Here is a 53,580-nt window from a genome sequence, read left to right as displayed (position 1 = left end):
TAAGCTGTAAGCTGTAAGCTGTAAGCTGTAAGCTGTAAGCTGTAAGCTGTAAGCTGTAAGCTGTAAGCTGTAAGCTGTAAGCTGTAAGCTGTAAGCTGTAAGCTGTAAGCTGTAAGCTGTAAGCTGTAAGCTGTCAAAATTTTAAAGCGAGTAGATTTATATTTACTCGCTTTTTTATACGTAGTTATAAGAATTACTGTTTTACTAACACTTCTACTCAGTAGTTATTGGTATCTTAGTTTTTTTAAGGGCGGCTTTGAGCTATAAGCGGACGATCGGGTAAACTCGTTGTTGGACAGAAACGTGTTAGATCTGATGGTCTAATACGTTACTGTCAAATTAGGCAAAGTATGTGGATTTCTGTTTGTTAGGCTTTTGTACTACACAACTGGACTTCCCACAGAAATCATCAAGCATTCTGAGAAACTAACAGCGAAAGATGAGCAAACCCGATTATAAGTTTAACAAGCGCATTAAATCTGACGTCCCACATTGTCCGATTTTTTGCTTAAAAGAAAATGACGCAAAAAAGCGTCCAACATGTTCCGCAGTTTATGCGGGCGTTAGCAGTCGATATGAAATTTCGCATAATTAGAAGCATTGAAGCACATATTATTAAAGATCGTGTACCAACTGACTACAAGAGCTTAGCGGCAGCTTGTGAATCTCAGTTTTCTGAAAAATGTACTTTGATTACTTTTCCACATGATAGAAAAGATGTGATAAAAAGTAACCTTACAGAAAAAGCATTAAAAAAGTTTGGAGAGCCGAGCCAAGATACTTTAATAGTTGTTGGAGGCTGTTTTTCATTAGAATCTGTTGAAAAATTAAAAAAGTACAATGCTGTTTTTCTTGCTCTATCGGAATTCTCATGGACAGATGAGCGGTACACGTTAATAAAGGCAGGCGAACCTAGGTAAAGTCAACTGCTAAGAAGTCGTTTAAAAGGACAAAAACAGTTGGCTTCTAACGAGTTGTTACGAACGTCCGGAAATGGCACTGGGCCGAACTTCGACAAAGAGCGAATTACGGACATTGAGCTAATCTTCATTGTTAAATAATATTATGCTATACCATTATAATGACTCTTTATTTTATAGGGATTTGAAATAACAAATGATGAGAACTTTTTTATTGTGTTGCAGTTTAATCATTGCGACGTCTGCTTATGGAAATATGCCATCCTATTTCAACGAAGACATTGATAGCGAGTACAGAGAGCTGCTTAAACATGCGGACAAGATGCTTCCTCAAACGGATAAACAGCTAGCATACCTTCCTTCATTCTTTCCATTTAGTCTGTTGGATGTTCGCCCAACGAATTTCGTAAATAATAATGACAAGCAAGCCTTTGCAAATTTTAATTTTGGGGTATTAGGAAGTAGGTTCCTGAATATTAATAAGAAGCAACTTTCTAATTTGCCAAGCATCTCAATATGCAAGGAGCAAAAATGTAAAAAAGAGCGAATTGAGCTGATAAAGCAGTTTTTAGTGGATTCAAAGAGTGAAGTTGAAATGTTGAGACAAAATACAAGTCTTTATATTGTCCAGCAAACGGCACCACATGTTTTTCGCATAAATAACACGTTTTATAGTCCAACGCAGCTTATTACCTACTACCCATCCAAACAAGCAGGATTTATCCCGTCAGGTGACTATAGGTTATCCAAGCCTGAAGAAGCTCCCAAAATGTTGGCATTATCTGAAGTTACTAAGGCTCTGAGAGAGGTGATGGCTAAGTATAATGTTGCTGCAATCACGAGAGTAAACGAAGAGAGTCTCAACATAATCTTTGGAGGTATAAGCGATAACCATTGGGGAATCGTAATTAACCATAAATCAACTATTCCAACTTCTGGTGATTATAGCCATATAGGTTTGGAATTCGATATTGTTCAAAAAGTTTCTGATAGCAGTTTTTACTATCAGACTAACTAATGGCTGTTATTGGCACTACCCAGCCACTCGGCAACATAAAATATTGATAATAATTGGTAAGGTATTTTACTGTGTCGGATGGCGCTTCGCTTATCCGACCTACGCAGGCACAAAAGAGTTACTAATATTGCATTAGGTTTTTGGTTGGTAGCCCCTGCAACCACCAAATTAATACCACAAGCAATTGATTAAAAAACATTTGTAAAAAACAAAAACATAACAGTGTAACTTATGGTGTAACTAAAAAATTTTGTCACAACACAACTATTTTTATTTACAATGCTAATTAGTGGTGAAATTATTAAGCTAGAACTCGTAAAAGGTACAATTATTCATGGAACGAATAAAATTAATATTAAAAATAACCGCCTACTTATCCTTTCTGATACTAGTCATCTGGTACTCATCAGTCAGTATTCTAAAAGGTTATGACCTATCACAAAACGGGAAAGTAACCACAGCTAAAGTAATAGCATATCAATACAGTGAATCAAGCGGACGCAAAGGCCGTACTAATAGGCACTATGACCACCTCATAGCTTTTAATGGACACAAAGGGCTAATAGACTTCGGTGAAGAAGTAAAGGTTGGCACCCAGCTATACATCGTTTATAGCACCACCAACCCCACTAACTTTGTAATTGGCAGAAATAAGCTTTCTATATTTGAATACTTAAAGCAAGAACATGGTGTGGTTGGCTTGATTATCGGACTAATTTTAGTTGTATTTTTACCTTTGGAGATACTAGCTTTAACAAGACAATTCCTTTCACCCCCATGTAAGCCACAGCCCACGCAAGCAGAAGTAAGGCTAGAGCAAATTGAAATTAATAACTCTCGTGAAAGGCTAAAAAAACCTTTAAACAGCTCGCTATTAATCTGTCTGGCTTCATTTGTCATTTTTATAATTTTTGGTGATCACAAAAGCTCATACAGTAGCCTTATTCTCACCTCAGCCACTTTCTCTGCCACAATATTTATATTTGTATATTTGTTCACTTATAAGCCAAAAAAAGAAATTAACTAATGAGTGCGCTCATTAATACGAATAGATCTAAATAATATTGACTAAAAAATAGGATTAAGCTTATGGATAAAATAATAGCTTCAGCGTCAATAATCAATGAGGACAAACCACAAATACCATGTTTCGGTATTCATGAAGGCAAAAACGGTGTTCCTTATTTATTTCAAGATCAAAACCCTAATGGGTTTGATTTCCGCGGCAAATCTACTAACTCTGGATTTTATAGCAATAAGATCTCAGGTTCATGCCCCCATAGTTTTAATGTTTATCTCAGAAGTCGCTCTGTACCAAAGCGGCACGATAAAGCTTTTCGTAGAATTATACAAGATCCATTAGTTAAAGCTATGTCTCCAGTCCCTTGGCAGTATAAGTGCGACCAAGTCATCTGTTTTAGCCAAGAAAACTTAATGTTACCTTGTGTGTGGTTGCGAACACTTGAACGACTAAGTTCACCTTTGTACAGCCATATTCTTAGTGTTGAGAATCTTACGCTTCCATATGTATTTAAAGCCCTGAAAGCAACCAATGTTCAACCTCTAGTAATTTATGATATCAATGAGCAGCATGTGCATACTATTAAGAAAATTATTGCTGAGGCCAGAAGGCGTAACAGAACACTTATATTAATTGGCTCAGTTCAATTTGATGATGTACCAACTTTAAAAAGTAACCTTGTTGATATAATTAATCTGGAGGACTTAGTTTTACTTCCTATGGAGCATATTGGTGTTCGATTCCTTGATAATTTTATCAGCAAGAATGAGCTACCTTGGAATAACAAGTAAAACTGCTCCGAGTTGTTTCCTTTACAAAGTTACTAACGAAGTACAAGTAGAAAAAGTAAGCCTCGCTTTTCAACTGAGAATCCACTACCAAGTTACCATAAAACTGATTGCGCTTATGCCTAGATTTACTATGAAACAATCTAGGCTTAGACCTTATGTGTAAATCTATATGTAAAAACTTGCTGACTATTAAAATGAATCAAGGTAGCAGCGAATTTACAAAACTCACGGCAGGTAAAAAGCTCGTAGAGGCTTCTGTATATGGCGATACATTTATAATCAACCTCACTTAGATCAATGTTATACAATAGCATAGTGTTGCTAAAATGAATGCCGAAAAAGAGGGCGTGCGAATAAGTAGGCGCTGTAGTTTATAAAAAGCGCACCAAGGGACGAGCTTGAACACCCTCAACCAGCCTTACAGGCATTGTTTGAATTTCAAACAATATTATTATTGTGCTTTTCCACAAGCCAACTCAACATACCTTCAGAGTTAAGTAGTCCGTGGCAAAGTATTGAATTCCAGTTATTACATGTACCTGTTTGTTCATCATACCTCTCTAAACAATCTTCAAGAGCCTCAATAACATCTACTTTCGTAACTTGCTTTCGCTTTGGTAGTGTTTGTATGACATTGGATGGTTTTATCTTTAATTTTACTAGCTGTCCTTTAAGCCACTTTTCAATACCAGATTTAATAACAATGTTATGAGTGTGAAATTTGATTGATGCTATTTCAGGATGTTCAGGGCTTATAAATATCAACTTCAAATCAAAAAATTTAAAGTTATTACGGGGTGTTATCTTGCAACTCAGTAGTCTATCAGATAGAAATTGATCATAGTATGGATGCAAAACTCTTGCCTGAGTAGCTTCGTCACCTTTTAAAGCGGAGCCTCGCTTTAAATTACAGTCACAAGCGGGCACTAAATTTTTGGAAAAAATAGACCAAGCCTGATAATCGGCTTTTGGTAAAAGATGATCCCTTGTAAACGGCTTAAACCCACCACACATAGGGCATACATCAGGCGATGAATTAGTAATTTTTTCAAAATAATCTATAGAGCCTGGCGGGTATGAATAATGAGAAAGTAGTCCTGCTTTTAACTTTTCACAAATTATAGGGCTTGTGATTAACCAAGGATTTCCACAATTATTGTCATAGTCTTTATAAGCCTGAACAACTAACTCCTTCTGCCTACTCAGCTCTGGGTATGATGTTAGGTGTAGCTTATCATTCTCTGCTAGCTTATCTAAATGACTTAGATCCCTCACTCTCACTGGAGTCAGCTTTTTCAATGTTCAAGTTCCTCAAACCTAGCCTTTAAATCCATCAAAACGCCTAGTGATAACTCATTTCCTAATTCACTCTCAACATCTTCAAAGCTTTTATGCTTAACTTTTTCAAAAATTTTATCGGTTAAACGGTTTTCAATGTCCTCATCAAAAACGAATTGTGAAATGGATTCTATATCAGCACCAAAAGTTCTTAACCTAGGCGTGGATATATTAATAACGCCTTCACTATTAGCTGAAAAAATATGGACCTGCTCACGCCCAACTTCTCGAACAAAATAGGGTGAGTGTGTGGCTATAACAGCATAAGAACCAGTATGCTCTAAAATATAATCTAGCAATTCAATAAACTCACCCATAAAGTTAGGGTGCATATGTGTTTCAGGCTCATCTAAAACTATAAGAGTTCCATTTTCAATATATAAGCAACACTGTAGGGCAAACTGGAAAAATGTTAATTGACCGCTACTCAATGGAAAGTAACTATCATTTATTTTAATTAATACCTGCTTACTTGTTTGGATGATTTCATTAGTTTTTAAGCCTTGCTCATAAAAGCCACTTGTTATTCCAAGCCTTTCTAGTGCGTGATATTGCTCTTCATCAGCTTTAATATACAATGAGCCTACATCAATAACTTTTGATATTGCTCTCTTGAATATATCAATTCTATACTCATCTCTAATCAAGTCTTCACTTCTTGATAGCTGAGCAAGCAGTGGTCCTATATAGTTTCTTTCTTTCGCAGGAACATTATTATTTAAGTTAATTTTACGATAATAAGTTTTCTGATTGTTCGCATATTCACCAGGAAAAGTTGTACTAGCTTCACCAGGGCTTACAAGTGCAATCAGACGATTCAACATTAATTTGGCTTCATCATGATTAATGTCTTTAAGCTTTGTTGAACTTGGCTCTTCTCGTTGTAAAATAGCTCGACATAGCTTGTTAAGCGTTAAACTTTTACCTAGTCCATTTTTACCTATTAAAACATTAATTCTATGTGGAATAATTCGGTTTGAATCAACTCCAAAACGGAATTTAATTTTATGCTCATTTTCAAAACCATCTAATTGAAATTGAAGGTCAAATTGATTGCTTATCGCTGAGAAATTTTCAAACTCTACTCCAGCCAAAAGGGTTTCAGCGTTATGGAAAGCAAAGAAAGATTCCGAATTTCTCATAAAAGCTCTTCTAAAAACCGCTAACTGCGTTATTTTTTTATATTTATACTGCGCTTCGATTGACTTATCTTGCCCAAGAAACACTATATTATTCAATGAATATAGGAAACGTTGAGCTTCTTCTACCCCCAATTCTTTTATAACTTTGCGATATTCTTGCATATTCGGAAAGTGGGTGAAAAAATCAAACTGACCATTATTTGATTTATACATTAAAGCTTTATCAATACTGCCTAATCGCTCATATTGTTCGTTATCTAAGGCGTTTAACTCAGACTCAGTTTTCACTTTTGGAATAAACCCAATAAGTAAATCGCCTTCAATTGGTACAGCACTCTCTTTAGACTGAGCTTTATATTTAGCATTTATCAAATACCCAAAGTCATTCCAGCTACTTGATTGTTGTATTAAGATCATTCCTGCTAAAGGGTTTGGTAAGTTCTCGTTATTAGGTAACAGAGTAACGTTATATGAGTTAGATTCCATCTTATGATGCCTGTTCGACTATGGCGTCGGTGAGGTGAAATTTAGTGGTTTGTGCGTCGGTTAAACGAGCTTGAAGTTGGTCGCAAAGTGCAATTAATTCATCGACTTTAGCGACGATGCGGTGCTGTTCTTCTAGTGGAGGTAACAACAATGGCATTTTGTTCAAAATACCATGATTCAAATTTGTCATAGTGGTGCCGATTGACTCCCCCCCTAGATATCCACGGACATAATTAGTCTTAAACATTAAAAGTATATATTCTCTTGATAGAATACGATTAAACCTCAGGACAAAGCTACCAGTTCCACAAAGCCAACCCTCCTCACGCTTAGTGACAAGAGCACAGCGGCCCATTTCGCCTCGTCTTGCCATAACAATATCATTTTCAAAAAGCTTATATGACCTAAGCTCATTGGCTTTATCTTTATTTACTGTAATCGCAAGATCTTCTTTTATTTTGGAATTTATCATATGTGAGGGATTAATCAGTGGAACCCCATTTTCAATATAATCACGTTTATGAATCATTGACCCAAACGGACCCGTTGCAACTTCATTTGATATAGAAGCAAATCTAACCCACTCCCAACCTTCGGGCAACTCAAACGGTTTTTCTTCGTCGGTGATTTCAGGCTGTGGCTTTTGTTTTTTGATTTTTTTGTCTTTAATCAGTTGAGCTTTTTCTGCTGCTATGAGCTCTAGGAGTTTGGCGGCGGGTTCGTCGTTTGGGTTTTGTGGGACGAGTTTACCCATTACAGCTAGTTGTAAAATGGTTTGTTTTAGCGTGTCGATACTGGCGGTGGTGCTGAATAGCGTGTCGAAGTGCTCGCTTAAACGTTGCCAGTTTTGTTGGAACTGTGCTGTGGCTTGTTCGGGTGTTGCGGTTTGCTCTGGTGCTTTAAGCAAAGCCTCTAACAGCACTTCAACTAATGTTTGATGTGCCGTAATACTGTTTTCAGTTTGTGCTTCAAGCGCATCACATAAGCTCATTAGCTCATCGACTTTAGCAACTATGCGATGCTGTTCTAAAGTTGGTGGTAAAGCAATAACTGTGTTTATTATTTTTTCTCTTGATATATTTGGTTGGGCACCACCTGCCCCCATTCCAATTAAACGAGGTTTAGATGCTTTCAATAACATTAATAAAAAAGTATTTTTAAAGCCATTAAATGGAGTACAAGCACAGACGGCTTGGTTCGTTGTAGCTCTAACTGAAAGAATAGAGGTTTTTCCAATCGTAGCTCCATACATTGCTACAAGTACATCACCAATATTATTATATCGAACTGAGGTTTCTTTTAGTGCAAGCTCTGATATATGTTCCTCTGATTCACTTATGTAATCCGAATTCAATTCTCCAGACTTAAACCAAGGTATACTTCCATTATAATACTCAATGTTTCCCCGCCTTGGCGTTGAACCCGCTCCCCACTCTCCTAAATCATTGAAACGAGCAAACTCCCAGCTATCAGGCAATTCAAACGGTTTTTCATCCTCACTAATTTCCGGCAATGCTTTTGGGAGTTTGATTTTTTTATCTTTAATCAACTGCGCTTTTTCAGCGGCTATACGCTCTAGCAACACTGAGGCTGGTTCATCACTTGGATCTTGCGGCACTAACTTGCCACGTACTGCGAGCTCTAAAATAAGCTCACGCAGTTTTTTAATACCGTGAAGTGAAAACTTTTTTGATGAGCCGCGACCTGATGACGATTTTTGCTCAATGGCGGTTGTCCAAATATCAAGGTGTTCAGTTATTAACTGCTCTGCGTTTGTGTTTGGTGTTTTAGTCTCAGCCATTACTTGCCCTCAACATCTTTAGACAGCGCCGCTGATAATATGCCTTTAAGCTGGTCACGCAGTGCTTGTATCTCGGCTTGCTGCTTTGAGTAGTCGGCTAATAGCTCTTGTGGGTCGTGACTGATCATCTCGCCTACGTGCGGGTTTTTAATATCGAGGTTGTAATTACGAGCAATAATATCGTCGATTGATACTTTCCACGCTTGTTCGGTCTCTGTACGGCTGGCAAAGCCATCGGCCTCATTGCCCCACCATTCGAGCTCCGTTTTAAATTCTTCAAACTTCATTGGCTTGGTTTTGTTGTAGTTTTTAACACCAGCGGGGTAAGGGTGCTCGTAAAACCACACGTCTTTTGTTGGTGTGCCTTTGGTAAAGAATAGTACGTTGGTTTTAATACCGGTGTACGGGTTAAACACGCCATTGGGTAAGCGTATTATGGTATGTAAGTTACATTCCTCTACCAATAGTTTTTTAATTTTGGTTTTTACGCCTTCACCAAACAAAGTGCCGTCTGGCAATACAACCGCAGCGCGACCTTTAGTGTTGAGCACTTCTATAATAAGCTGTAAGAACAAATCGGCTGTTTCGCGAGTTTGCATGTCGCTTGGGAAGTTTTTTTCTATGCCGTCTTCTTCGGTGCCGCCAAATGGTGGGTTGGTGATGATGACATCTACTTGGTCGTCCCAGCTTGAAAGCGGTTTATTTAGTGTATTGCCGTGTTTAACTTGTACCGGTACTTCAATGCCGTGAAGCATCATATTGGTAGTACACAGTAAGTGCGGGAGTTGTTTTTTTTCTACGCCGTGTATTTGCTTTTGCAATATTTGGTGATCGTCGCCCGATTTTACATAGTTAGCTTTTACATGGTCGAACGCGCACGCTAAAAAGCCACCAGTACCACAGGCTGGGTCCATAATAGACTCGCCTAGTTTTGGGTCGGTTACCGCCACTATAAATTTAGTAATGGCGCGCGGGGTATAAAATTCGCCCGCGTTACCTGCGCTTTGTAAGTCTTTTAATATTTGCTCGTACAGGTCGCCAAATAAGTGGCGCTCTTTTGAGTCGGTAAAGTCTATTTCGTTTAGTTTGTTAATAACCTGGCGCAGTAGTGTGCCGTTTTTCATGTAGTTAAAGGCATCGCTAAAGGCCTGGGTTACTACATAGCCGCGCGGGTTTTTATCTATAGGTGCGGTTAGGTTTTTAAGCTCAGGGAATAGCTTGTCGTTTACAAACTCTAACAGCTCATCGCCCGTTATGCCTTCGTTGTCGGCCGCCCAATTGCGCCATAAAAATTGCTCGGGGATTGGCTCACGGTAATCGTCTAATTCAAGCTCTAGTTCTTCCTCTTGTGCGTCGAATACTTTTAAAAATAGTAACCACGACATTTGACCAAGGCGTTGTGCGTCGCCATCGACGCCGGCGTCTTTACGCATAATATCTTGAATAGACTTAATAGCTGAACTGATAGACATAGTATTCTCTTGTTTGATTATTTTTATAAACAGCGGCTAAAAGCGAGTATGAAAGCTGTTTAATTTAAATGGTTTAATGCTTTGCTGTGGCTAATACATAGCGACAGCAAACATAAATTTAGGCTGTTTTAGGCGCTGGCATTTGATAAATTTCGGCCTCGAGCTCTTTAAGTGCTTGCTCATATTGTGGTTTGCCACCAAAGCCTTTTTTTACTATTTCACTTAGGCTGCCAATTTCGTTAAACGGCGCTACTTTAAGCGCTTGCATAGATTCGATTTCTTGCACGCCTACATCGGCGTATTTTAACAAAAGGTTCTCGAGTACGGTGTGCGCGGTTCCCGAATATTTAGTGAAATAGTTACGCTTTTGTACGTTATCTGCGCGCTCTTTACGGGTTAGTGGAGGTTGGTCGTAAACTACATGGCAGATCATATCAAATGGGTCCATGTCTTTGCCGACTTCTTCTTCAAGCGCTGACCAAATAATGCCTTCTTCGGCAAGTTCATCTATTACGGCTTGTTTACGGTCTGATTCATTCCAGCGTTTTACAAAGTCACCCAATGAACTGTAATGCTTGCTCATGGTTTTACGGGTGTAATCTATAAATGACTCGGTAACCAGTTTACCGTCGGTATCGTAATACTGTACTCGCTCTGCCACTTTATTAACGGTAACACCTGATACGCGGTACTTAACCATTTTGTTAGTTTCATCGTCCCATTCGCCATCAAGCGTTCCATCACCTTTAGGGTCGTTAATGGTGTCGTTGTTGGCATCGCTTTCATCACCGGTTGATTGATCATCGAATACGCTATCAGGCTGCTCTTCGGCAGTTGTATCGTCTTGTGACTCAATATCTACGTCTTCGTTTTCAATGTCGGTTGGCGTTACTTTAATTACTTTTTCGGGGGTGCCATCAAAGCGTTCATCGGCAAATAACTCGGTGGCTTTTTTAAAGTCGAGTATGGTAAACCACAGCTTGCCGTAGCGGTCATCAATACGGGTACCACGGCCAATGATTTGTTTAAACTTGGTCATTGATTGTATGTTTTGATCAAGCACTACTAGCTTACAGGTTTTAGCGTCTACCCCTGTGGTCATAAGCTCTGAGGTGGTAGCAATAACTGGGTATGGGCGTTTAGGGTTTATAAAGTTATCGAGCTGACCTTTACCTAATTCGTCATCGCCGGTGATCTTCATCACGTATTTATCGTTTTTTGCCATTTGCTCTGGGTTTAAGTTGGCAAGAGCGCGGCGCATACGCTCGGCGTGATCTATGTCGTTACAAAACACGATGGTTTTAGCCATAGGGTCTGTACGTTTTAAATAGTTGGTAATGGTTTCGGCCACTAGTTGTGTACGCTCGTCAATCACCATTGTGCGGTCAAAGTCTTTTTGGTTGTATATGCGGTCTTGTATTACTTCACCGTTGTTATCAACCTGCCCTTTTGTTGGTCGCCAGCCTTGTAGGTCTAAATCAAGGTCGACACGTACCACTTTGTATGGTGCTAAAAAGCCATCTTCAATACCTTCTTTTAGTGAGTAAGTATAAGCGGGGTCGCCAAAGTAATCGGTGTTTGATGCTTCTTCGGTTTCTTTGGGTGTTGCGGTTAAGCCTACTTGAGCAGCCCCTTCAAAATAATTGAGTATTTCGCGCCATGCGCTATCTTCACTTGCGCTTCCTCGGTGACACTCGTCAATAATAATGAGGTCAAAAAAGTCTGGCTCTACTTGCCTAAACGCCTTTTGGGATTCTTCTGGCCCTGTTAACGCTTGGTATAGTGCTAGGTGTATTTCGTAAGCGGGGTCGATTGTTCTACCGGTAATTTTGGTCATTGAAGTACCAAACGGCTGAAAGTCGTTAATACGCGTTTGATCTACCAATATATTGCGGTCGGCTAAAAATAATATGCGTTTTTTAGCGCGTGATTTCCATAAGCGCCAAATGATTTGAAACGCGGTATAGGTTTTACCGGTTCCTGTTGCCATAACAAGGAGTACGCGGTCTTTACCTGACGATATAGCCTCTACTGTTTTATTAATGGCTTGGAGCTGATAGTAACGTGGATGTTTGCCACTACCATCATCATAATAGGCTTGGTTTATTATAGGAAGTTGCGATTCTGTATAGCCCTTGTAGGCACAATATTTAGCCCAAAGCTCTTGAGGTGATGGGAAGTCCTCTAAGCGGATTTCGGATTCGGGGTTATGCGCATCTGGCGTACCGAGCTTGGTTTTATCGTGGAAAATAAAGCCATCGCCATTAGAAGCAAATATAAACGGTACATCAAGCAGCCTGGCGTAATCTAAGCCTTGTTGTAGGCCTTTGCCTACTTCATGCTTATTTGCTTTAGCTTCAATGACAGCAAGCGGCATACTGGGTTTATGGTAAAGCACTATGTCAGCCGATTTAACCGTTTTACGTACACCAAGTTGCCCACGTACGATTACTTTACCGTCACGTAGTTTAACCTCTTGGCGTATTTGAGTTATGTCGTCCCATCCTGCGGTTTTAACTGCGGGTAGAATAAACTTACTGATTATATCGGTTTCGCTGAGCTTTCTTTTATCCATAACTTAAACCATCCCTAAATACTGCGCTATGAGTGCACACAACTCGTTGATTCAACGCGTTTCATGCTATTTAGTGATGCTATATAAAATATAGTTAATAAGCAAAAATAAAAGGTAAACTAAATTATGAGATATTAAAAAATAAAATTGTAACTTCTATACAAAATAGCGAAGCGGACAAATCGTTTATTTAGCGCTTTTTATGTTCCGATAAAATAATAAAATATAATTTTATCATGCACTTGAAAATATAATTGTTCCGCCATTTGTTCCGCGTTGTTCCGTTTATAAAAAGCGTTTTTAGAACAGGTAAACGAGTGATATTTTTGCAATATTTAAGTTTACTACAACTGCTAAGCATTATCGTAATCATCTAGCCACTCGGCTACAGTTTGCTCTTGTGGTTTTCGTTTTAAATATCTTCCCTCTTCTTGCTCTGTAGAAGGGGCTATAGCATTACCTTTTACCGCACTACCTTGTTTACTTATACCGTGGCTATCAGACTCCGTATTATTTAATGTCCGTGATTCACAATATCCGTAGTTACTAATACTCGTAGTCTCACCATTTTCTATGCCTTGGTATATGTGGCTATTAGCATTTTCGCTGCCACTGTTTAATGCCCCATAAACATGCCCTTCTATATTGCCACGGCTAAGTGCCGCACTAGCGCCACCGCTTTGCCCTTCGCCTGTCGCTAAAACGCCACGATTAACCGCCTTAATAATTTGCTGATATGTTATGTTTGCTAAGCAAAGTGTCTTAGAGTCCAGTTTATTACCTTTTCTTATTTCAGCTTGCCACAGGTAGTTTTTCATAATATTTATTTTTTTATAAAGTTCACTTGGCCTTCTTGGTTTTGGTAAGTTTGAGCAACTCCAGAATTTGAGTAAAGCTCCTTGTGCTGGTGGATTAAAAAGTTTTCCATTTAAGCGCCCTGACTTTTTTTTACGATCCAATGATACGTTAAAAATTGTGTAGTAATCTTCGTGAAAACTCAAATCAGTAAAGCTCATTGTTAGGCCATCGTATTTACTCAAATACCGTCCAACTTTAAACTGTCTAAATTGGTATATAGGCTGTGCGATCACACAGCTTAGCTGGCTTAGTAAAGTGTTTTGATAGATGTGGAGCCAGTCACTAGGAACCGGCTTTCCACTTTTTGGAGTAATATTTAATTCACCGTTAGTAATACTAATTACATCACCACGGTTAATTAAGTCATTAAGCTTAACCATATAACCTCCTAGCTTCCCAGGAGGTGCTTAATTGGCTTTAAAAGTTCAGTGGTTTGCTCTGATGTGAACTCAGCTAATTTACGATGAATGCGGCTTTTATTTATAGCTTTTATGATGGTTTCAGCAATATCTAATGAGCTAAAACTATATTTTAAATGACCACCGATACCATCTGAATTTGGTATCTTTTCGCGTGCAAAAGTAAAATTATACTCACGCTCAAGATCTGTAAAATAGTTTCTGCCACTTGATAAACCAGCATTACGTAAAATATCTAATTCTGTCGCGCCTTCAGGATGAGCAAGAATGTATAAGTTAGCTCGCTCTGTTTTAGACTGCGGCTTTTTAGGAGCAGGGCTTGCGGCGTTACTACCGCTTACAGCACACATTAGGCTGCCCCTTTGTAGATGTTGCTACATGGTAGTTTCTCGACCCAGCGTTGAATATCACTTTCAAGCCAACCCACTGAGTTTAGACCTAGCTGTTTTCTTTTTGGAAATAAACCTAGTCGCTCTTTGCGCCAAATAGTTGAACGACTCAAACCGGTAAGGTCTGTTACTTCTTGAAAACGTAAAATTTTGTTGTTCATGGAGATTCGCCTTGTTTCGTTTTAGTTCAAGGCGAATGTTAGAGATTCAGAAAAAAATGAACGAGAGTGAAATAAAAATATTTTTTTTAACTAAAAAATGGAATTATTAAAATACCCTATAAAATTAATAATCAAAATTTCTTGTAGATTTTTGCACTGAGAAGTCTTCACTCAAAATTATATCTAAGAGGTTATTAACCTTGCCATTTCTGTTTGCTAAGTCTACTTCACCAATCTCACCATCAGGAAAAACACAAGTGGCCATAACACTCTTTAAGATAGTAACATCCATATCCCTCTCCCAAATCATCAGATCTAAAAATGGTATTATTCTGTAATCTCTTATTTTTTCAATTTCAGCAGGCTTAATAAAGCGTTTCTTAGGTTCAGAAATATTTAAATCTTTCCTCCACAAAGGCAGGTGGTGTTTGAGCGCCATTAATATTTCATCATCGGTATAATTATCTAAACCAATATTACAGATAATAGAAGAGTCACCCATAAAATCTGAATAACTAAATTTAATTATTTCTTGCTCATTATCCTTAGCTAATAACTTTTGCTGATTTTCTTTTTCTTTAAGTCTTGAATGGTAGTGATCCAACATAGCACAAGGAACAGGGTTAACAGCTTCATTTGAGCTAAGTACTTTGAGTTGTTGCGGTTTTAATTCTGAGCGCTGAGATACTTTGCGATCCAAAGGTTCGTTGTTAAATGATTGCTCGGTATCTGGTTGGCCATTCAATATCTCACTCCATATAAATGAATCTAGAGATTTATCGATTCGCTCTTCAGCCGCATGTTCGTATATGCAAGTTCGCATAATTACTTCTTCTAATAGAGCAATATCATCTATATTTCTAATATAATCATAATTGTTGATATCGAACCAAGGTATATCTTTCCTTGACTTTATTCGCTTCAAAACCATCTCCTTAAATTACCTTTAAGTGCTGATTACCAGTAACAGAATAATTTCCCCTGCTGGCTTCTTCAATATGTTCAGACCACCAGCACATCATTTTTCGCCTACGTTCTAGATAGTCGGTTCGGTTATAAGCAGCTCGTACTTTGTTTTTATCTACATGGGCCAGTGCCGCTTCAATTACATCTGCGTCAAAGCCAAGTTCATTAAGTGTTGTACTTGCTAATGCTCTTAAACCGTGAGCTGTTTGTCTGCCCTTTAGACCCATACGCCTTAGAGCCGCGCCTAGTGTTTCTCGGCTAAGGTGCTTTCTAGGGTCTTTATCTGCTGGAAAAACAAACTCTCGATGCCCACTTATTGGTTTTAAATATTCAAGTAAAGCTATAGCCTGGGGAGTTAGTGGCACTGAATGAGCTTTGCGCTTTTTCATACGCTTAGCTGGTATATTCCACTGTTTATTTTCAAAATCTATTTCATGCCACGCAGTACCGACAGCTTCACCAGGACGAACCATTGTATGTAGCTGCCACTCAAATAAACATCGGGTCATTAACTTGATATTGGCATTATTTACAATACTAATAAGCTTTGGTATTTCCTCTGGTTTAACACATGCCATACTTTTATGAGTAGCTGTACCAAACGCTTTACTAATACCACTTAGGTTATTAGATTGCACTCGGCCAGTGTTGATAGCAAACTCCATGACCTCATTAACCCGACGACATATGCGGCCTAGAATATCTAACTTATTAGCAGCCGCTAATGGCTTTAGGGTTTCAATAGTAAGCTGTGCTGATAACTTGCTTACAGGTATCTTACCTAAAGCAGGAAACAGGTGAAGCTCAAAGCCTCGACGCAAATTAAAAGCATACCGCGCGCTTACTTTTGGCTCTTTAAGGGCTATCCACTCTCTAACAACTGCTTCAAATGTATTTTTAGCTTCAGCAGCTTTATCGTTTGCAAATGCCTCTTTATGCTCTTTGGGATCAATGTCCTTTGCCAATAAAGCTCTGGCCTCAGCTCTGCTTGTGCGGGCATCAGATAAGGTTACATCCGGGTACATACCAAAACTAATTTGGGCTCTTTTTTTGGTGTAAGGTTTAGAGTAAGTAAATAACCACATTTTTGATCCATTGGGCTTAACTCGTAGAGCAAGACCTTTGCCATCAGCCATAAGATATTCTTTATCTTTTGGTTTAGCTTTTTTGATTTGCGTATCATTTAATGGGGTAACTAATTTAGGCATTTAACGCTCCACTGTCGAACGGGCAACCAGCGCTTAAAAAGTAAGAAAAACCTAAAATTTCTTTTCTTTCTTTAAATTTCATCTGGTTACATATTTATATTACACCAACAAGTCATCATTGGTTCGGTGTAACATCCAGTGTAACTAAAAAAATGAGCCGTGGCGATACCCCTTGAAACAAGATGGAAGCCTGGAAGCCTTTAAAAATGGAACTTGATAGTTTTTTTGAATTGCGATGAATTACAATGAAACAAGTAATTGGTAGCCCCTGCAGGAATCGAACCTGCAACTGCCCCTTAGGAGGGGGCCGTTATATCCATTTAACTAAGAGGCCGCATCGAGCTTACAGCTTACAGCTTACAGCTTACAGCTTACAGCTTACAGCTTACAAAAATTATAACGGCATCTTGTTTTTCATATCAAGCTATAATTAACTTAATTGCTTGATAAATATATATCTTCTTTGTTTAACACGTACAGCGGTATTAGTTTACGGCTGCTTGCTACAATATGTTTGCTGTGAACATTTATAACGCGGGTATTTACTGCTACGCCATTTGGGCGGTAAATTAACGTACCTGCTAATACATAGTTAGCCATGCTGCTTTCGCTTAGCTTTTCTATATCGCGAGATAACACGAAGTCGCCTCTGTTTGATACATCAATGTTGTCCATGGTTTTAAAATCTACCACGCCGTAGCCAAATTTTTGCAACTGATGAATAAACGTCTCTGCTAATTGATTACCCAACTGATTACTTTTATTAAGCGATGCGTCTAAATCTACAATGGTGGTAACCGCTATGTTGATGCTGTTGTTATCGGGCGCTTCGGCTTCAAGTGTATCGACTAAATCCAGCGCCATTTGCTCTACATAGTTTGCCAGCGTTTTGTGGTGTTTAAGCGGTGTAAACTGCCTTGCTGTGTCGTACTCACTTTGCTGCTGCACAGATTGGTTGGCATACATAGGCGTGGGTTGGCTACTTTGCGTTACCACGGTGTAATCTGAGCGCGTGTTTATGCTTTCGTTATGCTCATTATTTTGCGTTATTGAACAGCCAGTTAATGCTAACGTTGCCGTTAGCCCCGCTATAGCAGATAGTTTGTAAAACATGGTCAACCTCACTCGCTGGCTTGTTTAAGCATAATTCCGTCGGTGCGATAGCTACTGTTTAGCGCATCAACCACTGATTGAGGGATAAACCCTTGCGCACTGCCCACTACCGCTTTACTTTTAATGCCCACTATTCGTGCATTTACCAGTACGCCACCTTGGTGGCTCACAAGAGTTCCTGCTAATACGTAATTAAAGTTTTGATCTTGGTTTAGCTCTAGGTAATCGCGGCTAAATACAAAGTCGCCTGCGGGGGTTACTCGCATATAATCGGTGGTTTTAAAATCGATAACCGGTACTCCAAAACTATGCAGCTCGTGCATAAAGCTTTCGGCTATTTGGTTACCTAACAGGCTTCCATCGCTGTAGTCATCATCTAAAAATACAAAGCTAGAAACGGCAAGTGGCGTTTTGTCGTTTACGTATTGCAGGTTTTCGACCATGTCTTGCATTATACCGCGCACATAATGGTTTATATTTTTGCGTTTTGCAGGGGCACTTTTGGTGTAGTTACTTTGCTTGTTTAAATTAGACTGAAATAACGCTTCATTTGGTGCAGGTGCTTTTACCGCACGTTGCTCTGAAACAAGCTGGGCTGCATTATCTTGCTCAACCTGCTCCAGCTCTGAATGTAGCGAATTTAACATTTGCGAACAGCCAAAGCCTAATGGCAAACATAGGGTAATTAATAGGTTTCTCATGGTGTGCTCCTGATTAATATTCGCTGCGGTACAAAGAGCCGTCACGCTGCTGAATTTTTTCGTTTCCCCACATTACATTTATAGGGATCTCTGTGCTGCCTGCCGACAATACTTGCTTGTTTTCAATATTAACTAGTCGTGCATTAACTATGTAAGCATGCTGTTGGCGCGTTACAGTGCCGGTGATGACTAAGTCAATATTTTGGCGATTGCGTAATTTACTTAAGTCGCGGCTTAATATGCTGTCTGCGTTTTGCGCTAATATAAGGTTATTGCCAAGGCGGTACTCAACGGTATGATAGCCAAGCTGGGTAAATTGCGTTAATAAGCTTTCTTGAATTTGTAAGCTCAAACCCGAGGCCTGCCCTGCTACTAGCTTAGTATCTAAAGCATCGGCATAAAAAAAGCTACTCACACCAATGCGCGCATTGGCATTTAAAGCGCCATTTACATGGTTAAGCTGCGAGGTTAGATTTGCTACATACTCGTTAACGGTATAGGGTGCCATTGCTGCTTTTGGCGCGTCAGTAGGCACACTCGGCTCTGGGGGCGGAACCAAGTTGCAAGCAGTTAAATTTAACAATACTAAAGGCAATAAAAGGCGCATAGTTGCCGTCCTCTTTAAAACATACCGAGGATAAAGCAATTATTATGCCTAATTAACCTAAACTCTGGATAATAAACCTATCTCTAGCCAGAGATAATAAATTTAAGTATCAAGATAGTTCAATATGCTAGTAAGGCTCTTAACCAGAGTTCAGGTTAATTAACTTTGAGGCGTTTTGACGTAGTAGGTTACAAAGCAAGTATTATTGTTTATTAATGACTTACATGCATCCTTTGCTGCTTCTTTTGTTTTAAACGCACCAAGCTTTAATCTATAAAAGGTGTGCTGGTCAATCAGTACTTGCTCGGTATTTACTTCAAGCTTATTTGAGGGTGATTGAAATTGCTTTATAGCCGCTTCAAGTACCGCTTTATTTTTATACGCCCCCACTTGCACAGCAAACAGCGCATTTGTATTCACAACAGCTAAGTGGTTAGTTTGCCGTGGTTTTGGCTGCACGTTAAGTTGTTTTAATTTATCTACTGTGCGCTGTAATTCACTTTCTAGTTTTAACAGTCTTTCTAGTTGAGGCTTGGTTTGTTGCCACTGCTGCGCTGACTCTTTGAGTACGGCTAAGTCATCTTTTTTAATGAGCACCGCCTGCTTTTGGGCCGTTGCTAGTGCGTGAGCACTGTTTGCTAATGCAAAGCCTAAAACTAATGTGGCTAAAAAATCCTTGTAGTGCAGCATAAGTATGTTGTTAATTTGGGTAAGAGTGAGCGCTATTTTAACAGCCAAACAATGCTTAGCAAGTCACGCGTGCTAGGACCTATTGCGCTTTTATACCAATTAGCTTAATTAAGTAATCTATTATGAGGATAGTAAAACGTATTGATAGCTAGGCAAAAAAATTCGCTATTTAGTTGCTCTAAACGAGATTTATTAACGCAGAACGCAACACGATTAGCCCCGTAAAATAATTATTTATTATTGCGGGTTAGTATCACTATTAAAGTTTAATTGGCTTATCGGTGTAGTTACTTACAATGCAGTCGAGCTTATACATTTTAAATACTTCACAGTCGGCTTTGGCATTTTTAAGGTTTTTATAGGAGCCAAGCTTTAAGCGATAAAAGGTTTTATTATTTATTTTTGCGGTTTCTACGTTGGTTAATATTTTATCTCTAAATAGTGGCGCTGCTTTGGTATTTAGTTCTTGCCAGGCTTTGGCTACATCCTGCTTAGAATCAACCGAGGCAACTTGTAATGCAAATACATGTTTAGGGGTATTAAGCTTTATAGTTTGCTTTTGGTTATTGTTAGCAGCTTTGTAAGTTTGCTGACGACGTGGCTTATTACTGGTTGTACGCGAAGGCGTGCGAGTGTAACGGCTGCTGTAGGCAGGGCTTGCATTAGATTGTGCAATAGCTTTAGAGTTTATTATATCTATGTGATTAACCAGGTAAGTAATTTCTTTTTCAAGCTTTAAAATACGCTCTATACCGGCGCGTGCTTGCTGCCATTGCATTGCGGCATCTTTTAATTGCGCAAGCTCTAGTGCAGTTATCGATACGTAATCGGGCGTGGTGTTAGGTATTTCATTATCAACAGCAGGTTTAGCGGTAGGCGTAATAGAGCACGCCGTGCCAAACGTAAGCGTAAAAAGGCATACAAAAAAGTGTTTATAGTATTTTTTTAATTTAAGCATGTACCCGTTATCCTGAAAGCAGTGCCTGTGCACTTACATTTCAGTTAAACATTCTCACAAGAAAGCGTTTAACTTAGCAATTTAAACAATGAGCAATTTTTGCTCCCGCACGCTAATTTACCTGCTTAGATAAAATTAACATGACCCTTCCGTGAGTTTGGCTTTTAATACAACTTTGATGCCAATTAACATAAACTTTACAATATAAATTACGTTATGTTGCTATATAACGCAAGTCAAATTCAGAACATAATTAAGCGTAGACCATCTTTATTACTGGCGGCGTTAAAATTAAGTAAAGCCTTACCTATTTTGGTATTAATAATTTAGCACTAAAAAAGGCGCCTAAACAGGCGCCTTGGTGGGTAATTTAATAAAACCTAAATTAACGATTTAATAAATGTTTTTAAATCATCTGCAAACTCGTCGCGGCGCAGAGCAAACTCTATCGTTGCTTTTAAGTAACCTATTTTACTACCGCAATCGTGGCTGCGGCCTTTCATTGCGTACGCGTCTACTTTTTCTTGCTGCATTAGCATGGCAATTGCATCTGTAAGTTGAATTTCGTTGCCAGCCCCTTGCGGCGTTTTAGCAAGCAGTGGCCAGATGTTTTCGCTTAATACATAACGCCCTACTACCGATAGGTTTGAAGGTGCTTCATCTACTGGTGGCTTTTCTACCATGTTAATAATTGGCGAGCTTTCACCTTGGTGAAGCTCTACGTCACCTAAATCAACAACACCAAATTTGTCTACTTCGTCCATTGGTACTGGCTCAACCATAATTTGGCTGTGCTTAGTTTCTTCAAAACGGGCGATCATCTCTGCTAGGTTGTCTTTTTTAAGGTCGCTCTCTACGTCATCAACAATTACATCTGGCAAAATAACGACAAAGGGTTCGTTGCCAATAATTGGCGCTGCACAGTTAATTGCGTGGCCTAAGCCTTTGGCTTCGCCTTGGCGTACGTGAATAATGGTCACATCTTTAGGGCAAATTGCCTGTACTTCGGCAAGTAATTGCCGCTTTACGCGTTTTTCAAGCGTGGCTTCTAGTTCAAAGCTGGTATCAAAATGGTTTTCGATAGAGTTTTTACTTGAGTGCGTTACAAGTACAATCTCTTTAACGCCTGCTGCTACCGCTTCATTTACTACATATTGAATAAGCGGGCGGTCTACCACTGGGAGCATCTCTTTAGGGATAGCTTTTGTGGCAGGTAACATACGCGTTCCAAGGCCTGCTACAGGGATCACTGCTTTCATCTTGTTCTCCTTAATCTTATTATACTGAAAACGGATATTGGATTGGTTCGTGGCATTGATAACCTACTACTTCAAAATCGTCTCGTGTTACCCAAGTTTCTATATCTTCTAGTGATTTTATGTTTGGGTTAATATTTAATTGCGGTGAGTCAAACGGCTCACGTGTTAGCTGTACATCGCGCATTAACGGTAACTGGTTTTCGTAAATATGCGCGTTAGCAATTTTATGATACGCCTTACCTGCTTTATGGCCGGTAATTTGCGCTACCAATGCCAGTAATACAAAGCACTGAATTTGATTAAAATTAAGCCCCAAAGGCACATCGCAACTGCGCTGATACGATGTTAAATACAGCGTGTCGCCAAGCAGCGAAAACGTATGCGTGTGCATACATGGGCGCAAGCAACCAAGCTCAAACTCACCAGGATTATAAAAGGTAATTATTTCACCTCTGTCATCAATCCCGTTTTTTAAGTTATTTATTACTTTAGCAAGCTGATCGAGCGTTGAGCCATCTGGGCGCTGCCAATTACGCCCTTGCACGCCATAAACGCGGCCCATGTCGTCCTCGCCTTTGCGGTTAGGGTTATTTAGCCATGCGTTATTATCGTTTGCGTTTGCATCCCAAGTTTTACAGCCTATATCGCGAAATTGCGCTGCACTATCGTACCCTCGTAAGTAACCTAAAAGCTCTGCTATAGCGGCTTTGTAGTAACTTTTACGAGTGGTGATCATAGGAAATTTATTATTACCTACATCGTATTCTAAGTCGGCATTAATAACGGTTAAGCAGCGCGTGCCTGTGCGTTTGTTTTCTACCCATACACCTTCGTCAACGATGCGCTGACATAATTTTAAATATTGTTTCATGATCTGTTCTTACTATGCCTTTGCTGCGGTTACAGGTTGCGGTTTTTTGTACGCCCAAATTAATAGCCCTAGGCCACCAATTATCATAGGTAACGAGAGTATTTGACCCATTGAGATAAAATCGGCAAATAGGCCAAGCTGCGCATCTGGTTGGCGGAAATATTCAATACAAAATCTAAATACGCCGTACCCTAATAAAAATACACCGGCTACACTGCCTGCAGGGCGAGGCTTTTTAATAAACCATAATAAAATTAAAAACAGGACTAGCCCTTCAAAAAAGGCTTCGTATAACTGCGATGGGTGACGTGCAAGCGGCCCACCCGTTGGAAATACCATTGCCCATGGCACATCGCTTACGCGGCCCCATAATTCGCCATTTATAAAGTTACCAATACGCCCTGCTAATAAGCCTACCGGAACCAGCGGCACCACAAAATCTCCCACTGCAAATAGTGATTTTTTGCGGGTTTTGGCAAATAGTATAATAGCGGTAATAACCCCTAATGTTCCGCCGTGGAAAGACATACCGCCTTGGTCAATTCTAAATAAATATAATGGATTTTCTAAAAAGTAGCTAAACTGATAAAACAATACATAGCCAATTCTGCCGCCTAAAATAACCCCTAGCATGCCGTAAAAAAGCAAGTCGCTAACTTGCTCTTTAGTCCAACCAGAGTTTGGTTTTTCGGCTTGACGATTAGCAAACCACATCGCAAATGCAAAACCAATTAAATACATTAAACCGTACCAACGTACGCTTAGCGGTCCAACAGAAAAAATTATTGGATCGATTTGAGGAAACTCAAGTGCCATAAATAAACCTTTAGCTAAAAACCATTTTAAGTGCGATGAGCACAAGCAACACCGCGAAAATTTTCTTTATTATATTAACAGGTAAATAATGAGTTGCTTTAGCCCCTAAGGGCGCCACAAACCACGATGTTATTACAATACCAAATAATGCAGGTAAGTATACAAACCCTGCGAACCCATGGGCTAAATCGGTTACCTGCCAGCCTGCGCTTATATAACCAATAGAGCCAAATAGTGCGATAACAATGCCGCTCGCTGATGCACAGCCTATCGCTTTTTTCATATCAACTGAAAAGTAATTAAGCATAGGGGCAATAAGTGCGCCGCCACCAATACCTATTAAACCAGAAAGCGCGCCCATAAGGGCAGAAATGCTCCCTAAAATAATCCCTTTTGGTAGCGGTTTTTCTTTAAGCGATTTACTACGTGATGCCAACACCATTCTGCCTGCAATAAACACAACACTAATTGCAAACACGCTGCGTAATGCTTGTTCGGGTATTAAACTTGCGGCAAAGCCACTTATTAACGCGCCTAAGCCTACACCCGACATAACCCACGGTGCAATTTGCCACGGCACATTATCATTTTTATGATGAGCCAAGACTGAAGAAGTAGAAGTGAATAAAATAGAGGCAAGCGATGTTGCAATAGAAATAACTAATACGTGATCAGGTGAAGTAACGTCAAACATCAGTAATAAGCTACTTAAAACAGGCACAATAATTAAACCGCCGCCTATCCCTAATAGCCCAGCTAAAAAGCCAACTACACAGCCAAGTAGCGCACAACTGGCCACGAGTAAAGCTAAGTCATACATAGTGTTCTCAAATACCTTTTCGTGCGCCTATATTAAAGGATTATAAAGTTAATAGCATCTTTAAGCGCTGCATTATTTGGCGGTGTAGAATAGATCGCCTAATTGGTGTTCAATCATAAAATTGCGCGTTAAGCGCAGTACCTGTTTAGCGTTCGATTGCACTAAGCACTCTGCGAGTAATTGCTGCATATCGTTAATATTTAAGCGCCTTAAAATCCACTTTACTTTAGTTAACGACGACATGTTCATACTTAAATGCCTATAGCCCATGGCAATGAGTAAAATAGCGCCCTCTGGCTCGCCGCCTAGCTCGCCACATAAACTAAAGGGTAAACGGTGTTTATTACATTCATTCGCTACTTTATTTAATACCCTTAACACACCGGGGTGATATGGGTTAAATAACTGAGCCACGCGCGCATTTGCTCTATCGACAGCAAGTAAGTATTGCGTTAAATCGTTACTGCCTACTGAGCAAAAATCTACTTTTTTAGCCCACTCGTCGAGCATAAATATACTTGAGGGTACTTCAAGCATAATGCCCACTTCTGGGCGCTCCAAGTTTTGCTCTGGGTGTTTTTCTGCCAGTTCAAAATAAGCTTGTTCAAATAAAGCGAGCGCTTCGTCTACCTCTTCTGTACCGCTGATCATAGGCAGCATTATTTTTAAATTACCTAAGCCCATGTTTGCTTTTAACATAGCTTTGAGCTGATCTAAAAACAGCTCTGGATGGTCAAGGCTTATGCGTATGCCGCGCCACCCTAAAAAGGGATTTTCTTCGGTGATATTAAAGTAATCTAAAACCTTGTCGCCACCAATATCTAGGGTTCGCATAACCACTGGCGCTGGGTGGTAACTTTTTAGCACCTCCCTATACCAGTTTTCTTGCTCAGCTTGCGATGGAAATTGCCCCTTTTGCATAAACCATGCTTCGGTACGATAAAGCCCTACCCCATCGCAAATATGCGCACTGCTTTGCTCGGTATTAAGCTCAAGCCCTGCATTTAGCATTAAATTTATTTGCTCACCATCTAAGGTAACCGACTGTGCACTTTGCTCTGCTAAAAAGCGGTTATTGAGTAGTTTATCTTGGTGCTTTAGCTGTGCGTATTCATCGAGTAACACTTGCGAAGGAGAAATATATAAACGCCCAGCAAAGGCATCTAAAATCATTGGTTTAGCATCAAATTGCAATAAGGGTAAATCTTCAATACCCCAAATAGCCGGTATTCCCATCGCTCGGGTTAATATAGAGGCATGGCTATTGGCTGAGCCATTCACACTCACTACACCGGCTAAATGCCCGTTGGGTACTTCAGCCAGCATGGCGGGCGTTAAGGTATTCGCAATTAATATGGTATTGGGTGGGTAATCTTTTACTGCGTGCTCTGTGTTCACAAGGTGGTGTAATACCCTTAAACCTATGTCTTTTACATCAACTGCGCGCTCTTTAATGTAGGGGTCTTGCATGGCATTAAACTGCGAAATAAGCCGCTCAATAACAATTTTTAAGGCGCTTTTTGCACACCAGCCCTCTTGTAACTGTACCTCAACATTGTGGCCTAAACTTTTCGCATCAAGTAATTGTTGGTATACATCAAATACCGCGAGTGCTTCACGCGGGATTGAGTCACTCAAGGTCATAGACAGGGTATTAAATTCTTTGCGGGTGGCAGCAACGGCTTGTGTAAACAAACGGCGTTGCTCGGCGCTATCGGGATCTTTTTTTAGTTCTATAGATTTAAAATCAAGCTTGGGCAGTACCACAAAGGCTTGGCCAATCCCAATACCTGGCGCACTCGACACCCCTTTGAGCACTGAGGTTTGGTGTGATGATTCGTCTTGGCGTAAAAGCTCTTTTATTTCAGCATGCGCAAGTTGCGAGGCTAGCTGCGCTGAAAGGGTAATTAAAAATGACTCTTCGTCTTGGCTAAAAACCCGCGCCATTTTTTGTTGTACAACAATAACGCCCAATACCTTTTTTTGATGTACCACAGGTACAGACAAAAAAGCATTGTAACCTTCTTCGTTTACTTCGGGGGAGAGCTTAAAACGCGGATGAGATTTTGCAAAAGCTATATTAATGGGCTCTTCACGCTGGGCCACTAAACCTACAAGCCCTTCGGTAAAACCAATTCTAAACTTACCTACGGCGTCGGGGTTAAGGCCTTCGGTTGCCATAAGTACAAAGTTATCTTGGCTGTAGTCGGCAAAATAAATAGAGCAGCACTGGGTTTTCATGGCCTCTTTAACCATTTTCACAAAGCACACTAAGGCACTGTCTAAATTCGCTTGTTGCGAAACAGACTCAGCAATAGTTCTAAGTGTTGCCAGCATTACCTGCTCCTTATTTTATAATTATGCTACTACCTTTTGTGTCGCCACTGTTCTTTATGATGTTCTCTTTTATTAAAAGGCATTGCAAACGGTGCAAACTCTTTCATCACCCGTCTGTATACATCGCGTTTAAACGACACCACTTGCCTTACTGGGTACCAATAACTCACCCAGCGCCAATCATCAAACTCGGGATGATGTGTTTTAAGCAAGTTTACATCTTCATCTTTGCAACGCAGCTTTAATAAAAACCATTTTTGTTTTTGCCCAATACACACCGGACTAGAGTCGCGGCGAATTAATCGCTTGGGTAATTTATAGCGTAACCAATGTTTTGAGCTTGCAACTATTTCTACATCTTCTGGTCGCAAACCTACTTCTTCGTGTAATTCACGGTACATGGTTTGTTCGGGTGTTTCTCCGTCATCAACACCGCCTTGGGGAAATTGCCAAGAATGTTGACCGTAACGTCTAGCCCAAAAAACCTGCCCCTGATTATTGCAAATTACAATTCCGACATTGGCACGAAAACCTTCGGCATCAATCACCTTAGTGCCTCATTTGTAAGTCGATTTTTAATGATTGTTCCACATTAGCTGCAATTCGGCAAACACTATTATCCCCAAAGTCATCAGGCCCTAATCGCACGTTTACTATTTACGCTGTGCATAACGACTTAACCTTAAATGAGCACTGAGTAATTACAAGGATAAAATAACCCTTAATTGACGCAACTTTTAGCAAAAAAAGCTAAGCTATGCCTTGATTATTATGTTTCGTGCTATTTACTCACAGCTTGTGTATAACTTTTGATAAACAAGGCTATTTTGCAAACAAGTCCACAATAGCAGATCTAAAAACTCGCTTTCTCCACAGATTCTGTGGATAAACATGTTTATATAGTTGTATTTATCCCATATAGAATTTGCTAACTTAATTAAAGCTGAATGAGTTAATTGAAAATATCAAAGCTAGTCAGTCACTTACAGTTAAACTGTGACTTTTTGGGGTGAGCAAAATTACGCCAAACACAGTGCGTATAAAAAACAACCAAAAGCAAAGATATCCACCTTACGGGGGTTTTGCTATCATGGCGCTGTTAATTATTCAAGGTAAATGAGTAGCATGCGACCAACAAAACCCCATTCAATTAATGACTTAATGCAACGCGTAAACGCTATTGCTGGTTTAACATTAGGGCAATTAGCCTCTCAATACAGCTTTAAAACCCCTGACGACCTATTACGCGAAAAAGGCTGGACCGGGCAACTTATTGAATACGTGTTAGGCGCTACTGCAGGCTCAAAACCCCTCCCCGACTTTGAAGATTTAGGCATTGAATTAAAAACACTGCCTATTTCGTATAAAGGAAAACCCTTAGAAACCACTTTTGTGTCGGTTACCCCCCTTATAAACGTAACCGGCATGACGTGGCATTCAAGCGCTGTGCGTAAAAAACTCAATCATGTTTTATGGCTGCCTATATTGAGTGAGCGCGATATTGCGCCTTTTGATAGAACCATAGGCAGTGGTTTTTTATGGCAGCCTACGCCTGAGCAAGATGCGTTGCTACAACGTGATTGGGAAGAACAAATGGAGTTAATAGCGCTTGGGCGAGTTGATGAAATATCGGGCCATTTAGGGGATGCTATTCAAATTAGGCCAAAAGCCGCTAATAGCAAAGTGGTTACCGATGCTATTGGCCCAAATGGGCAAACAATAAAAACCTTACCGCGTGGTTTTTATTTAAAAACCAGTTTTACAGGGGCTATTTTAAAGCAGCAGTTTCAGCTCTGAGCTGTGCAGAAAATATTATGTCCTTTTTCGCACTGCGTGCGCGCGTGAGCAAGCTTAACGCCTACAAAGCATTCTCATCTCTTTGATAAATTATCAGGCATAAAAAATCCCCGCATTAGCGAGGATTTTATTATCTAAAATTAAAAATAAGATTCTATATAAAATAGAATTACTGACCTTTAACTTCTTTAAGACCGTTGTAAGGTGCTTTAGAACCTAGCGCTTCTTCAATGCGAAGAAGTTGGTTGTACTTAGCAACACGGTCAGAACGGCTCAATGAACCTGTTTTAATTTGGCCTGCTGCAGTACCTACCGCTAAATCAGCAATAGTTGCATCTTCTGTTTCGCCAGAACGGTGCGAAATAACAACTGTAAAGCCTGCATCTTTAGCCATTTTGATTGCTGCTAACGTTTCAGTTAGTGAACCAATTTGGTTAAATTTAATTAGGATTGAGTTAGCAATACCGTTATCAATTCCGCGTTTTAAAATCTTAGTGTTAGTTACGAATAAGTCATCGCCTACTAATTGGATTTTATCGCCCATTAATTTAGTTTGGTGTGCAAAGCCATCCCAATCTGACTCATCTAAGCCATCTTCAATAGATACAATTGGGTATTGCTCAGTTAAATCTTTTAAGAAGTAGTTAAACTCTTCTGAAGTGAACTTTTTGCCTTCACCTTTCAGATCGTAAATGTTTGCTTCTTTGTCGTAAAACTCAGAGGCTGCACAGTCCATAGCCAGTGTAATATCTTTACCTAGCTCGTAACCTGCGTTTGCTACAGCTGTTTTAATAGCTGCAAGTGCCGCTTCATTTGATGCAAGGTTTGGTGCAAAACCACCTTCATCACCTACCGCTGTAGAGTGGCCATCTGCTTTTAATACTTTAGCAAGGCTGTGGAATACTTCAGCGCCCATACGTAGGCCTTCGCGGAAGTTTTCAGCGCCAACAGGTTGGATCATAAATTCTTGAATATCTACAGAGTTATCTGCGTGCTCACCACCGTTGATGATGTTCATCATAGGTAACGGCATTGAGTAAACACCTGGTGTACCGTTTAAGTCTGCGATGTGCTCGTAAAGCTCAACTTTTTTAAATTGTGCAGCGGCTTTTGCAGTTGCTAGTGATACCGCTAAAATAGCATTTGCACCTAGTTTTTCTTTATTTTCGGTGCCATCTAAATCTAGCATTACTTTATCTACAGCACTTTGCTCTAATGCATTTTGGCCTTTTAGCGCATCCGCAATTTCGTTGTTAATAAAACCAACTGCGTTTAATACGCCTTTACCTAAGTAACGGGCTTTGTCACCATCACGTAGCTCTAGTGCTTCGCGAGTACCTGTTGATGCACCTGAAGGAGCGGCAGCGCGGCCCCAAGAACCATCAGCTAAATATACATCAGCTTCAACAGTAGGGTTACCACGCGAGTCCATAATTTCGCGACCAATTACTTTTACGATTTCTGACATCTTGATTCCTCTATATTCCCAAAATGGTGAGTTCAGCTAACTTTACTACGTTTTATATCTTTTAGTCAGCCCTTTAGACAAAAAAGCCGTGCAATATGCACGGCTTTTTTTAATTACGAAGACGTTTTTTGATGAGTATGAGCAGCTGCTACAAACCCTTCAAATAACGGGTGACCATCACGTGGTGTTGACGTAAATTCCGGGTGGAATTGCGCGGCAATAAACCATGGGTGATCTTTATTTTCGATGATCTCTACTAGTTTTTTATCTTCTGATAAACCGGTAAAGCTTAAGCCTGCTTGCTCTAATTGCTCTACAAAGTTGTTGTTTACTTCGTAGCGATGACGGTGACGTTCAATAATTTCTGTATTGCCGTACACTTCGTGCACCTTAGAACCCGGCGTTAAGTGACATTTTTGTGCACCTAAACGCATGGTGCCACCTAAATCAGATTTTTCATCACGTATTTCAATGTTACCCTCAGCATCTAACCACTCGGTAATTAAGCCCACCACTGGCGCTTTTGAGTGAATATTAAACTCAGTTGAGTTAGCGTCGGTTAAACCTGCAACATTACGTGCGTATTCAATAAGTGCTACTTGCATACCTAAACAAATGCCTAGGTAAGGCACTTTGTTTTCACGGGCATACTTAGCTGCTAAAATTTTACCTTCAACACCACGGCCGCCAAAACCACCTGGTACTAAAATAGCGTCTAGATGAGAAAGCAGTTCTACCCCTTTGCTTTCTAAGTCTTGCGAGTCAACGTATTCAATATTAATGGTTAAACGGTTTTTAAGACCTGCATGCTTTAGTGCTTCGTTAACTGATTTGTATGCATCTGGTAGTTCAATGTACTTACCAACCATACCAATCGTTACTTCGCCAGTCGGGTTAGACTCTTGATAAAGTACTTGTTCCCATTCAACTAAATCAGCTTCTGGTGCGTCAAGGTGGAAACGACGACACACAAAGTTATCTAGCTCTTGTGATTTTAATAGCGCAGGAATTTTGTAAATGCTGTCTACGTCAGGAAGCGAAATAACCGCTTTTTCTTCAACGTTTGTAAACAATGCAATTTTTGCACGTTCATTGTTAGGCAATTTACGGTCTGAGCGACAAATAAGAATATCTGGCTGAATACCTACAGAGCGTAACTCTTTAACTGAGTGCTGTGTTGGTTTTGTTTTAACTTCGCCTGCAGGGCCTAAGAATGGCACTAGCGTTAGGTGAATAAATAGCGCACGTTCGCGGCCAATTTCTGTACCTAACTGACGAATTGCTTCAATAAATGGTTGTGATTCAATATCACCTACTGTGCCACCAATTTCCACAATCGCAATATCATGACCTTCAGCACCGTCGTATACACGTTGCTTAATGTCATTTGTGATGTGTGGAATAACCTGAATGGTTGCACCTAAGTATTCACCACGGCGCTCACGACGTAGTACATCTTCGTACACTCGCCCTTGTGTGAAGTTGTTGCGGCTGGTCATTTTGGTGCGAATAAAACGCTCGTAGTGACCTAAATCAAGATCCGTTTCGGCGCCGTCTTCTGTAACGTATACTTCACCGTGTTGAATTGGGCTCATTGTGCCTGGGTCAACGTTTATGTAAGGATCCAGCTTTAAAATGGTAACATCTAAACCGCGGGCCTCTAAAATAGCTGCCAATGACGCTGCTGCAATACCTTTACCCAACGAAGAAACAACCCCGCCAGTAACGAAGATAAATTTTGTACTCATGCGAACCCTAGAATATCAGGAATTAAAAGGAATATAACACCCGAGAAAGAGACTCTGGGTATATCATCAAGACGGGGCGAAATTGTACCAAAACAGCGTTGAGCAATCCAGCTAAAAATAGCGTTTAGACGCACAAAAAATGTTCGTTGATTAACATTAGGTTGTACTGAGCAAATCTTATTTCGCTTTTTTAATGGCTTCCCATGCTTCTTCCATTTCGTCAAGCGTTGCGCGCTCTAAACTTTTACCTTTTGCAATTAAATAACCTTGCACTTTTTCAAAGCGCGCCGAGAACTTATCGTTGGCTTGTCTGAGTAGTTGCTCTGGGTCGCGTTTAACATGGCGAGCCACATTTACTGTGGCAAATAATAAGTCGCCTATTTCTTCTGCTGTATGATCGGATGAAGGGTCGTGCTCAAGCGCTTCTTTTACTTCAAGTACTTCTTCACTTACTTTATCAAGTGCCCCGTGGTAGCTTGGCCAATCAAAACCAAGTGCGGCAACACGCTGCTGAATTTTTTTAGCTTTAGTTAAGCTTGGCATATTGGTGGGTATATCTTGCCAAAGTGAGGCTTTGCTTGGCTGTACTTTTGCTGCACGCTCTTGTGCTTTAATTGCTTGCCATTGCTTTGCTAATTGCTCGTCGGTTAATGCTTGCTTGGTGTTAAAAACATGAGGGTGACGGCGGGTAAGTTTACTATTTAGCTCACTAACCACGTCGTTAAAATCAAACATATCCTGCTCTTTGGCAAGTTGTGCGTAAAAAACGATTTGAAACAGTAAATCACCCAGCTCATTTTTAAGCTCGTTTAAATTACCCGACTCTATGCAGTCGGCCACTTCAAAGGCTTCTTCTAGCGTGTGCGGTACAATCGATTTAAAGTTTTGCTTGCGATCCCACGGGCAACCGTCGCTAGGATCGCGAAGCAACGCCATAATATCGAGTAGTTGCTCAAGTGCGTTACTGTTTGCCATTTTATTGGTTTCGCTTGGCACTGTGCACACCTTCAATTTGATGCAGTTTAGACAAAACCCGGTTTGTGCCCGATAGGTCATGCACTTCTATTTGCATAGTAAATACCGCTAACTGATCAGCCCCAACAGTATTAACGTTCATGTTGATCACATTTACTTTTTCGTTAGCCAGTACAGAGCTAATATCGCGAATTAAACCTGAGCGATCGCTGGCTTCTATTTTTATACTTAGCGCATAAGAGCCGTTTATTTCATCTGACCAACTAACCGATATTACACGCTCTGGGTGCAGCTCTTTTAAGTTGTTAAATGAATCGCAATCTTCGCGGTGTACCCCAATGCCACGGCCTTGTGTAATATAGCCAATTATTTTATCGCCAGGTACTGGGCGACAACACTTAGCAACGTGGCTCATTAAGCTGCCTACACCATCAACCACAATGCCGTTTTTATCGCCAGTTACTTTACTTGGCGCTTTAAAACGAATAACGGGTTCTTCTTCAGTACGATCACTGACAAAGTTAAGCATTTGGTTTAAGCGAACATCGCCGGCACCTATGGCAACCATTAAGTCATCTAGTTCTTTAAAATTAAAGCGCTTAATAGCTGGGTCTAAATCTTTGTAGGTTAAATCTAGCTTTTGCAGTTCGTTATCAAGAATCTCTTTACCGGCGCTTAAGTTTTTATCGCGGTCGAGCTGTTTAAACCAATGATGGATTTTAGCCCTTGCACGTGACGATTTAATGTAACCAAGCGATGGATTTAGCCAATCGCGGCTTGGATTAGGCTGCTTTTGCGTGAGAATTTCTACCTGATCGCCCGTTGATAGCTGATGTGTAAACGGCACTATTTTGCCAAATACTTTAGCCCCTATACAGCGGTGCCCTACATTTGAGTGAATGTAGTAAGCAAAATCAAGCGGTGTAGCGCCAACAGGTAAATCGATAATATCGCCGCTTGGGGTAAATATATAGACGCGGTCTTCTACAACTTGGTTTTTAAGCTCTTCGGCTAAATCGCCCCCATCAACCACTTCTTCTTGCCATTGTAGTAATTTGCGCAACCAGCTAATTTTTTGCTCATAGCCTGAGCCACGCCCAGGTAAAGCACCTTCTTTATACATCCAGTGCGCGGCTACGCCTAGCTCTGCATCTTGGTGCATTTCGCTGGTGCGTATTTGTATTTCAACGGTTTTCCCTTCAGGGCCAAATACCACGGTATGAATTGATTGATAGCCATTTTGCTTAGGTGTAGCAACGTAGTCGTCAAACTCTTTATTAAGGTGGCGCCAATTAGTGTGCACAATACCTAGCGCGCCGTAACAATCTTGCAGGCGCTCTACAACAATTCGCATTGCTCTAATATCAAACAGCTGATCAAACTCGTAGTTTTTTTGCTGCATTTTTTTATAAATGCTGTAAATGTGCTTAGGGCGGCCATACACTTGCGCCTCAATACCGGCTTCGCTTAAGCGAGCTTTTACTTGCGCAACCATGTCTTCCATATAGGCTTCACGGGCAAGGCGTTTGTCATCAAGTTGTTTAGCAATGCTTTTATAGGTGTCGGGGTGTAAATACCTAAACGATAAATCTTCTAGTTCCCACTTAAGCTGGCCTATACCTAACCTGTTTGCTAACGGGGCAAAAATATCGGCGGTTTCTTTAGCGGCAATAACACGCTCTTCTTCATCGCCATTTTTTACATTGCGTAAATGGCATACTTGCTCAGCAAGTTTAATCACCACAGCGCGCACATCTTCAACCATGGTAAGTAACATTTTACGAATGTTATCTACCTGCATAGTGCCTTTACCTTGGTGCGATAAAGTACTAATAGCAGCCATTTGCGCAACCCCTGTTAAAAGCATGGCTACATTTTTGCCAAGTTGTGCTTCTACGGTTTCAAGGTCTACTAAGTCGTTTAAGTAGTAATGCGTGAGATACGCGGTTGCGAGAGATTCTGCATCTAAATTTAACTCGGCTAAAATCTCGACCATTTCTATGGCCGTGTTTTGCCGTGCTTGGTTGTCACATGTAACACACAATGCTTGCGCTTTGTTTAGTAGCGTTATTTTCTCTTGCGATAACGCTAACTGTTTTAGGCTAGTAGCAAAGTCACCTGTGTCGTCCTGCTGATGTGATTGACGTGTAGCGACCATAAAACGCTTTACCTCCGTTGAAATAACGCCATTGTTTCTATGTGTCCTGTATGTGGAAACATATTCATTAGCCCAATTTTAGTAACTTCAAAGCCTGCTTGCGAAATAATTGCACTGTCACGGGCTAAAGTAACAGGATCGCAAGAGACATATAAAATGGTTTTAAACTGCTTTAAAGGTAGTTGCTCTAAAACAGCCATAGCACCTGTGCGAGAAGGGTCTAATACTAATACGTCTAGCGCCTTATTAAACCATTGTGCTGTTTCAATTTTTTGCGTTAAATCAAAACAATGAAAGTGCGCATTAGTGATAGAGTTAGTTTGCGCATTTTGTGTCGCCATTGCAACCGCCGATGCAACCCCTTCTACTCCAATAACCGATTTAGCATGCTGGGCTAGCACTAATGAAAAGTTACCAATACCACAAAATAAATCCAATACTTGCTCGTTTCCTTGCAAGTTAAGCCAATTTACCGACTGAGCTAACATAGCTTGGTTAACTTCATCATTTACTTGAATAAAATTACCAAGGCCAAATTCAAATTTTAATTTAAACTTTTCTAAAAAATAATACGGCGTAGGCAAATGAGCCTGCTCTATAACATCGCTGTTGTCTTGCCAGGTAATTAACCACTGCTGTGCGTTTGCCGCTTCTTGTACGTAGCTTTTGGCTTCATCTGGTATCGCTTTAGTATGGCGAATAACAATAAAGTTCCCAGCTTCGTTTTGGCACAACTGCAAATGACTTATACTGTGTAGCGCTTTATATTGATTAATAAGCGTTTCAAAAATACTAAATACGTTAGTAAATGCCTCACTAAGCACATCACATTGCTCAATACTAATCACATTTTTAGAGCTAGTCGCACGATACCCAACTCGCATTTTTTTAGCGGCTCTATCATACATTACGGCAATACGGGCACTGCGTCTGTAATGAGTGGGTTTACTTAAAAGAGGCGCTTGCCAATTTAAGTCGTTTAATTTGGCAAATTTTTGAAACAGTTGCGTCACTGCATTTTGCTTTTCAACCACTTGCTGATTTATTTCTAGGTGCTGCAACTGGCAACCACCACAGTGATTATAATGCTGACAAAAAGGCTGCGTGCGCGCACCGCTTGGATTAATAACCTTAACCAGCTTTGCGCTACTGTACTTGGCTTTATCTTCTATTAGGCTTGCCGTTACTTTTTCATTCATTAAAGCGCCGCTTACAAAGCACACTTTATTATTGTGTTTGGCAACGCCCCGCCCTTGATGATCCATGGCCGTAATATTAAGTGTGAGTGTTTGCTGTTTAAGTGGTTTTTTCTTTGCTTTAAAAATTTGCGCCATGCGGCATTACCTTAAATTTTGTATTACGTATAAGCAAATCAGATGCTTTGAGAATAGCCGATGAACCGTATATACTCGATCCATACTAATAATGATAATAACGCTTCCATTATGACCAAATTAGGCTTACGTGATTCTGTTTTAACCTTAACCTTGATCCCCACAGTGATCATTGGTTTGTTACTTGGCGGCTATTTTACAATAAATCGTTACATTGAGCTTGATGAAATTTTATATCAGCAAGGCAGCTCAATATCTGAACCCTTAGCAATTGCTTTAGAGCAGCCTTTACTTGAAAAAAATAAAAAGCTGCTCAACCGTCTGATTAGTTACACACACAATAAGCACTCCCCAACCATTAAATCGATTGCTATTTTTGATACCAGCAATCAGCTTATTATGACCAGCAACTATCATCGCTCGTTTGATGAACTAACTCAAAAAGAACAAATTGAAAATCTTCACACAACAAAAATTAATAAATCAGAAGAGTTAATCACGTTCTACACCCCAATTTTTAATCACTCTGCGCCGGTATCAAAATGGGATATTAATGATTTTCAAACCCCGCTTGGCACCGTTATTTTACAACTTAATAAAGACCAAGCGATTATAGGCCAGCAGCGAGCGGTTTTAATTAGCGGCATTGTTATTTTATTTTCAATAATATTGGCATCTATTTTAGCGCTTAAGCTTAGCCGTATGTTTATGAACCCGCTTAATAAGTTAGTACTTGCCACCGACAAACTAGTTGAAGGTAAAAGAGACACGGGTTTAAACGACACCATGATGGGCGAATTTGAACTTTTGCGTGAAGGGCTTAATACCATTGCCCACACTATGGTTATGCAAAAAGACGAAATGCAGAAAAATATTGATCAAGCCACGAGTGATTACCGCGAAACCCTAGAGCAATACGAAACCTCAAATATTCAGCTAACTATGGCCAAAAAAGAGGCGCAAGATGCTAACCGCGTTAAGTCCGACTTTTTAGCTAAAATGAGTCACGAGTTACGCACCCCACTTAATGGGGTTATTGGCTTTACGCGCCAATTGTATAAAACACCTTTAAATAAACATCAAAAAGACTACCTCGATACCATAGAACTTTCTGCCAATAGCTTATTGACGATTATTAGCGATATTTTAGATTTTTCTAAACTTGAAGCAGGCGCAATGGAGCTTGAATCAATCCAGTTTCAACTTCGCGATAGCGTAAACGAGGTTATGACATTATTAGCTCCCTCGGCGCATGAAAAACAACTTGAGCTATCTATTTATATCAACCCACAAGTGCCTGATGATTTAACCGGTGACCCCACTCGCCTTAAACAAGTCCTTATTAACTTGTTAAGTAATGCCATTAAGTTTACTGAAAAAGGCTCTATAAAAGTTGATATAAGCTACCGCTTATTAGATGAAGACCGCGCCTCTATTTTAGTATCAGTAACCGATACCGGTGTGGGTATTCCAATGGATAAGCAAGATGCGTTATTTACTGCATTTGGCCAAGCAGATTCATCCATTACCCGTAAATTTGGCGGCACTGGTTTAGGTCTTATTATTACCAAACACATTGTAGAGGCTATGAATGGCCGAATAACGCTAAATTCAGCCCCGGGAAGCGGCACCTGTTTTACCTTTAATGGTGTGTTTAGGTTGCCTGATCATACCTTTAGTAACGACTTACCTTCTAAATCACTTATTGGTAAACGCATATTATACCTAGAGCCACACGAGCATACGCACCACTCAGTGCTTTCTGTATTAAACGAGTGGGAAGCGGTTGTAACCGCCTGTTTTAATGAAGCAGCGTTTTTAGACGCCATCAAACATAAAATGTTCAAGTACGATATTTGTATTATTGGTGATATGGCATCGGTAGATGATATGCAGCGACTTAAGAGCTATGTGAATATGGTTCGCGAGTCGTGCGATTATTTATACCTTATGCTCAATACTGTATCGCATAATATGCGCGAAGCGTTTATTGGTAGCGGTGCCGATGCGTGCTTAAGTAAGCCGCTTAATCACCGTAAATTATGTGAAGTACTGGCTGCGCCTTATCGCCTTGACCATCCAACCTTAAATATTGAGCCAAGCGACCAAACATTATTACCATTAAAAGTACTGGTGGTAGATGACAACGATGCAAACTTAAAACTTATTTGCACCTTGTTAAAAGAGCAAGTTGAATTTATAGACACCGCTTATAATGGCTCGCAAGCCTACAGCTTAAGTAAAAGCCATAAGTACGATGTTATTTTTATGGACATACAAATGCCGATTATGGATGGCATTACCGCGTGTAAACTTATTAAGGAGTCTTCTTTAAACGAAGACACACCTATTATTGCGGTAACCGCGCATGCACTGCACAGTGAAAAAGAGCAGCTATTAAAAGATGGCTTTAAAGGCTATTTAACTAAGCCTATTGATGAGGACATGCTGAGCCAAATTATATGCGATCATAGTCCGCAATCGCCCGTAAGCCGCGACAAAATTAAAAGTGTAACGTCACAAAGCCCTGCTCCATTTGAAAGTAACTGCTTAGATTGGTCGCTTGCGCTACAACGTGCAGGGGGCAAAGGTGAGCTGGCGCTGGAAATGCTCAATATGCTGTTACAAAGTGTGCCAGAGACACTCTCGCAGCTCAACGAAGCTATTGAGCAAAACGATTGCCAAACGGTATTAAGTGTTATCCACAAATTCCATGGCGCGTGCTGTTATACCGGTGTGCCTAAGCTTAAATCACTGGCAGAAACCATAGAAACCTCACTTAAAAGTGATTGCGTGCTAGATAACGTTGAGCCTGAACTATTTGAGCTTCAGGATGAGCTGGAAAACCTCATGGCAGATGCAAGTGCTACCGAGCATCAACGCTAAAAAACACTTAATAAAAAAGCGCAGTAAATGCGCTTTTAACAGGTTTTAATACCATTTTACTTAATTAAGTATTTCTATGAAATGGTGCCACCATGGGGTTAAATTTATAACCTTGCCTCAATCATGAGGCGTTTCATGTCGCGTACTGCTTTTTCAAGGCCATCAATAGCTGCGCGCGCAATAATAGCGTGGCCAATGTTAAGCTCATAAATTTCAGGCATTGCAGCAATTGGTTTTACGTTATGATAATGAAGGCCATGCCCTGCATTTACAATTAAGCCTAAGCTCGCCGCGTATTTTACACCCTCTCGTATGTGCTCAAGCTCTTTGTGTAAATCTTCATCATTAGTGGCATCTGCATACGCGCCGGTATGAATTTCTACATACGGTGCACCACACGCTTTAGCTGCATCTAACTGTGCTTTATCGGCATCAATAAATAATGACACTTTAATACCCGCATCAGTTAGTGTTTTAGTGGCCGCTTTAATTTTATCTACATTAGCGGCCACATCTAGGCCGCCTTCGGTCGTTAGCTCTTCACGTTTTTCAGGTACTAAACATACGTACTCAGGCTTTACTTCAAGAGCAATGTTAATCATTTCATCTGTAACCGCTGTTTCAAGATTCATACGCGTTTGAATCGTTTTAGCCATTACGTATACATCGCGGTCTTGAATATGGCGGCGGTCTTCACGCAAATGAATAGTAATACCATCTGCACCGGCGTGCTCTGCCACACTGGCTGCATGTGCTGGGTCTGGGTATGATGTACCACGCGCTTGGCGAAGCGTTGCAATATGATCAACGTTTACGCCTAAAAGAATGTCTTTCATTTTGTTACCTGTAAAATATGTTTATTGAGAGGCCATAAATAATTCACGGCTTTTTAATGGTTTATTACCCAGTAAAGGTTTTAGTAAATAACGGCTTAATTGTTTTGCCATATAGAGTACATCGCTTTGGCTAAAATCATGATTAGCAATCGCTTTGAGCTGCGCGCCGCTAAACCCTGAGCGCGTATCTTGTTGCATCAAAAAACCCAACTCAGGAAAGTAACTATACGTTTGCCTTTCATCAATTGGCTCACCACTGGCATCAAAGCTAAAGTCGACGCCATAGCCCAACAACTCTAATAGTTGAAATTCGTATGAGCGCAGCACCGATTGTAAATCGACATCGCTATTTAAGTTCTCTAGGTGAGTTTTGTAGAGCTCAAACACTTGTTCAAGTGGCTCGTTTACCGGCACAATGCGGTTAGTCAGCTCATTTAAATAAAAGCCACAGTAAAGCTTATCCTTTGTTAAATATAAAGGATTACCATGTAGCTCAAATTTATTAATGTATTTTAAATCGTACTTGCCACTGTAATGAACAAGCAGTGCCTGAAAAGGCTGCAATTGTGCTTTGTGTTTAGTGGCCTGGCGACCACTCACTCTGGCTAGCATTCTTAGCTGGCCTACGCCTTCTACCAGCATATCGAGCATTACTTGGGAGTCGCTATAAGGACGCCGATGTAATAGGTACGCTGTGTAGAAGTCGCTATCCATATTAGTTGGTTAAATGCAGGTTAATCTTCGCCATAGCCTAAACTTCTTAAGGCACGCTCATCATCTGCCCAACCCGATTTAACTTTAACCCAAAGCTCTAAAAACACTTTGTTATCGAGCATTTCTTCAAGGTCTTTACGGGCTTCACGGCCAATCACTTTAAGCTTTTCGCCTTTGTTACCTATTACCATGCGTTTTTGGGTTTCACGCTCAACAAGAATTAACCCATTGATATGCCAAACACCGTTTTCTTGCCATTTAAACTGCTCAATTTCTACAGTAACAGAATACGGCAGCTCTTCACCCATAAAGCGCATTAGCTTTTCACGAATAACTTCTGCCGCCATAAAACGCATTGAGCGGTCGGTTACATAGTCATCAGGAAAGTAAAATTCGCACGGTGGTAAGCGTTTAGTTACTTCGGCTTTAATTAAATCAACGTTTTTACCTTGCGTTGCCGATACCGGCATAATGCCCACAAAATCAAATTTGTCGCCAAGCATCTTCATATGCGGTAATACTAAATCGCGGTCTTTTACTTGGTCTATTTTATTAATAACAAGTAAAACGGGCTTACCACTTTGCGATACTTTATTAAGTACCATTTCGTCATCGGCATTCCAGTGAGTGCCCTCAACAACAAAAATAATAAGCTCTACATCACCAATTGAACTCGATGCAGCACGGTTCATTAAGCGGTTAATAGCGCGCTTTTCTTCAACGTGTAAGCCCGGCGTATCAATATAAACAGCTTGGTGTTGCCCTTCGGTATGAATACCCATAATACGGTGGCGAGTTGTTTGTGGCTTGCGCGAGGTAATACTTACTTTTTGCTCAATGATTTCATTAAGCAATGTTGATTTACCTACATTAGGGCGGCCAACAATGGCAACCATGCCACAAAACGTATCAATATCACCTTCATGAGGCTGTATTAAGGTATCAAGATTCATTTTTTAGTATCTTCAATGCTTTTTCGGCAGCTTTTTGTTCGGCTTTACGACGCGAGCTTCCAACAGAAATAATGCTATCCATACCTTCAACTATACATTCAACCGTGAACGTTTGATTGTGCGCTTGACCTTTGGTATCAACAACGGTGTAGCCCGGTAAAGATAACTTACGCGCTTGTAGATACTCTTGCAGCAAGGTCTTAGGATCTTTTTGATTAAGCCCTGGTGAAATAGCATCAAGTCGAGATTCGTACCACGCTAAAATCAGCTCGCCACAGCGGTCTATGTTTGAGTCTAAAAACACAGCCCCTATAATGGCTTCTACAGCATCAGCTAATGTTGATTCACGACGAAAACCACCGCTTTTTAACTCACCCGGCCCAAGGCGCAAGTAGTCACCTAAACCAAACTCTAGCCCAAATTCAGCAAGGGTTTGGCCACGCACAAGCGTAGAGCGCATACGGCTTAAATCGCCTTCACGCGCTTTTGGAAATTTGTCGTACAAAGCATTGGCAATAACAAAGCTCAAAATTGAATCGCCTAAAAACTCTAAGCGTTCGTTGTGCTGACCTTTATGACTGCGGTGCGTCATTGCCTGTTCAAGTAAACCTTGATCAGCAAATTCGTAGCCAATTCGTTTATATAATTCTGTTACATTTTTTTTCATTGTTACTGAATATTACCTAGGCGTTCAAAACGAACACCAGTTGGAACCCATCCTGGTAAAACATCATCTGGGCCATTCTCAAATTCAAAACTCATCCATATAAAGACAGCTTTACCCACCAAGTTTTCTTTTGGTACAAAGCCCCAAAAGCGACTATCTTGGCTGTTGTCGCGGTTATCACCCATCATAAAATAATGATCAGCTGGTACAGTCCATTCATCCGAAGGAGTACCTGGTTGCTGATAGTAACGCCCTTTACGTTCAGGTGCGCGTGGGTTGATTAAAATGTCGTGCTTGAGTGTCGTTAAATCTTCATTTACTCGGGCAAGCGACATTTGGCCTTGTTTAAACTCATTATCGTTAATTAATTTAAAATCAATTTTATTAAACTCATTACAAAGTAGGTCACCCTGCTGGGTCTCGCCTTCTTTACAATTAGGTTGAATATATAAACGCTTATCACGATAAACAATTTTATCGCCCGGTAAACCAATAGCACGTTTTATATAATCTACTCGCTCATCTAACGGGTATTTAAAAACAACAATATCGCCGCGTTCAGGCTCGCCTACATCTACAAGCTGGCTACGCCATACCGGGTCTTTAATCCCGTACGAGTACTTTTGTACTAAAATAAAGTCGCCCACCAACAAGGTTGGCATCATTGAACCTGACGGTATTTGAAAAGGCTCAAAAATAAACGACCTAAAAATAGTAATAGCTGCAATCATCGGAAAAATCGATTTTGCAGTTTCTGTAATTGCCGGCTCAGGTGCTATTAACGCCGCTGTTTCTTCATCAAGCTGGCCACCGGCAGATGTTTGGGCAAGCGCCAAACGCTCTTGCCTTTTTGGCGCATACATTAGGTGGTCAATTAACCATATTAAACCTGAGCCTAACGTTAATAACACCAATAAAACTGAGAAATAACCAGCCATCTATAATCCTTTGTTTTTATTTACCAACTTTCAAAATAGCTAGAAACGCTTCTTGCGGTACTTCTACGTTACCCAATTGCTTCATTCGTTTTTTACCATCTTTTTGCTTTTGCAGTAGCTTTTTCTTACGACTTACGTCACCACCGTAACACTTAGCGATTACATTTTTACGTAATTGCTTAACCGTGGTGCGGGCAATAACATGTTGTCCTATTGCAGCTTGAATCGCAATATCAAACATTTGACGCGGAATAAGCTCTTTTAACGCATCAGCAAGTTGGCGGCCGCGTGATTGTGCACTGTCGCGGTGAACAATTATAGCGAGCGCATCAACACGTTCACCATTGATAAGTATATCAACACGTACCATGTCTGATGTTTGAAAGTGCTTAAAGTTGTAATCAAGCGATGCAAAACCACGACTGGTTGACTTTAATTTATCAAAAAAGTCCATAACCACTTCAGCCATAGGTAGCTCATAAGTTACAGCGACTTGCTTGCCGTGATAACTCATTTTAGTTTGCATACCACGTTTTTCTACACACAGAGTAATAACGCTACCTAAAAACTCTTGCGGTACAAGTATGTTTGCCTCTACCACTGGTTCGCGTATTTCAACAATATCATTTACCGCCGGTAAGTCAGACGGGTTATCAATTTGACTCGTACCTTCTTTGGTTACTACTTCGTAGATTACAGTAGGTGCCGTGGTAATTAAATCAATATCGTATTCACGCTCTAAACGCTCTTGAATAATTTCCATGTGTAGCATACCTAAAAAGCCACAGCGGAAACCAAAACCCAGTGCTGTTGAATTTTCAGGTTCAAAAAATAACGACGCATCATTTAAGCTTAGTTTATTAAGCGCATCGCGGAACGATTCATAATCATCAGAGGCAATTGGGAACATACCTGCATATACTTGCGGCTTAATTTTTTGAAAGCCTGGTAAACGCACTGGTGCCGCATTTTTTTGATGCGTAATCGTATCGCCCACTGGGGCGCCGTGTATTTCTTTAATACCGGCAATAACAAACCCTACTTCGCCGGTACGTAAAATACCCGTGTTGGTTTGTTTAGGGGTAAAAATACCCACGTGATCAGCTGTATGTACTTGCTCGTTCGACATTATTTTTATTTTGTCGCCGGCACGTAGTTCACCGTGCTTAATACGCACTAGTGATACAACACCTTGGTATGGGTCAAACCACGAGTCAATAATAAGCGCCTGCAAAGGTTGATCTTTTTCACCTACCGGTGGTGGAATATCCTTTACAATCATTTCAAGTACTTCAGCAATACCAACACCAGTTTTTGCACTACATTGCACAGCGTCTAGGGCATCAATACCAATAATGTCTTCAATTTCTTCTGCTACACGAAGCGGATCGGCTTGCGGTAAATCTATTTTATTTAAAACAGGGATTACTTCTAAATCCATTTCGATGGCGGTATAACAGTTTGCCAGCGTTTGTGCTTCAACACCTTGTCCGGCATCAACAACTAAAAGCGCACCTTCACATGCCGCTAAAGAGCGAGAAACTTCATAAGTAAAGTCAACGTGCCCTGGTGTATCGATAAAGTTAAGTTGGTAGGTTTCGCCATCGTTAGCTGTGTAGTTAAGCGTTACACTTTGCGCTTTAATGGTAATACCGCGCTCACGCTCGATGTCCATTGAATCTAACACTTGCTTTTGCATTTCGCGGTCTGTTAAGCCACCACAAACCTGGATCAAACGATCTGAAAGGGTCGATTTACCATGGTCAATATGGGCGATGATCGAAAAATTACGGATATGCTTCATAAACTGGATTCTAAACTTCTATTTTAATAGGCTAAGTACGAACACCTGAGTGACTTGAAAATACTTATTGGGTATAAGTGCTATATAAGTGGCTAAATGCGCTTTAGATAATCAAATTTTGATTGCCTTTTTACCCTGTATTTCCAAGTTACTCTGGTATAAAACGGCAATTTTACATTTAATTGGCCTTAATCACCATCTATTTGCGTTAAAGGAAGGCTAATTGGATGAATTTTTATCACTTTTACATCATGCCTGAGTGTTTTTACTTTGCTTTTAGCTAAAAAGTAACCACCTACACCGCCCAAAGCGGCGAATAATATTTGCCATCCCTGCGCTAAAAGTAGTAATTCGGCACTAATAAATGCAAGCGTTAATCCTAAAAATAAAGGCAGCATGTATACAGCAAAAGCATGTTTGACTAAATGCGAATCATCTAATGAGAGCGTTACTTTTTGGCCCACTTCTACAGGAGTATCAAATTGATATGGAAAGGTTTTTTTATCGCTACCAAAGAGTTTGGTAAAGACTTGCGAGCCACAGCGACCATTACACCCTTCGCAGGCTTTTTTTTGCTGGGCTTCTAAGTGGGCAGTGGCGCCATCTAAGGCAACCACTGTAAGTGTTTGTTCAATCATAACAACCCTTACGAATTGTTTATAATGCGCGAGTCACTGACTCAGCAATTGCCTTTGCGGTTTGGCTTGGCACATTACCAACAACGGATACATCAAAGTTTCCGCCATTATGCACATAAATTGTCGTTGCGCCAGAAGTTAATGATCCGCTTAAGCGGCGACCTGGTAAGGGGCGCTGTACAAAAACAGAAATTTCAACAAACCCATCAGAATATAAATAATAGTCAGTAAGTTCGTTGTTTAAATCAAGTTTATGGCGGTCTGATTTTAGTAATTTAAAGCCATTAGGTAACCAACCAATGCGCCAGTTTGTGGCATTACTTTTTTCACCTTTCAGTGCGTTACCCGGTAACGGCGTTGGAAAGTTACGATTGAGCACTTCTAAAATCATCGGTGCTGGTTGCTCTGTTACGCTAATATGGGTTAACTGTAGCTGCTCTAATGCTTCACCTTGGTGGTTAACATAAGCGGCTTTTAATAACAGCGATGACTCTGTATCAAGCCAAATCCAATAGTTATATTTGTATTCATCTTTTGATTCTATTCTCACCAGTTGCGCCGCTCGCCCTGCAATACGGCCTTTACCACCTAGCACAAAATCATATTGGCTGCTTAATGCTTCAATATCTTTAAATAATACTTCAGGTATTGGCCCAGCAATGGAGTCTGTATTTATAGAATATGGCTGCGATTGCGGTTCAAAGTAGGTTACTTGGTCGTTAATTCTCACCATTTCTAAGCCCGCGCCATTAAGTAAACTTAAATGCTCAAGCTCTGTTTCACCTTGCTTTGCATGCACCCAACGGTAAGGTTCCATGGCTTTACCCTTTACCACCACAAAAGAGGCGTCAAAATTGCGGGTATGCACAGCGTTCGCCATGTTTAGTAATAAATCTTTGGCGGGATTTGTGTCGTTAGCAAAAACATTAAAGCTTAATACCAACGACAGAACAAAAGTGATTACTTTCATTTAATTAGTTTTTTTCCTCTTGCGCTTTGTCACTATTTTGCGCTGTTTGCAAAGAGTGTGCAACACGTGCTTGACGTTGATGCTCTAAAACTAACGCGCCAATGCGTTGTTGCTGTAATTCGCGTAAACCTTGCTCAGCGTTTTCAAGAGCAGGTTCTGAAGAATAACTCACCGGCGACGCCATACCTGTTAATGGGGTAGTTTGTAAAAGCGGAATTTCGCTTTCTTGCTCGCCCGCACCTTGTGGCAAGGTATTTACGCCAACAATGGCAAACATAGCTACGCTTGCAGCAATAGCAAGTTGTGCAACCGGCTTGCGCCAATTAAACGCCACTACTTTGTTGTCTTGCTGCGCTTCACTGTGCTCGGTATCGGGTGCTTTGTTTGCTGTCGATTGGGTGAAATCGGCATACACAGGCTCACTTTCAAGTGCTAAGGCGATGTTATCGCTTATATCGATGTGTATGTCGTTGTTATTTTTTTGAGCACGCATCGCATCACCAATTAGCGCATATCGACCAAACGTAGCAACATCCTGATCAGAAATTTTACCCTCTGCAAGGTGTTGTTCGCCGTCAAGTAATGCTGATAACGTTTCGCTATCCAACTTGTTAACGTGTGCTTTTGTCATACTAAGACTCGCCTATTAATGGGTTTAATTTATTATCTATTGCTTCTCGGGCTCTAAAAATACGCGAACGTACTGTCCCAACAGGGCAATCCATTACCACGGCTATTTCTTCATAGCTCATCCCTTCGATTTCTCTTAGGGTAATCGCGGTTTTAAGGTCTTCAGGCAAACTATCAATCGTATTAAAAATAACAGCGCGTACTTCGTCGCTTAACAGTAAATTTTCAGGCGATGCGTTTGAACGCATCGAATCCGCACCGTCATAAAACTCGGCATCTTCAGCGTCTATATCGTTTGCTGGCGGTTTACGGCCCTGAGCTACTAAATAATTTTTAGCACAATTAACGGCAATACGGTATAACCACGTATAAAAGGCACTATCACCTCTAAAGTTTGGAAGTGCACGGTAGGCCTTAATAAATGCCTCTTGTGCAACATCTGCAATATCGCCTTGGTTAGACACATAACGTGAAATTAACCCTGCAATTTTGTTCTGATACTTCTTTACTAATAGGTTGAAGGCGTTTTTATCTCCTTGCTGGACCCTTTTTACAAGCGCTAAATCTAATTCCTGCTCGCTCATTCGAGCCGGTACTCCTCTGTTTGATTCTTGCTGGTTATTCATAGTGTCGCCATTGTTCACAAATACTCTGACCTCTTTATGAATAAAAAGTTCTGCTTAATATTATTTTTTTATAAAATAGTCGTAAATAACGGCGCTAAGCCATTAAAATCACTACGTAGTAATATGACAAATATGATACAACTACATTATTAAAAACAAATATTGCTCTAATTTGAGCATTGTAACCGCAAAGTACCTCTGACATGAACCAAAATAAACATCATATTGCTGATGTCGCTATTATCGGTAGCGGCGCGGCGGGCTTATCTCTTGCATTGTCTTTAGCTAACTATTGTAATGTTACTGTGATCAGTAAAGGTGCCCTCACCGAAGGCTCTACACTGTATGCACAAGGCGGGATTGCCGCAGTATTTGATAAAAAAAACGACAGCATAGAATCACATGTTGAAGATACCCTTGATGCCGGCGGTGGTTTATGTGACCGAGAAGCAGTGCATTATACTGCAAGTAATGCGCATCAGTGTTTACAATGGCTCATTGAGCAAGGCGTTCCTTTTGATATGGAGTTTGATAGCAAAGGAAAAGAGCGCTTTCATTTAACCCGCGAAGGCGGACACAGCCATCGCCGTATTTTACATGCAGCTGATGCCACTGGTAAGGCCGTACAAACCACGTTAATTAGCCAAGTTAAAGCGCATAAAAACATTACCTTGCTCGAGCAATACAACGCCATCGATTTGATTAGCGATAAGAGCTTAGGTAAGCCGGGTTCGCATATTCATGGTATGTACGTGTGGAATAAAAAAGCAAAAAAAGTAGAAACTATTTCCGCTAAATTTGTAGCGCTCGCAACAGGGGGGGCAAGCAAGGTGTATTTGTACACTTCAAACCCTGATGTATCTAGCGGTGACGGTATTGCCATGGCGTGGCGTGCAGGCTGTAGGGTAGCCAATATGGAATTTAACCAATTTCACCCCACTAGCCTTTATCATCCAGAGCTACAAAACTTCTTAATTACCGAAGCTATGCGCGGTGAAGGAGCGTATTTAAAGCGCCCCGACGGCACTCGCTTTATGAAAGACTTTGACGATAGAGAAGAGCTGGCACCGCGCGACATAGTAGCCCGTGCTATCGACTTTGAAATGAAGCGTTTAGGTGCAAATTGTGTATACCTAGATATTAGCCACAAAGATAAAGACTTTATTATTGAGCACTTCCCTACTATTTACGCAAAGTGTTTAAGTGTAGGGCTTGATATAACCAAAGAAGCCATCCCGGTTGTTCCTGCCGCGCATTATACGTGTGGCGGTGTAATGAGCGACTTTAACGGTAAAACCGATTTAGACAACTTATACGCTGTAGGGGAAGTAGCCTACACGGGTTTGCACGGCGCTAACCGTATGGCGAGCAATTCATTATTAGAGTGCATTGTATTTGCCCACGCTGCCGCTAAAGATATTTTAAGTAAACTTGAGCATGCGCCAGCACCACTTGCGCTGCCAAGTTGGGATGAAAGCCGAGTCAGTAATTCTGATGAAGAAATTGTTATTACCCATAACTGGCACGAACTGCGGCTATTTATGTGGGATTATGTAGGCATTGTGCGCTCAACTAAACGCCTAGAACGAGCACTGCACCGCGTTGAGTTATTACAACAAGAAATACATGATTATTACGCAAACTTTAGAGTAAGTAATAACTTATTGGAGCTTCGTAATTTAGTACAAGTAGCCGAGCTGATAATTAGAAGTGCAATGCAGCGTAAAGAAAGCCGTGGTTTGCACTATACGATTGACTACCCTGAGCAAAACGAAAACCCAACACCCACTATTTTGATTCCACCTCGCCATTAATGGCAATCAATGCTGCGCGCTTTAAACGTGCGTAGCTTTGCTTATTTACGCCATTAGCTGAAATAATAAGCCATTGGCGTTTATTAAAACCTTTAATGTGTAACCACACACTGGTATTTAATATTTTTGTTTTAGGGGTTATTTGCCCCTGAACCTGTAAATTTTCGTTTTCGAAGCGTATTTGCTTAGGCTCTAAAATAATAACGCCACTTTCAGGGTGAATAGCCACTATTTTTTGCCATATCCAGTAAAACGCAATTGTATTTACAGTTATACAAACAACAATGCTAAAAAAAGAGCTTAAATAAAGCCCTAATACCACACTTAATAAGCAGAAAAACAGCACCACAGGCCGCTGTTCTGCTTTGTTATTTACTACTGTAAACCTATACACGAACTCGGTCTAAAATTAGCGATACCATGGTATTAAGCTCAGCATCTTTACATTCTTCATGGCCCATAAACCATGCAAATAAATCAGGGTCTTCTTGGGTTAGCAAACGCTGAAATACAGCCTGCTGCTGTGCATTTAACGAATCATACGCCTGCTCTACAAATGGCATAAACAAAACATCTAACTCTAACATGCCGCGGCGACAAGCCCAGCGTATACGTGCTTTACTATGAATTTCAGTCATTTTAAACCTCATACTTAATTGTCCCGAGTTTAACAAATACCCGCCTAATTAGCAGCTATTAATCTGTGTTCAAATAATAAAAAACTGCCCGCCTTCGTTGCTGTACCCTAGGTTATAACTGCGTTATTATGTCTACTCATTTGTATTGCACAGAAGGTTTTTATGTCGAGCGTTTATGCATGTCCGTTATCTCACCAACTTATTAGCCTAACCGGTGCGGATAAATTGTCTTATCTTCACGGACAAATCACTCAAGATCTCAATAAACTATCTAACAGCAATTATTTATGGGCTGGTCACTGCAGCGCCAAAGGCAAGTTGTGGGGTGTGTTTAAATTATTTTCTCACCAAGATAGCTACTACTTAGCAGGTTCACAGCCTGAGGTAGAGAAGTCGCTCAGTGAGCTAAAAAAATACGCTGTGTTTGCCAAAGTAGATATTGATGTTTCTACGAACAGATTAATCGGGTTGATCAGTGACGATTTAACCCCAGTACTAGAAAAACTTGATATTCGTTTTTCTGATGACCAAACGGCCTGTGACTTCCCAAGTGGTAAAGCCCTTAAGTTAGCGCCAAATCGCGTTTTACTAATGGTTGATAGCCAATTTAGTATGCCAGATGATGTGTCTACATTAGATAACTGCGCACTATGGCAAGAAGCCGCTATAAAAGCGGGCGAGCCACAATTAAATAGTGACGCCATTGGCGAATACGTACCACAAATGGTAAACCTTCAAGCGATTAACGGCATTAGTTTTAAAAAAGGCTGTTACACCGGCCAAGAAACGGTTGCCCGTATGAAGTACCTAGGTAAAAACAAACGCGCTATGTATATTGTTACAGGTAAAAGCGATGGCCTACTTGAAGAGTCTGAGCTTGAAACCCAAGTGGGCGAAAACTGGCGCCGCGCTGGTAAACTAATTGCCCAAAGCTATAACGAAAATAGCCAAACCTTATTTGGCCTTGTTGTGCTGCCAAACGATACACCAAGTACACACGTACTTCGTGCAAAGCACACCCCTCAGGTAGAGCTAAGCATTCTGCCTCTACCTTACTCTCTTGAAGATGAATAAATAGGAATGACTATGATCGTTGCACCAAACACAGTAGTAAAAATGCATTATTCAGTACTGGATAACGATGGCAATACCATTGATAACTCTTTTGATGGCGAGCCACTGGTTTTTATTATTGGCACAGGCTACTTAATCCCAGGGCTTGAAAATGCACTCCAAGGCAAGCAAGCCGGTGATACATTAAATGTAAAAGTAGAACCTGAAGAAGGCTACGGCGAACGTCACGATAACCTAATGCAAGCGGTGCCTAAGTCGATGTTTGATGGCATGGAGATTGAAGTGGGTATGCAATTTAGAGCGTCAACTGATGATGGTGATCAATCTGTGATGATTATCGAGATTCAAGATGAAGACGTTATAGTTGATGGCAACCACCCGCTTTCGGGTATTACCCTTAATTTTGATGTAGAAATTTTAGAGGTGCGCGAAGCAACCGAAGAAGAGCTTGCGCACGGCCACGTGCACGGTGAAGGCGGTTGTGGTCACGATCACTAATCATACCGCCGTTTATAAAAAAAGCGCCTAAGGCGCTTTTTTTATAACATATTGTTGTAGCTCGCGGTTTTTATTGGCGCCGGTTCCTCTAAAGGGGTTTCACTGGGTGTTATTTTACCCTCAAGCGCACGTAATAAGCCTTGCTGATCGTTTGTTCCCACTCGGTACTTAGTACCGTCTTTTAAGGTTAACTGTAGCGCACTAAACCCGGATACAGAATACACCCACCCATCATGCGTAATACGAATACCAATACCATGGCGGTAAGAGTTTTGCACCGCTTTAGCCTCTACTATGTCAGCTAGTGCTAAACGTTGCCCCGCAACGCCAGGGCCAAAAGCCCAACTAATTGTTTGCTCGTCAACTTTTACAGTTAAACCATGAAACAAAAAACCGACTAAAACCAATACACCGGCAAATACCATTAATGGCACATCGGCGCCCATTAAGTTCCAGGCTAAGGCTACAAAGCCGCCTATCCATGCTAAAACAAAAAATATAAACACCGCATATTGTTTATGCTGATACATAACGCTCTCTTTATTATTAAAAACTGTACACCAACGTGGCGCTTAATTCTGAGTCGTATTTAAGGTTATCGTCTTCAGGTTTTGAATTATAACGATACATGTAGGCAAACTTTAACGATACCGCACCTATGACTTGGCTAATCAAAGCGGTTTCTGACTTCAAACGCGAATTTAACCCCGACAAAGACTGCTCAATACTCACATCTTGATTAAAGCGCGTGCGCTTTGATACCAAACGCTCCCACTGCATTGCAATACGTACTAAATAACCGGTTTTGTTTTCATCTTCTTCGCTTACCTCTGACTCATCATCAGCGACAGAGCGATATAAACCTGGGCCAATATCAATATCTACTTTATTTTTTACACCTTGGTAAACTCTGGCACCATAGCCTGTAGCCACTGTACTTTTGTAATCTAGGCCGCTAAATTTATCTTCTTCGTAGTCACCGTAAATAAAAAATGAAGAGTTTTTAACGCCCACTTTGTAGTTACCTTGTGCAGAGACAAAAATACGGTCTGCCGTTACATCGGTTTGCCCTGTATCTTCGTTTTGATCTCGTTTATACAAGGTGTCTAATTTAAATTGGTTACGCCAATTTTCGAAGTCTTGGTATAAATTCCCTCTAAACTTAAAGCTGGTAGAGTTAGTATTACCCTTACTTAAAATCAAGCCAAACTCAGTATCGCCATAGAGCATTTCGCCTTTATGTAGCTCGTGAATTTCTTCATCAGAGAGTTGTCCATATTCATGAAAGTCTTCAAATGGATCAACAGCCCAACAGCGGCTGCTCATTATTAAAAACACGAATAGTAAATACTTATGCACGGTAAACTCTCTTGCACATACAAACAAAACTGCTTACTCAGCGTGCTCTGTTTCTTTCCACAAAATATGACAAAACGGCGCGTCTTTATCACGGCTAATTAAAATTTTTGCAAATAACACATCTTCGTTTTCAAACTCTAACCCCACTAGCACTTGCACAAATAACTCCGGCTCTATTTCAAGTGCAACAAAGTCTTGCCATTGCTCATCAGGCTCGCCCTCTTCAATAAACCCAAGTTCTTCTCGGTATTCGTTAAAGTCTTCAACATCTTGTTCGCTAAGATTATTTGGCGCCAGCTCTAAAAAAATATCGTACGC

General features: G+C 40.5%; 50 protein-coding genes and 1 tRNA gene (1 of these 51 only partly in view). 9 read left to right on the top strand and 42 right to left on the bottom strand.

The genetic code is table 11. The annotated features are described in order from the left end of the window. Positions 1-575 precede the first annotated feature (575 nt). From PSH54_RS10630 to PSH54_RS10615, 4 genes are all read left to right on the top strand, one after another. The gene (locus PSH54_RS10630; RefSeq protein WP_273606108.1) at positions 576-920 is read left to right on the top strand and encodes a hypothetical protein; all 345 of its coding nucleotides are present in this window, start codon (positions 576-578) and stop codon (positions 918-920) included. 196 nt (positions 921-1,116) lie between these two features. Further along, positions 1,117-1,938, top strand: coding sequence for a hypothetical protein (locus PSH54_RS10625; RefSeq protein ID WP_273606107.1), 822 nt, complete (start codon positions 1,117-1,119; stop codon positions 1,936-1,938). Positions 1,939-2,272: 334 nt separating this feature from the next. Then, positions 2,273-2,965 carry a DUF3592 domain-containing protein gene (locus PSH54_RS10620; RefSeq protein ID WP_273606106.1) on the top strand — a complete coding sequence of 231 codons (693 nt, stop codon included), beginning with the start codon at positions 2,273-2,275 and terminating at the stop codon, positions 2,963-2,965. Between the two features lie 62 nt (positions 2,966-3,027). Beyond that, on the top strand, positions 3,028-3,750 hold the full coding sequence (locus PSH54_RS10615) for a hypothetical protein (RefSeq protein WP_273606105.1): 723 nt from the start codon (positions 3,028-3,030) through the stop codon (positions 3,748-3,750). A 438-nt stretch (positions 3,751-4,188) separates the two neighbouring features. Here PSH54_RS10615 and PSH54_RS10610 read toward each other — a convergent pair whose 3' ends face one another. From PSH54_RS10610 to rppH, 22 genes are all read right to left on the bottom strand, one after another. Then, positions 4,189-5,049, bottom strand: coding sequence for a hypothetical protein (locus tag PSH54_RS10610; RefSeq protein ID WP_273606104.1), 861 nt, complete (start codon positions 5,047-5,049; stop codon positions 4,189-4,191). Beyond that, positions 5,046-6,716, bottom strand: coding sequence for an AAA family ATPase (locus PSH54_RS10605; RefSeq protein ID WP_273606103.1), 1,671 nt, complete (start codon positions 6,714-6,716; stop codon positions 5,046-5,048). The genes PSH54_RS10610 and PSH54_RS10605 overlap by 4 nt, the downstream gene beginning before the upstream one ends. A gap of 1 nt (position 6,717) precedes the next feature. Beyond that, a complete protein-coding gene (locus PSH54_RS10600) occupies positions 6,718-8,517 on the bottom strand; it encodes a restriction endonuclease subunit S (RefSeq protein ID WP_273606102.1) in 1,800 nt (599 codons plus the stop codon). Continuing rightward, positions 8,517-9,989, bottom strand: a complete 1,473-nt coding sequence (locus PSH54_RS10595) for an N-6 DNA methylase (protein ID WP_273606101.1) — start codon at positions 9,987-9,989, stop codon at positions 8,517-8,519. The genes PSH54_RS10600 and PSH54_RS10595 overlap by 1 nt, the downstream gene beginning before the upstream one ends. Before the next feature lie 118 nt (positions 9,990-10,107). After that, positions 10,108-12,564: an EcoAI/FtnUII family type I restriction enzme subunit R gene (gene hsdR, locus PSH54_RS10590; protein ID WP_273606100.1), complete on the bottom strand. Its 2,457-nt coding sequence runs from the start codon at positions 12,562-12,564 to the stop codon at positions 10,108-10,110. Between the two features lie 353 nt (positions 12,565-12,917). Next, a complete protein-coding gene (locus PSH54_RS10585) occupies positions 12,918-13,802 on the bottom strand; it encodes a hypothetical protein (protein ID WP_273606099.1) in 885 nt (294 codons plus the stop codon). 8 nt (positions 13,803-13,810) lie between these two features. Then, positions 13,811-14,191, bottom strand: coding sequence for a hypothetical protein (locus tag PSH54_RS10580; RefSeq protein WP_273606098.1), 381 nt, complete (start codon positions 14,189-14,191; stop codon positions 13,811-13,813). Then, entirely contained in the window at positions 14,191-14,391 is a 201-nt protein-coding gene (locus PSH54_RS10575) for a helix-turn-helix transcriptional regulator (protein WP_273606097.1), read from the bottom strand. The genes PSH54_RS10580 and PSH54_RS10575 overlap by 1 nt, the downstream gene beginning before the upstream one ends. A 124-nt stretch (positions 14,392-14,515) precedes the next feature. Next, positions 14,516-15,316, bottom strand: coding sequence for a DUF6387 family protein (locus tag PSH54_RS10570; RefSeq protein ID WP_273606096.1), 801 nt, complete (start codon positions 15,314-15,316; stop codon positions 14,516-14,518). A gap of 10 nt (positions 15,317-15,326) precedes the next feature. Beyond that, entirely contained in the window at positions 15,327-16,565 is a 1,239-nt protein-coding gene (locus tag PSH54_RS10565; protein ID WP_273606095.1) for an integrase domain-containing protein, read from the bottom strand. 259 nt (positions 16,566-16,824) lie between these two features. Continuing rightward, positions 16,825-16,899: transfer RNA gene (locus tag PSH54_RS10560), tRNA-Arg, on the bottom strand. A 101-nt stretch (positions 16,900-17,000) separates the two neighbouring features. Further along, positions 17,001-17,678, bottom strand: coding sequence for a FlgO family outer membrane protein (locus tag PSH54_RS10555; RefSeq protein WP_004586249.1), 678 nt, complete (start codon positions 17,676-17,678; stop codon positions 17,001-17,003). Between the two features lie 8 nt (positions 17,679-17,686). Then, positions 17,687-18,379, bottom strand: a complete 693-nt coding sequence (locus tag PSH54_RS10550) for a FlgO family outer membrane protein (protein ID WP_273606094.1) — start codon at positions 18,377-18,379, stop codon at positions 17,687-17,689. Positions 18,380-18,392: 13 nt separating this feature from the next. Beyond that, on the bottom strand, positions 18,393-18,986 hold the full coding sequence (locus tag PSH54_RS10545) for a FlgO family outer membrane protein (RefSeq protein WP_004586247.1): 594 nt from the start codon (positions 18,984-18,986) through the stop codon (positions 18,393-18,395). A gap of 159 nt (positions 18,987-19,145) precedes the next feature. Further along, positions 19,146-19,724, bottom strand: coding sequence for an SPOR domain-containing protein (locus tag PSH54_RS10540; RefSeq protein WP_273606093.1), 579 nt, complete (start codon positions 19,722-19,724; stop codon positions 19,146-19,148). Positions 19,725-19,935: 211 nt separating this feature from the next. Next, positions 19,936-20,634, bottom strand: a complete 699-nt coding sequence (locus tag PSH54_RS10535) for an SPOR domain-containing protein (RefSeq protein WP_273606092.1) — start codon at positions 20,632-20,634, stop codon at positions 19,936-19,938. Between the two features lie 380 nt (positions 20,635-21,014). After that, entirely contained in the window at positions 21,015-21,893 is an 879-nt protein-coding gene (gene galU / locus PSH54_RS10530) for a UTP--glucose-1-phosphate uridylyltransferase GalU (protein ID WP_004586244.1), read from the bottom strand. Between the two features lie 19 nt (positions 21,894-21,912). Then, entirely contained in the window at positions 21,913-22,764 is an 852-nt protein-coding gene (locus PSH54_RS10525) for a thymidylate synthase (protein ID WP_004586243.1), read from the bottom strand. Between the two features lie 12 nt (positions 22,765-22,776). Then, positions 22,777-23,580, bottom strand: coding sequence for a prolipoprotein diacylglyceryl transferase (lgt, locus tag PSH54_RS10520; RefSeq protein ID WP_004586242.1), 804 nt, complete (start codon positions 23,578-23,580; stop codon positions 22,777-22,779). A 10-nt stretch (positions 23,581-23,590) separates the two neighbouring features. Continuing rightward, positions 23,591-24,400 (bottom strand): sulfite exporter TauE/SafE family protein, encoded by an 810-nt coding sequence (locus PSH54_RS10515; protein ID WP_054982694.1) that lies wholly within the window; start codon positions 24,398-24,400, stop codon positions 23,591-23,593. Between the two features lie 72 nt (positions 24,401-24,472). Further along, positions 24,473-26,737: a phosphoenolpyruvate--protein phosphotransferase gene (ptsP, locus tag PSH54_RS10510; RefSeq protein WP_004586240.1), complete on the bottom strand. Its 2,265-nt coding sequence runs from the start codon at positions 26,735-26,737 to the stop codon at positions 24,473-24,475. 29 nt (positions 26,738-26,766) lie between these two features. Then, positions 26,767-27,285, bottom strand: coding sequence for an RNA pyrophosphohydrolase (gene rppH / locus PSH54_RS10505; protein ID WP_004586239.1), 519 nt, complete (start codon positions 27,283-27,285; stop codon positions 26,767-26,769). Between the two features lie 577 nt (positions 27,286-27,862). Between rppH and mutH the strand changes: the two genes are divergently transcribed. Then, positions 27,863-28,534, top strand: a complete 672-nt coding sequence (mutH, locus tag PSH54_RS10500; RefSeq protein ID WP_273606091.1) for a DNA mismatch repair endonuclease MutH — start codon at positions 27,863-27,865, stop codon at positions 28,532-28,534. Positions 28,535-28,703: 169 nt separating this feature from the next. Here mutH and eno read toward each other — a convergent pair whose 3' ends face one another. From eno to rlmD, 5 genes are all read right to left on the bottom strand, one after another. Beyond that, positions 28,704-30,002 (bottom strand): phosphopyruvate hydratase, encoded by a 1,299-nt coding sequence (gene eno / locus PSH54_RS10495; protein WP_029771921.1) that lies wholly within the window; start codon positions 30,000-30,002, stop codon positions 28,704-28,706. Positions 30,003-30,115: 113 nt separating this feature from the next. Then, positions 30,116-31,750 (bottom strand): CTP synthase, encoded by a 1,635-nt coding sequence (locus PSH54_RS10490; RefSeq protein WP_004586236.1) that lies wholly within the window; start codon positions 31,748-31,750, stop codon positions 30,116-30,118. A 177-nt stretch (positions 31,751-31,927) separates the two neighbouring features. Continuing rightward, on the bottom strand, positions 31,928-32,725 hold the full coding sequence (gene mazG, locus PSH54_RS10485; RefSeq protein WP_248452076.1) for a nucleoside triphosphate pyrophosphohydrolase: 798 nt from the start codon (positions 32,723-32,725) through the stop codon (positions 31,928-31,930). Between the two features lies 1 nt (position 32,726). Further along, a complete protein-coding gene (gene relA, locus PSH54_RS10480) occupies positions 32,727-34,883 on the bottom strand; it encodes a GTP diphosphokinase (RefSeq protein WP_096041286.1) in 2,157 nt (718 codons plus the stop codon). 8 nt (positions 34,884-34,891) lie between these two features. Next, positions 34,892-36,217 carry a 23S rRNA (uracil(1939)-C(5))-methyltransferase RlmD gene (gene rlmD / locus PSH54_RS10475; RefSeq protein WP_273606090.1) on the bottom strand — a complete coding sequence of 442 codons (1,326 nt, stop codon included), beginning with the start codon at positions 36,215-36,217 and terminating at the stop codon, positions 34,892-34,894. A 111-nt stretch (positions 36,218-36,328) separates the two neighbouring features. On the opposite strand from rlmD, the gene barA reads away from it, so the two are divergent. Continuing rightward, complete coding sequence (barA, locus tag PSH54_RS10470) at positions 36,329-39,103, top strand: two-component sensor histidine kinase BarA (protein WP_024033078.1); 2,775 nt, start codon at positions 36,329-36,331, stop codon at positions 39,101-39,103. Between the two features lie 104 nt (positions 39,104-39,207). Here barA and pdxJ read toward each other — a convergent pair whose 3' ends face one another. The 10 genes from pdxJ to rpoE all read right to left on the bottom strand — a co-directional run bounded on the left by pdxJ (position 39,208) and on the right by rpoE (position 47,837). Further along, positions 39,208-39,939: a pyridoxine 5'-phosphate synthase gene (gene pdxJ / locus PSH54_RS10465; protein WP_064385222.1), complete on the bottom strand. Its 732-nt coding sequence runs from the start codon at positions 39,937-39,939 to the stop codon at positions 39,208-39,210. 21 nt (positions 39,940-39,960) lie between these two features. Then, the gene (gene recO / locus PSH54_RS10460) at positions 39,961-40,653 is read right to left on the bottom strand and encodes a DNA repair protein RecO (RefSeq protein WP_024033080.1); all 693 of its coding nucleotides are present in this window, start codon (positions 40,651-40,653) and stop codon (positions 39,961-39,963) included. 20 nt (positions 40,654-40,673) lie between these two features. After that, positions 40,674-41,606, bottom strand: a complete 933-nt coding sequence (gene era, locus PSH54_RS10455; protein ID WP_004586229.1) for a GTPase Era — start codon at positions 41,604-41,606, stop codon at positions 40,674-40,676. Further along, positions 41,596-42,273 (bottom strand): ribonuclease III, encoded by a 678-nt coding sequence (gene rnc, locus PSH54_RS10450; RefSeq protein ID WP_004586228.1) that lies wholly within the window; start codon positions 42,271-42,273, stop codon positions 41,596-41,598. Before rnc ends, era begins: the two co-directional genes overlap by 11 nt. A 2-nt stretch (positions 42,274-42,275) precedes the next feature. Then, entirely contained in the window at positions 42,276-43,211 is a 936-nt protein-coding gene (gene lepB / locus PSH54_RS10445; protein WP_004586227.1) for a signal peptidase I, read from the bottom strand. Positions 43,212-43,227: 16 nt separating this feature from the next. After that, entirely contained in the window at positions 43,228-45,015 is a 1,788-nt protein-coding gene (gene lepA / locus PSH54_RS10440; RefSeq protein ID WP_029771928.1) for a translation elongation factor 4, read from the bottom strand. Positions 45,016-45,203: 188 nt separating this feature from the next. Continuing rightward, on the bottom strand, positions 45,204-45,653 hold the full coding sequence (locus PSH54_RS10435; RefSeq protein ID WP_273606089.1) for a SoxR reducing system RseC family protein: 450 nt from the start codon (positions 45,651-45,653) through the stop codon (positions 45,204-45,206). A gap of 19 nt (positions 45,654-45,672) precedes the next feature. Continuing rightward, a complete protein-coding gene (locus PSH54_RS10430) occupies positions 45,673-46,623 on the bottom strand; it encodes a MucB/RseB C-terminal domain-containing protein (protein WP_029771929.1) in 951 nt (316 codons plus the stop codon). Between the two features lie 4 nt (positions 46,624-46,627). Beyond that, positions 46,628-47,254: a sigma-E factor negative regulatory protein gene (locus tag PSH54_RS10425; RefSeq protein WP_024033083.1), complete on the bottom strand. Its 627-nt coding sequence runs from the start codon at positions 47,252-47,254 to the stop codon at positions 46,628-46,630. A 1-nt stretch (position 47,255) separates the two neighbouring features. Beyond that, positions 47,256-47,837: an RNA polymerase sigma factor RpoE gene (gene rpoE / locus PSH54_RS10420; protein ID WP_004586222.1), complete on the bottom strand. Its 582-nt coding sequence runs from the start codon at positions 47,835-47,837 to the stop codon at positions 47,256-47,258. Positions 47,838-48,082: 245 nt separating this feature from the next. On the opposite strand from rpoE, the gene nadB reads away from it, so the two are divergent. Continuing rightward, positions 48,083-49,693, top strand: a complete 1,611-nt coding sequence (gene nadB / locus PSH54_RS10415) for an L-aspartate oxidase (RefSeq protein WP_024033085.1) — start codon at positions 48,083-48,085, stop codon at positions 49,691-49,693. Here the strand turns inward: nadB and PSH54_RS10410 are convergent. After that, positions 49,668-50,087, bottom strand: coding sequence for a hypothetical protein (locus PSH54_RS10410; RefSeq protein ID WP_273606088.1), 420 nt, complete (start codon positions 50,085-50,087; stop codon positions 49,668-49,670). The two genes, nadB and PSH54_RS10410, sit on opposite strands and share 26 nt — an antisense overlap. Beyond that, entirely contained in the window at positions 50,080-50,331 is a 252-nt protein-coding gene (locus PSH54_RS10405) for an FAD assembly factor SdhE (protein WP_004586219.1), read from the bottom strand. The genes PSH54_RS10410 and PSH54_RS10405 overlap by 8 nt, the downstream gene beginning before the upstream one ends. 162 nt (positions 50,332-50,493) lie before the next feature. On the opposite strand from PSH54_RS10405, the gene ygfZ reads away from it, so the two are divergent. Both ygfZ and PSH54_RS10395 read left to right on the top strand, forming a co-directional pair. Then, positions 50,494-51,405, top strand: a complete 912-nt coding sequence (gene ygfZ, locus PSH54_RS10400) for a tRNA-modifying protein YgfZ (RefSeq protein ID WP_273606087.1) — start codon at positions 50,494-50,496, stop codon at positions 51,403-51,405. Between the two features lie 12 nt (positions 51,406-51,417). Further along, positions 51,418-51,903 carry an FKBP-type peptidyl-prolyl cis-trans isomerase gene (locus tag PSH54_RS10395; protein ID WP_004586217.1) on the top strand — a complete coding sequence of 162 codons (486 nt, stop codon included), beginning with the start codon at positions 51,418-51,420 and terminating at the stop codon, positions 51,901-51,903. A gap of 41 nt (positions 51,904-51,944) precedes the next feature. Here the strand turns inward: PSH54_RS10395 and PSH54_RS10390 are convergent, their stop codons facing one another. The 3 genes from PSH54_RS10390 to PSH54_RS10380 all read right to left on the bottom strand — a co-directional run. Further along, the gene (locus PSH54_RS10390; RefSeq protein WP_126007932.1) at positions 51,945-52,433 is read right to left on the bottom strand and encodes a hypothetical protein; all 489 of its coding nucleotides are present in this window, start codon (positions 52,431-52,433) and stop codon (positions 51,945-51,947) included. 16 nt (positions 52,434-52,449) lie between these two features. Then, a complete protein-coding gene (locus tag PSH54_RS10385) occupies positions 52,450-53,229 on the bottom strand; it encodes a DUF481 domain-containing protein (RefSeq protein ID WP_276537847.1) in 780 nt (259 codons plus the stop codon). 66 nt (positions 53,230-53,295) lie between these two features. Further along, positions 53,296-53,580: the 3' portion of an HI1450 family dsDNA-mimic protein gene (locus PSH54_RS10380; RefSeq protein ID WP_004586214.1), read on the bottom strand. 45 nt of this gene lie beyond the right edge of the window; only the last 285 of its 330 coding nucleotides appear in the window; its start codon lies beyond the right edge, outside the window — the gene reads right to left on this strand; it ends in the stop codon at positions 53,296-53,298.

It is taken from the genome of Pseudoalteromonas sp. Angola-30, assembly GCF_028599215.1.
GTDB lineage: Bacteria > Pseudomonadota > Gammaproteobacteria > Enterobacterales > Alteromonadaceae > Pseudoalteromonas > Pseudoalteromonas atlantica.
The sequence above is the reverse complement of the archived record's forward strand: the minus strand, read 5'-3'. Positions and strand labels throughout refer to the sequence as shown.

Bases quoted from the DNA above. Each gene is read 5' to 3' on its own strand.
- PSH54_RS10630 (WP_273606108.1), top strand. From the start codon at position 576: ATGAAATTTCGCATAATTAGAAGCATTGAAGCACATATTATTAAAGAT.
- PSH54_RS10625 (WP_273606107.1), top strand. From the start codon at position 1,117: ATGATGAGAACTTTTTTATTGTGTTGCAGTTTAATCATTGCGACGTCT.
- PSH54_RS10620 (WP_273606106.1), top strand. From the start codon at position 2,273: ATGGAACGAATAAAATTAATATTAAAAATAACCGCCTACTTATCCTTT.
- PSH54_RS10615 (WP_273606105.1), top strand. From the start codon at position 3,028: ATGGATAAAATAATAGCTTCAGCGTCAATAATCAATGAGGACAAACCA.
- PSH54_RS10605 (WP_273606103.1), bottom strand. From the start codon at position 6,716: ATGGAATCTAACTCATATAACGTTACTCTGTTACCTAATAACGAGAAC.
- PSH54_RS10600 (WP_273606102.1), bottom strand. From the start codon at position 8,517: ATGGCTGAGACTAAAACACCAAACACAAACGCAGAGCAGTTAATAACT.
- PSH54_RS10595 (WP_273606101.1), bottom strand. From the start codon at position 9,989: ATGTCTATCAGTTCAGCTATTAAGTCTATTCAAGATATTATGCGTAAA.
- hsdR (WP_273606100.1), bottom strand. From the start codon at position 12,564: ATGGATAAAAGAAAGCTCAGCGAAACCGATATAATCAGTAAGTTTATT.
- PSH54_RS10585 (WP_273606099.1), bottom strand. From the start codon at position 13,802: ATGGTTAAGCTTAATGACTTAATTAACCGTGGTGATGTAATTAGTATT.
- PSH54_RS10580 (WP_273606098.1), bottom strand. From the start codon at position 14,191: ATGTGTGCTGTAAGCGGTAGTAACGCCGCAAGCCCTGCTCCTAAAAAG.
- PSH54_RS10575 (WP_273606097.1), bottom strand. From the start codon at position 14,391: ATGAACAACAAAATTTTACGTTTTCAAGAAGTAACAGACCTTACCGGT.
- PSH54_RS10565 (WP_273606095.1), bottom strand. From the start codon at position 16,565: ATGCCTAAATTAGTTACCCCATTAAATGATACGCAAATCAAAAAAGCT.
- PSH54_RS10555 (WP_004586249.1), bottom strand. From the start codon at position 17,678: ATGTTTTACAAACTATCTGCTATAGCGGGGCTAACGGCAACGTTAGCA.
- PSH54_RS10550 (WP_273606094.1), bottom strand. From the start codon at position 18,379: ATGAGAAACCTATTAATTACCCTATGTTTGCCATTAGGCTTTGGCTGT.
- PSH54_RS10545 (WP_004586247.1), bottom strand. From the start codon at position 18,986: ATGCGCCTTTTATTGCCTTTAGTATTGTTAAATTTAACTGCTTGCAAC.
- PSH54_RS10535 (WP_273606092.1), bottom strand. From the start codon at position 20,634: ATGCTTAAATTAAAAAAATACTATAAACACTTTTTTGTATGCCTTTTT.
- galU (WP_004586244.1), bottom strand. From the start codon at position 21,893: ATGAAAGCAGTGATCCCTGTAGCAGGCCTTGGAACGCGTATGTTACCT.
- PSH54_RS10525 (WP_004586243.1), bottom strand. From the start codon at position 22,764: ATGAAACAATATTTAAAATTATGTCAGCGCATCGTTGACGAAGGTGTA.
- lgt (WP_004586242.1), bottom strand. From the start codon at position 23,580: ATGGCACTTGAGTTTCCTCAAATCGATCCAATAATTTTTTCTGTTGGA.
- PSH54_RS10515 (WP_054982694.1), bottom strand. From the start codon at position 24,400: ATGTATGACTTAGCTTTACTCGTGGCCAGTTGTGCGCTACTTGGCTGT.
- ptsP (WP_004586240.1), bottom strand. From the start codon at position 26,737: ATGCTGGCAACACTTAGAACTATTGCTGAGTCTGTTTCGCAACAAGCG.
- mutH (WP_273606091.1), top strand. From the start codon at position 27,863: ATGCGACCAACAAAACCCCATTCAATTAATGACTTAATGCAACGCGTA.
- eno (WP_029771921.1), bottom strand. From the start codon at position 30,002: ATGTCAGAAATCGTAAAAGTAATTGGTCGCGAAATTATGGACTCGCGT.
- PSH54_RS10490 (WP_004586236.1), bottom strand. From the start codon at position 31,750: ATGAGTACAAAATTTATCTTCGTTACTGGCGGGGTTGTTTCTTCGTTG.
- mazG (WP_248452076.1), bottom strand. From the start codon at position 32,725: ATGGCAAACAGTAACGCACTTGAGCAACTACTCGATATTATGGCGTTG.
- relA (WP_096041286.1), bottom strand. From the start codon at position 34,883: ATGGTCGCTACACGTCAATCACATCAGCAGGACGACACAGGTGACTTT.
- rlmD (WP_273606090.1), bottom strand. From the start codon at position 36,217: ATGGCGCAAATTTTTAAAGCAAAGAAAAAACCACTTAAACAGCAAACA.
- barA (WP_024033078.1), top strand. From the start codon at position 36,329: ATGACCAAATTAGGCTTACGTGATTCTGTTTTAACCTTAACCTTGATC.
- pdxJ (WP_064385222.1), bottom strand. From the start codon at position 39,939: ATGAAAGACATTCTTTTAGGCGTAAACGTTGATCATATTGCAACGCTT.
- recO (WP_024033080.1), bottom strand. From the start codon at position 40,653: ATGGATAGCGACTTCTACACAGCGTACCTATTACATCGGCGTCCTTAT.
- era (WP_004586229.1), bottom strand. From the start codon at position 41,606: ATGAATCTTGATACCTTAATACAGCCTCATGAAGGTGATATTGATACG.
- rnc (WP_004586228.1), bottom strand. From the start codon at position 42,273: ATGAAAAAAAATGTAACAGAATTATATAAACGAATTGGCTACGAATTT.
- lepB (WP_004586227.1), bottom strand. From the start codon at position 43,211: ATGGCTGGTTATTTCTCAGTTTTATTGGTGTTATTAACGTTAGGCTCA.
- lepA (WP_029771928.1), bottom strand. From the start codon at position 45,015: ATGAAGCATATCCGTAATTTTTCGATCATCGCCCATATTGACCATGGT.
- PSH54_RS10435 (WP_273606089.1), bottom strand. From the start codon at position 45,653: ATGATTGAACAAACACTTACAGTGGTTGCCTTAGATGGCGCCACTGCC.
- PSH54_RS10430 (WP_029771929.1), bottom strand. From the start codon at position 46,623: ATGAAAGTAATCACTTTTGTTCTGTCGTTGGTATTAAGCTTTAATGTT.
- PSH54_RS10425 (WP_024033083.1), bottom strand. From the start codon at position 47,254: ATGACAAAAGCACACGTTAACAAGTTGGATAGCGAAACGTTATCAGCA.
- rpoE (WP_004586222.1), bottom strand. From the start codon at position 47,837: ATGAGCGAGCAGGAATTAGATTTAGCGCTTGTAAAAAGGGTCCAGCAA.
- nadB (WP_024033085.1), top strand. From the start codon at position 48,083: ATGAACCAAAATAAACATCATATTGCTGATGTCGCTATTATCGGTAGC.
- PSH54_RS10405 (WP_004586219.1), bottom strand. From the start codon at position 50,331: ATGACTGAAATTCATAGTAAAGCACGTATACGCTGGGCTTGTCGCCGC.
- ygfZ (WP_273606087.1), top strand. From the start codon at position 50,494: ATGTCGAGCGTTTATGCATGTCCGTTATCTCACCAACTTATTAGCCTA.
- PSH54_RS10395 (WP_004586217.1), top strand. From the start codon at position 51,418: ATGATCGTTGCACCAAACACAGTAGTAAAAATGCATTATTCAGTACTG.
- PSH54_RS10390 (WP_126007932.1), bottom strand. From the start codon at position 52,433: ATGTATCAGCATAAACAATATGCGGTGTTTATATTTTTTGTTTTAGCA.
- PSH54_RS10385 (WP_276537847.1), bottom strand. From the start codon at position 53,229: ATGAGCAGCCGCTGTTGGGCTGTTGATCCATTTGAAGACTTTCATGAA.